Origin of the sequence: Psychroserpens jangbogonensis (genome assembly GCF_000797465.1) — a bacterium.
GTDB classification, from domain to species: domain Bacteria; phylum Bacteroidota; class Bacteroidia; order Flavobacteriales; family Flavobacteriaceae; genus Psychroserpens; species Psychroserpens jangbogonensis.
On sequence record NZ_JSWG01000006.1, the window covers coordinates 1 to 57,671 of the forward strand.

The following is a 57,671-nucleotide window of genomic DNA, read 5'->3' on the forward strand; positions in this document are numbered from 1 at the left end:
TCAGGACGGGTCAAAATGTTGTACAACGTGTTCGTGTATGATTTCGTTGCGTGTTTCAGCAACTAAATTAATAAAATTGCACGGAACTGGCTGAAAATCCGCAGGATTTTCCAAGTACAAAACTAACCAAGCAATGAATTATACACGTTGTTGTGTACAGTTTTTTTAAATATCCAATCGGTCAATTTTCCAATAAATGTATTCTCCGATTACTTTTTTGTCATTCGTCCAATTCCCAGTATCTAATTCAAATTCTCCAAAATCAACAACCACTGGATTTATGTCCAAAATTTTTCCATAAGCCTCATACTCCCAATCTCCTTTTCGTTCAAGTTTTATTTCTTTTTCACGATTTTCAGAGAAGATAATTTTCCATTCCAATTCAGCACTTAATGAATCTAATTCAAGTTTTATTTTTTCTCCAATATTAAATTCAGTTCCATATGAAAATGCTTGAATTATTCCACCATATTTTCCTTTAAAGGAAACAGTTCCTTCATAATTTTCTTTATCAAGAAACCAATCTGTATTTGTTATTTCCGTAGTCATTTTCAAATTGTACACAACTGGTTATATCCGGATAAATATACACATTATCCAGAGCTATTTTCTGGATATCCGGAACTTTTGTTCCAAACTATCCCTTTTTTTATAACTCTCTATGGCAATGTCTAACGGACTTCGAATTTCTAATAAATCTTTCCTAGCAACATGTGTGTAAATCATTGTTGTTTCTGGTTTACTATGACCTAAAAGTTCTTGTATATGTCGTATGCCAACACCATTTTCTAATAAATGCGTCGCATAACTATGACGCAAAATGTGTGGTGTAACCAAAACTTTTATTTGACATTGTAAAGCCGACTTATGCAAAAATTTCCGAACACTACTCGAACTATATTGTAACCCATTTTTTCCTTCAATAAGGTAAGTCTTCGGTTCATAGGTAATCATATAATTTCTTAATAATGGTAATAAATGTTCAGCCAATGGTGCATATCTGTCTTTCCGGCCTTTACCGTTTTTAATGAAGATTTGCTTTCTATTCACATTTATATCATCAGTTTTTAAGTTTAAAAGTTCACCAATTCGCATTCCTGCCGAATACAAAAGTGCAATGATAGTTCTATGTTTTAGATTTTTAGTTTTCGATATTAAATCTATAATTTCATTTTGAGACAATACAGTAGGTAGTTTCTTAGAACGCTTTGGTCGTGTTAATTGTATATCCTCAATTTGTGTTGAAGTTTCAAAAACAATAAATAACTTTAACGCACTTATAAATTGTCGCTGTACACTTATGCTTAGTTTTCTCTTTATAAAAACGTCTTCAATAAACAATTCAATATCTCTATTGTTTAATTCCGTAATAGGCTTTGAATGATGATAATTAATGAAATCTGCGATTTGTAACGTGTAATTTTTTACAGTACTACTACTGTAACGCTTACCTCTTAAATATTTATAAAAGTTATTGAGTAGTGTTTTTTGTTGAGCGTTTAATTGTCGATCTGCTTTATATGTTTTAGTTGTTGTTTTCATAATATTGAAAACGGAAAAATATAGAAAATAATCTACATATCAAAATCCAATCGCTGTATCGTCTGCTCTATAATCGGCTCCACCTTCTAATCTACCGTCATCTAATACCAAAATAGCTTCAACTCTCGCTGTAATAGGAGCAGAGGCTTCATTAATATCATAACCTTTGGCTTCGAGCTGTTGTTTTAAGTCTTCAGAAAATAAATCGACTTCCATCCGAATTCGATCTGGTAACCATTGGTGATGTAAACGAGGTGCATCAACAGCGTCTTGCATACTCATATCAAATTCTACGACATTTAAAATGGTTTGTAATACCGACGTAATAATCGTAGAACCTCCAGGAGTTCCTAATACCATAAAAAGTTCGCCGTTTTTTTCTACAATAGTTGGTGTCATAGCACTTAACATGCGCTTTTCTGAAACTATGCTATTGGCTTTTCCGCCAATCAATCCGTAAATATTTGGTTCACCTGGTTTACTGCTAAAATCGTCCATTTCATTATTTAAAAAGAAACCGAGTTCATCAACATATAATTTAGAACCATAACCACTATTTAAAGTTGTCGTCACAGAAACCGCATTTCCAAAAGGGTCTACAATAGAATAGTGCGTTGTTTCTTCACTTTCATATCCTAAAATCTCACCATAACTAATCGAATCTGAAGAGGTTGGTTGGTCAAAAGAAAAGTCTGCCATGCGCTTACTTAAATACGCATCACTTAATAAGTCTTTCGTCGGAATATCTACAAAGTCAGGATCACCTAAAAAAAAACTTCGATCAGCATAAGCACGACGCTCAGCTTCCACCATAACTTGTATGCTTTTTACCGAATTATGACCATAAGATTTTAAATCGAAAGGTTCTATCATTTTCATAATTTGAGCCAAACATAAGCCACCACTAGATGGAGGAGACATTGAAATTACGTTCAAATTCTTATACTTAAATTCTACTGGATCTCGCCATTTTGCTTCATAACGTTCTAAATCTTCAAGCGTCATGATGCTTTCTTTTGTATTTAAAAATGCAATAAGTTGTTGGGCTGTTTCACCTTTGTAAAACTCGTTTTTACCATTTTGAACAATACGTTTGAGCGTTTCTGCAAGTTGCATATTCTTAATAGTATCATGAGCTTTTATGTGTTTCGTAAACAGAATATCTTTTCCGTTTACAACTCTCATAATGCTATCGTAATGTTCGAGTTTCAGATATTGTTTTTCAGTAACAGCAAAACCGTTTTGAGCGAGATCAATAACAGGTTGCATAAGTTCTTTTATTGGAAGCGTTCCAAATTTTTCATGAGCAGCAAAAATGCCAGCAATAGTTCCAGGAACTCCAACCGAATGCACACCAACAGAACTTATGCCTTTTATCACATTTCCGTCGTCATCTAAATACATGTCTTTATGTGAAGCTAAAGGCGCTTTTTCTCTGTAATCTAAGGCTCCAGTTTCGCCATCTGCTAGTCTATAAACCATAAATCCGCCTCCTCCTAAATTCCCTGCGTAAGGATATACAACGGCTAATGCCATTTCTGTAGCAAACATAGCATCAAAAGCATTTCCGCCTTTTTCCATGATTGCACTTCCTATTTGAGACGCTTCTTTTCTTGCTGTAACAACCATGGCATGTTCTGCAATGACACCTATTTTTTCTTTTACAGGGAGAATTTGTGTCTGTTGCTTTTTACAAGAAAAGACACATAGGATTAATAAGAGTAATGCAAAGTGTTTTCTCATAAATTATAAGCTTTCGTGAGCTCTATTCGTTTTGCATTAGAAGTGGCAATAAGTTCTTCAAAAAATTGTGTAAACTCATCTTCAAATTCAGAATAGAATTCCTTTAATTCATGGGTAGCCAAGTTCATTCTTGACTTGTATTCCGTGCGTTTATTCATGCCGTTTAATACACGCTGAATACCATCAACTTCAGCATAACTAAGCAACCAATTATCTGCAAGCATAAATGGCATGAGCTTCTGAAAACGTTCTGGTAAGATGTCAAAGTTTTCTTTTAAACATTCATAAAAATCATCGATATAGGTTTCTAATGGTACGTCTGAATACTTATGCCAGTTTTTAGCTAAAAAATGATCGTATAAAATATCTACAATTACACCACTATAATGGCTGTAATTCTTGTGTAAACGTTTGGTACTTTGTCGCACAATAGGATGAGCATCTGTAAACGTATCTATATGTCGATGTAGCTTTACACCAACTTGAAATTCTGGAGATAGTAATTTGTATTTGTTACCTCTAATGGCATCTGCTACAAAATTACCAATGGTAATCATTTCGTTATCTCCTGAAAGGTAAATATGGGCTAGAAAATTCATAGGTGTAATTTACGAATTGTGAGTTAAGATTTACGGTTTTGAAATAGTATATTTGCTGAAAATATTAACAACATATGACACTTATAAAATCAATTTCAGGAATTAGAGGAACTATTGGAGGCGAAGTTGGTGACAACTTAACACCAATTGATGCTGTGAAATTTGCATCTGCTTATGGCACATGGATCAAGCAACAACGTGATAAAGACAATTACAAAGTTGTGGTTGGTCGTGATGCTAGAATTTCTGGAGAAATGATTCAAAATCTAGTGATGAACACGTTAGTTGGTCTAGGAATTCATGTTATTGATTTAGGGTTATCTACAACACCAACAGTTGAAATTGCTGTGCCTATGGAACATGCAGATGGTGGAATTATATTAACTGCGAGCCATAATCCGAAACAATGGAATGCTTTGAAATTGTTAGATGCTAAAGGTGAATTTTTGAATGGAGAAGAAGGTGCGAAGATTCTAAAAATTGCTGAAGGAACAGATATGACCTTTGCAGATGTTGATAGTTTAGGAAAAATCACAGTCAATAGTGCGTATATCGATATGCATATTGATGAAGTATTAGATATGGATTTGGTAGATGTTGACGCCATAAAGAAAGCTAATTTTAAAGTTGTTGTTGATGGTGTAAATTCTACAGGCGGAATTGCTATTCCTTTATTATTAGAACGTTTAGGTGTACATCCAGTAAAACTGTTTTGTGAGCCTAACGGACATTTTCCTCATAATCCAGAACCATTAAAAGAACATTTAACAGACTTATCTGAAGCAGTTGTAAAAGAACATGCCGATTTCGGAATTGTAGTAGATCCAGATGTTGATCGTTTGGCATTTATGGACGAAACAGGAGAGATGTTTGGTGAAGAATATACCTTAGTTGCCTGTGCAGACTACGTATTGAGCAAAACGAAAGGAAATACGGTAAGTAATATGAGCTCTACAAGAGCTTTAAGAGATGTTACAGAAAAACATGGCGGAACTTATGAAGCAAGTGCTGTTGGTGAAGTAAATGTGGTTGCTCTTATGAAAAAGAATAATGCTGTGATTGGTGGCGAAGGAAATGGAGGAATAATCTATCCTGAATCCCATTATGGTCGTGATGCCTTAGTTGGTGTAGCTTTGTTTTTAAGTCTATTGGCCGAAAAGAAAATGAATGTAAGCGATTTGAGAGCATCGTATCCAAGTTATTTTATGAGTAAGAAGAAAATTCAATTAACTCCAGGATTGGATGTTGATGGAATTTTAAAAACGATGGAAGCAAATTATGCTCATGAAAACTTGACAACTATTGATGGTGTGAAAATCGATTTTTCTAATTCTTGGGTGCACCTGAGAAAAAGTAATACAGAACCAATTATTCGTATTTATACAGAAGCACCTTCGCAAAATGAAGCCGATACGCTTGCTGACAGAATAATTTCTGAAATAAAAGCTATTGCAAATATTTAGTATCTTTAAAACAATTAACCTAATATGATGTCTACTGAAACTAAAGACCAAACAGCTTCAAAACTTGAACAGCATTTTCAGAGGTTCAGAAAGCATATTATTGGTGTAGATCAAGAATTTGAATCACCTTTCGGAAAGAAAAAAATCATTTATACAGATTGGACAGCTTCAGGTCGTTTATATCGACCAATCGAAGAAAAAATTAGTAATGAATTTGGTCCTTTTGTGGCCAACACACATACTGAAACTACAGTGTCTGGTACTGCAATGACAAAAGCGTATCATGAAGCGAAACATATCATCAAAACGCATGTCAATTGTAATGAAGATGATGTCTTAATTGTTTCAGGTAACGGAATGACAGGTGTGGTAAATAAGTTTCAACGTATTCTCGGACTTAAAATTCCTGAAAACTTAAGAAAGTATACAGAGATTCCAAATGAAATTCGTCCAGTAGTTTTTATTTCACATATGGAGCATCATTCTAATCAGACCTCATGGTTAGAAACAATTGCTAAAGTAGAAGTAATTCCACCAGATGACGATGGATTATTCAGTTTAAAAAATCTTGAAGTACTTCTTGAGCAATACAAAGATTGTACATTAAAAATAGCTTCAATTGTAGGAGGATCAAATGTTACAGGTATTCAAACACCACATCATGATGTTGCCGAATTGATGCATAAACATGGAGGCGTTTGTTTTGTGGATTTTGCATGCTCTGCACCTTATGTAGATATTAATATGCATCCTGAAAATGAAGATCAGGCTTTGGATGCCATTTTTTTTTCACCTCATAAATTTTTGGGAGGACCAGGAACTTCAGGTGTTTTAGTTTTTAATAAGAAGTTATATCACAATATGATTCCAGATTGTCCTGGAGGAGGAACCGTAAGTTGGACCAATCCTTGGGGAGAACATAAGTATATTGATAATATCGAAGATCGTGAAGATGGTGGAACACCAGGTTTTCTTCAAACGATTAAAACAGCACTTGCAGTAAAACTTAAAGAAGATATGGGTGTTGATAATATTCTTAAGCGCGAGCATGAGCTTACAGGTATTATTTTCAAACATCTTTCTAATAAAGAGAACATCAAAATTTTAGCTGGTCAGCATCAGGATCGTTTAGGTGTGATTTCATTTTATATAGATGATTTACATTTCAACTTAGGAGTGAAGTTATTAAATGATCGCTTCGGAATTCAAACACGTGGTGGTTGCAGTTGTGCTGGAACTTATGGGCATTTCCTCTTACATGTAGATCAAAAAACAAGTCATGAACTTACCAAGGAAATTTCTATTGGTGATTTGGTCAGAAAACCAGGTTGGATTCGAATGTCGATTCACCCAACAACTACAAATGAAGAAATGAATTTTGTTTGTGAAGGTATTAAGTCGTTAGCCAAGCATCATAAAGAATGGGCTAAAGATTATGAATATATAGGATCGAACAATGAATTTGTACATCATGCTGTAAAAAATGATGTATCTCAAGATGCTACAGTAAAATCTTGGTTTAACTTATAAGAGTTATTGAAATTCTGGCGGAACGTCGTTTCTGTATTTCCAACGTTTATGAGTCCATAAATAGTATTCGGGAGCATCATAAATTTGCTTTTCAACTAACTTCATAAAGATATCTGTAATCTCGTAATCTTTATATTCGTTAGGTGTCATTGTAATGGTTTCAAATGTGGTTTCGTAGTAACCTCTTCCCACTTTTTTAACACTAAAAAAGATAACAGGCATATCTAATCTTTTAGCTAGCATTTCGGCACCAGTATGAATTGGTACCTTGATATTCATAAATTCGTTCCAATGATAAGCTTTACTGCGTCTTGGTGATTGATCTGAAATGAATCCGTTGATAGTCAACTCTCCATTTTCTTTTGCCTCAGTAAGCGTTGCTATAGCTTCTTTATTAGTTATAAGGTAACTGTTGTATTTCGCTCTAATTCTTTTAACTAGTCTGTCGAAATATTTGTTTTCAATACGTTTGTAAATCCCATAACCCATAGATTTAACGTGCTGTTGTAAAATAAAAATCCATTCCCAACTACCATAATGTGCACACATCATAACCATGCTTTTATTTGCATCTTCTATTTTGTGAACTTCTTCAATATTGGTAAATACGAAACGTTTTTTCATTTCTTCTTCCGTAATACTTATCGATTTAATCGATTCAAGAACCATATCACTAAGATGACGGTAAAATGTTTTGGTAATGGTTTTGATTTCCTTTTCAGATTTTTCAGGAAAAACGAGATTTAGGTTTTCTTTGACAACTTTTCTTCTGTAACCAAATACGTAATACAATAAAAAAAAGAGTCCATCAGAAACTGCATATAAAAGTCTAAATGGTAGAATAGAAACTATCCATAAAAAGGGATAAATTAAAATGTAAACTAGAAATTGCATTTATTAATCTTAGATTTGCAGAAGCAAATATATGTATAATTTAATGTTTAAAGTCTATGGGTAACTTAAGTTTGGTAACCATTGTAATAATTGCAGCAACTGCGTTGATATCTTTCAAAGGATTTAATGATTATGGATTTTTTGAACGCTATAAATTTAATATTGGTAGCGTAAGACGAGGTGAGCAATTTAGAATGTTTAGTTCTGGGTTTTTACATGCAGATCAGCAGCATTTATTCATGAATATGTTGACCTTATACTTCTTTGCTGATGGTGTGATTTTTTCTGTAGGTGAGTTTAACTTCGTAGTGATTTATGTGGTTAGTTTAGTTTTAGGTAGTTTACTATCATTATATTTTCATCAAAATGAATACCAATATAGTGCCATAGGAGCAAGTGGAGCAGTTACTGGAATTTTATATGCTGCCATATTATTAGATCCAAGTATGAGTCTTTATATGTTTTTTATCCCAATCCCAATTCCAGCTTACGTATTTGGAATAGGGTATTTGCTATATTCAATTTATGGTATGAAAAATAGAGTCGGTAATATTGGACACGATGCTCATTTTGGTGGAGCTATTGGAGGTTTAGTAGTGACATTAATAATGGTACCTTCACTTTTTCGAACAGACTTGCTAATGATAGGCTTACTTATTATTCCAATCATCATTTTGTTTGTCATGCACAAAATGGGCAAGATTTAAATCAGATTGATTTTATTCTAATAGCTCTTTTAGTTTTGCATCTAGAGAATTTCCGGTAAGATTCTTAGCGACAATAACACCTTCACTATTTAATATAAATGATGCTGGTAATGATCTAACGCTGTATGTTTTAGAAATGGTATCGTTAAAGTAGTTCAGGTTAGAAATTTGATCCCAAATAAGTTGGTCTTCTTTAATTGCTTTTTTCCAATCAGATTTTGGGTTTTTTTGAGTTGCATTGCCATCTAAAGAAATACCTATCATCTCTAAACCTTTATCATGATACTTCTCATACAATTTAACTAATCTCACGTTATCTCTTCTGGATGCTTTGTACCAAGACGACCAGAAATGAATAAGTGTAGCCTTTCCTTTAACATCATTTAATTCAATGGTTTTACCATTTGGACTAGGAGCAGAGAAATTTGGTGCTATTTTACCAATATGAGTAGCAGCAATGATGTCGTATTGATTTCTAATTTCTGGAATGCTTTTAGATACACGTTGACCTAAGTATGAATTTTTCAGACTCTCATCTATACGATCAAAAGATGCAACGATCATTCCCTTGTCAGATGAATTTCTCCTAATCATTGTGTTTAATAACACTAGACCATAGGGACTATCTGTATTGTTTTTAATAAACTCATGTGGAAAACGTAAAATGACATCCTTCAAATCGCGTACTTGATTAGACATGCCAGCAACACTCTCTTTTTTGATTATCCTTTCTCTGTAACGTTCACTTGTATTATTCAGAGAATCATTTAATTTTTTTAGTTGGGTATTGAAGTTAGAGATAGAATTATTGATGGCGTTGCCTTCAATTTTAGATTTCTGAATATCTTCTTTATTGACTTCAATGACTAAAGCACTATTATCAATTACAAATGGGAAAGAACCATCTAAACTATTAACCTCTAAGAACCAAGCTTCTGCTAGTTCAACTTTACCGTCAAAAACAAAGAATTCATTCATAATAATGGCTGTATCACGAACTTTTAAAAACCCCTTTTCGTTAGTAGATTTTAAATACGCTCGTAAGCCATTAACTAATCCTGGAGCTGTTCCAGAAATAATATACGCATCAGGTTCTAATGGAACAGGTGCTGTCTTAGTCTCTTCTTTACAAGAAAAAACAAGTAAGCATGCAAGAACGAAGAAAAGAGGTGGCTTCATAACTATTATTAGTTAAGGTATTCTGCTACCTTTCTATCAAGAGCTTCGCCTCTAAGATTTTTAGCAATTATTTTACCATCTTGGTCTAATAAGAATGTAGCTGGAATAGAACGAATATTGTAAGCTTTGGCTACAGGATCATTAAAATAATCTAAGTTAGAAACATGACTCCAAGTTAGGTTGTCATCTTTAATAGCTTTGATCCATGCCGCTTTTGGATCCTTCTGACTTCTACTTCCGTCAAGTGAAACACTAATAATTTCAAGACCTTTATTGTGATATTTTTGATACACTTTTACAACATTTGGATTTTCCCTTCTACAAGGCTTACACCAAGATGCCCAAAAATCAATAAGGGTAAGTTTACCTTTTATATCATTTAAAGCTAATGCCTTTCCATCAGGAGTTGGAGCAGTAAAAGAAGGTGCAACTTGTCCTATTTCAGTAGCGCTAACAGCAGCTTTTTCAACCTTTTTAATTTGAATTTGAGTTTTAAGCATAGTTGCAGTAATTGATTTTTGCTGCATGTCACTTAAACTACTCAAAGTAGATTCTATTCTTGGGTAATTGGCAGTTTTAGTTTCTGCTAATTTTTGAAGAAGAATTAAAGAAAAAGAATTGCCTTTATTTTCGGCAATAAATTCAAAAGGAAAGTCTTCCATTTTTTTAGTAATGTCAGCCATTTCAGCATGAAGGCCATCTATATTTGTAGTCATATCCTTTTGCTGAGTAGAACGTATTTGTCTACCTATTTCAAAGCGTTTTGCTTTTAATTCGCCAGTCTTTTCATTATACAAGTTTAATGCAGAATTGGCTGATGTACCTTGAAATTTAGAACTTGTCAGATTTTCAATATCAACAGACACTGTCATTTCTTCGTTCTCGATAATAAGAGGTGCAGAACCTTTAACACTATTGATTTTTAAATACAGCATTTCTGGATAATCTATCTTGCCTTCAAATACGAATTTTTCATTCATTACAATAGCTGTATCCATGGCCGTTTTTCTACCGCTTTTATCTGTTGTTTCTAAATATGCTCTTACCCCATTATAAACACCAGGAGCAGTCCCAGTAATGTAATATCCATCTCTTTTTACAGTTTGCTTTTCTTCAGTTTTACAAGACGATACAAGTAAACACAATACAAGAATAGAAATAATATGCTTCATGATTTTATTTTTTTAGCTAATACAAATATAACAAGTCAATTGATAATAAAAACTTAAAGAACTTTTATAAAATGCTTTATAAAGTTAAAATTGCAATACTTTTGTGAAAAATGCATTAATAATGATTCATCAAGATACAATTGTTGCCTTAGCGACTGCAGCTGGAAGTGGTGCTATTGCTGTGATAAGACTCTCTGGAACTGAGGCTATTTCTATTGTTGACGCTCATTTTAAATCGGTTGTAAATTCGAAGTCTCTAATCAATCAACCTACGCATACAATACATTTAGGTCATATCGTTGATAAGACTAGAGTTATAGATGAAGTTTTGGTTTCTGTATTTAAAAATCCAAACTCTTATACAGGAGAAAATGTCATTGAGATATCTTGTCATGGCTCAAATTATATTCAGCAGGAAATTATACAACTTTTTCTTCGCAATGGTTGTCGCATGGCTAATGCAGGAGAATTTACATTGCGAGCTTTTTTAAATGGTAAATTAGATTTATCACAAGCAGAAGCTGTTGCAGATTTAATTGCTAGTGATAATGAGGCATCACATCAAATTGCTATGCAACAAATGCGTGGTGGTTTTTCTTCGGAAATAGCAAAACTTAGAGAAGAGCTACTCAATTTTGCTTCATTAATTGAATTGGAATTGGATTTTGCTGAAGAAGATGTAGAGTTTGCAGATCGTTCACAGTTCAAAGAACTTGTAGTAAGAATCACTTTTGTTTTGAAACGTTTAATTGATTCATTTGCTGTTGGAAATGTGATTAAAAACGGAATTCCTGTGGCAATTGTTGGTGAACCTAATGTTGGTAAATCTACATTGTTAAATGCTTTGTTAAATGAAGAGCGTGCTATTGTTTCTGAAATAGCAGGAACAACACGAGATGCCATAGAAGATGAAATTTCAATAGGAGGAATAGGCTTCCGTTTTATTGATACTGCAGGAATCAGAGAAACCGAAGACGTTGTAGAAACGATTGGGATCAAAAAAACCTTTGAAAAAATTGATCAGGCGCAAGTAGTCATTTACTTGTTTGATGCAGATGATTTTAAAGACCAGCGTTCGGTTTTGAAAGTTGAGTTAGAAAAAATAAAGAATAAATATCCACAAAAGCCACTCCTGGTTATTGCGAATAAGATTGATAAGGTAGATGATATATTAATCTCTAAAATACAAACTGAAATACCCGAAATAAAGTTGTTGTCAGCTAAGACAGGTTTTGGTGTAGAGCAGTTAACCAATTCCCTTCTAGAATTAATTAATACTGGTTCACTCAGAAATAACGAAACCATTGTGACCAACTCACGTCATTATGATGCGTTGCTAAAAGCTTTTGAAGAAGTTCAAAACGTTAAAAACGGACTTGAAACTGGGCTTTCAGGAGATTTATTGGCGATTGATATTCGTCAGGCATTATACCATTTTGGAGAAATTACGGGAGAAATTACTAATGATGATTTGTTAGGTAATATTTTTGCTAATTTCTGTATAGGCAAATAGCAACTAACACAAACTACATCAAACTATATCAATATAACTATCTGTAAATCAATAATATAAATTAATTATTGAAACTATACTTTTTGTTTGCTTGTCTTTTTTTTAACTATTTTTGTTTCGTATTTGTACCTTTTTTTATTCGCGGTACAAAATTTTGTCACATGAATGTAACAATTAGAAAACGCAAAAAACCAAACCTTTTTACGCAATAGAGAAAATCAATTTGAGTGATTACATACGAATTAGTAAAAGCTGAACGTTCGGTGTAAACGGCGTTTTTCTATGCAGTTTACATATTGTTATATTTAAAAAGGGATAAGTAAGCTTCTGAAGAAATTATTTCAATGAGTAAAGCAGCAAACTTATTCATTCAAAAGTTAGGAACATATAGAAAAGAGCTCATTGCTATATGAGAATAATTATTCCTCCAATAAATCCTTTATTTCAACAAATTCCACATCAATAGCAGTCTTAGTCTCCATCGCGATTATTCCATTAAAATCAGGATCAAAATCAAAGGACTCGAAATAATAGTGTTTACCCTTATACGTTCCATAATGCTCAAATATCTCTATTTGTTTCAAGTCTTTCAAAGTACAGCCAGCTGCTTTTAATAGCGCTTCTTTACGCACCCATAGCCAATAAAATCGCTCCAAAGAATTTTCAGCGTTGGTAATATACTTCCATTCAGAATCTGTGAATAAATAGTTGAATAGTTTTAAATCTATCTCTTTCTTCTTCTCGATATCAATTCCAACAGAGAATGCGGTACTAAATATTAATGAAACGTACCAATTACTATGAGAAATCGAAAAATTATGATCTATAAAACTAGGTTTCCCATGTTCAGAATAGCGTATTTCTTCTAATAAAGAAGTTGAAACTCTGTGTTGAATCAATGCTTTTTTTAGTAATAAACGACCTATAATGTAACTCATTGAATCCTCTTTGTTTAAATATCTATTAGCCCTTTTTCTATAAGATTCAGGGAGCTTTTTGAGTAACATTTCTTTTGTGAAGTTATCAGTGTGTTCAGAGACTTTAACGATCCATATTTTTTGCATCTCAGGTTTTTTATTAAACATTTATGATAAAATATCTAGTATTCTCATTAATAATTCTTTTTTTTGCGGTACCAAATATTATAAATTGGTACCAATTGAACAAATGTAGGAGAATTATATGATTACTAAGGAATATATCATAGAGATTACAACACAACTTTACTTGAAAAATGGTGTAAAAACTGTGACTATCGCAGATATTAGTAAAGAATTAAGCACCTCGAAGCGTACTATTTACAATCATTTTTTAGATAAAACTGATTTAATGCAAGCTTGTATAGAACAATATCTGGCAGGCATTAGAAGTAATAATGATGAAATTATTAACACCTGCAACTCTGCTATTGAAGCGATGGGAATGATTCATCAGCAAATTTTAAAAAGAGCAGATTACAGCAATACTAATTTTTATAAAGACATACTAAAATATTATCCTAGTATATTGAAAGACTCTCATTCAAAGAATTCAGAATTTGCCTTTCGAGAATTACTTTATTTATCAAAATGGGGTGTTAAAGAAGGTGTGTTTAGAAAAGATTTAGACCCAGAAGTTACCATGGCTGCCGTTCAAACACTTTTAAAATTATGTAATAATTCAAAAATATTTCCAACAGAACAATTTTCTAAAGCCAGATTGACTGAAGGTGTTATGGTTACGTATTTAAGAGGATTGTGTACCGAAAAAGGTCTTTTAGAAGTTGAAAAACAGAAACATTTATACTTAATATAGACTAAATATATTATGGACAACATTAACAGTTCGCTTAAAAAAACACCAGTAGCAATTATTGGTTTATCTGCTATGTTTGCCGATGCAAGCAATGTAGACCAATTTTGGAATAATATTATCGACCAAAAAGATAGTATTGTAGATGTTCCAGAATCGCGTTGGAAAATAGAAGATTATTATGATGCTGATCCTAGGGTAGCAGATAAAACCTACTGTAAAAAAGGTGGGTTTATTCCTGATGTGGATTTTAATCCAATGGAATTTGGGCTACCACCAAATATTTTGGAAGTTACAGACGCCTCTCAGCTTTTATCCTTAATAGGAGCTAGAGACGCTTTTGAAGATGCCGGTTATGGTAGAGAATCAGAAAAGTTTACAGCGCTTTTAAAAGAAAGAACAGGTGTGATTTTAGGTGTTGGAGGTGGGCAAAAATTAATTACTCCGCTTACCTCTAGACTGCAAGCTCCTATCTGGGAAGCAGCTTTAAAAAGTAGTGGAATTAGTGAAGCTGATATTCCACATATTATTGAAAAAATGAAGAAAGCATATATAGGATGGAATGAAAATTCTTTTCCCGGTATGTTGGGTAATGTTATCTCTGGTAGAATTACCAATCGTTTTGATTTAGGAGGCATTAACTCTGTAGTAGATGCAGCTTGTGCTGCGTCACTTTCTGCTATTAAAATGGCAGTTTCTGAATTGATTGAAGGTAGATGTGACATGATGTTAACTGGAGGTGTCGATACAGATAACTCTCCATTTATGTATATGTCCTTCTCTAAAACTCCCGCATTTTCACAAAAAGGAAGTATTCGTCCTTTTGATACGGACTCCGACGGAATGTTGATAGGTGAAGGAGTTGGTATGTTAGTATTAAAAAGATTGGAAGACGCAGAAAGAGATGGAGATAGAATTTACGGTTTATTGACAGGAGTTGGTTCTTCTAGTGATGGTCGTTATAAATCTGTATATGCACCGCGCCCTCATGGACAAGCTTTGGCAATGCAGCGCGCTTATGACGAGGCAGGCTACGATGCATCTACGGTAAAATTAATTGAAGGTCACGGGACTGCTACTGGAGCAGGTGATGCTGCTGAGTTTGAGTCGATGTCTATGGTTTTTGGCAAAAGTGATGCTACAAAAAATCATATTGCTATCGGTTCTGTGAAATCACAAATTGGTCATACAAAAGCAGCTGCAGGTGCTGCTGGAATGATAAAAGCGGCTTTAGCATTATACCATAAAGTATTACCAGGTACAATAAATGTAACGAAACCCCACGAAAAATTCGGGATTGAAGAATCTCCTTTTTACGTAAATGCTGAAACTAGACCTTGGTTTAAAAATGGAGTACCGCGAAGAGCTGGTTTATCTGCTTTTGGATTTGGAGGTGTCAACGTGCATTTTGCAATGGAAGAGTATGAAAACAAGACTTCCTTTAAAGATAGAATGCATCAAACATTCCACAGTATTTATATAAAAGAAACGAATGCGACTGTCTTATTTGCGAATATTAAAAACACTATAGCTGGTTTAAATTCAAAGGATGCAGCAACCGTATTTTACAATTTAAAAGAAAAGTCAAAGGAAGGTACTGCAAAACAAAGCGAAGCTCGTTTAGGTTTTGTAGCAGAATCTTTAGTTGATTGTATTTCGAAATTAGAAATCGCAATAAAACAATTAGAAAATAAGAAGGAGGCTTGGTCGCATCCGAAGGGTGTTTTCTACAGACCAAATGGAATTTCGAGTAGCACGAAAGTTGCTTCATTATTCTCTGGTCAAGGTTCTCAATATGCTAACATGGCAAAGGAGGCAACCAGTAGTTTTGAAACTATCCAACAAACTATTGCCGCTTTTGATGCTAAAAAAGAATATGACTTAGCAAATAAAATATATCCAAAACCCGTATTTACAGAAGCGGATAAAGCACTACAAGAACAAAGCATTACAAATACCGAGTTTGCACAACCTGCAATTGGTGCTATAAGTTTAGGATATTATAACGTGTTTAAAAATGCTGGTTTTGTAAGTGATATGGCTGCTGGACATAGTTTTGGTGAGCTTACCGCACTTTGCGCATCAGGCGTGCTTAGTGAAAGCGATTATATGACACTTGCTATTGCTCGTGGTAAAGCTATGGCAGGTAAAAATGCAAGTGGTGATGCTGGCACTATGTTAGCTGTAAAAGCAGCGGCTTCAGAAATTGAACCATTAATTGCTAGTATTAAAGGTGTTTCAGTTGCAAATATCAACTCTTCAAGCCAAATAGTTTTAGGCGGAACAACAGAAGGTATAACGAAAGTAAAAGCGCTTTTAGACACTAAAAAATTCCGCTCTATTTTATTACCCGTTTCTGCTGCTTTCCATACAGACTGTGTAGGACACGCGCAAAAGCCTTTTGAGAAAAGTATAAAAACTATTAGATTTTCAAGCCCAGTAATCCCTGTTTATTCAAATTCTACAGGAAATACTTACCCGACGGAGTCTACTAAAATTAAAAAAATTCTTGAACAACATATTTTAAACTCTGTTGATTTTAAAAGTGAAATCGAAAATATGTATGCTGCTGGAGCTAGAGTTTTTGTTGAGTTTGGACCAAAGTCTATTCTAACAAACTTGGTAAAAGATATATTAAAAGACAAAGAACATTTTGTAATAGCTACAAATGCAAAGGCCACTAAAAACAGTGATTTACAAATTAGAGAAGCAGCTATACAATTGCAAGTTTTAGGGTGTAAACTAGGGGCAATTGATTGCAATGCTCGACAAGAAAAAATCCCTTTAGCGCAGCCTAAAATGGCGGTTAAAATAGCAGGAAACAATTACGTAAGCCCAGCAACACAAAAAGCGTATAAAGACGTGTTGAATAATGGATTTAAAGTAAGCGGAGCAACAGAGGTTATTAAAATCGAAGAAGAAATTAATGAAATAGAAGTTATCTCGGAAGTGATAAACGCAGTTCCTACATATACAAGTGAAGATACTATAGATAAAGAAACAGAAGAAGATATGATGGTAGATGTTATTAAAAGTGCCATTGACGGCATTAAAGAAAACCAATCTAAAACATTAGATATGTTCCAAACAATTTTGATGGAACAAAACAAACAAACAGCGCAGTTATTAGGCCTTTTATCAGGAAATTTTGCTGCAGAGCAAAATATTCTAGAAGCGCCAACAGCTCCTTTAACTATTGAAACTCCTGCACCTGAAGCGTCTGTTTCTGAAACCATAGTAACACCTATTGCTACACCTGTAGCACAGACTGTAGTTTCTACTGCTCCTGTTGTTGAAACAATTGCTCCAGCCGTTGGGAATTCAGAAATGCTAGATTTGATGTTAAGCGTAGTCGCTGACAAAACGGGTTATCCTGCTGAAATGTTAGAATTAAGTATGGATATGGAAGCCGATTTAGGAATCGATTCTATTAAGAGAGTGGAGATTTTTGGGGCTATCACTGAGCAATCAAATAAATTAACAGACATTAATCCTACCGACTTAACCGAACTTAGAACATTACAAGAAATTGTAGATTACATTTCTAGCAAAGCTGGAATAAGCGCAATTGCTCCAGTAGCAGCAACAGTTGTTGAGACAGTTACTTCTTCTGAAGGGAATTCAGAAATGCTAGAATTTATGTTAAGTGTAGTCGCTGACAAAACGGGTTATCCTGCTGAAATGTTAGAATTAAGTATGGATATGGAAGCCGATTTAGGAATCGATTCTATTAAGCGTGTTGAGATTTTTGGAGCTATCACTGAGCAATCGGATAAATTAACAGATATTAATCCTACCGATTTAACTGAATTAAGAACATTACAAGAGATTGTAGATTACATTTCTAGTAAGGCAGGAATTAGTGCAACTACTTCTGTTGCTATACCAGTTGCAGCAGTTACTGAAGTTGTGAGCAATGATTTGTTTTCTGCACCAGTTGTTGAGACAGTTACTTCTTCTGAAGGAAATTCAGAGATGTTAGATTTAATGTTGAGTGTAGTTGCAGACAAGACAGGTTATCCTGCTGAAATGTTAGAATTGAGTATGGATATGGAAGCCGATTTAGGAATTGATTCTATCAAACGTGTTGAGATTTTTGGAGCTATCACTGAACAATCGGATAAATTAACAGACATCAACCCTACAGACCTAACTGAACTTAGAACCTTACAAGAAATTGTAGATTACATTTCAAGCAAAGCAGGAATTTCAAGTAAAAAAAAAAGTTTGAACCTAGCATAAATAAGGATCAAAATAATACAGTAGATAAGGAGAATACTCTAAAACAGGAATTCTCCTTACCTACTAATTTTCACGGTGTACCAAGAAAGTCAATTGGATTAAAGTTCATTCCTGCAGTTGATGTATTAATACAGAATATTTCGGCTTTAAAACCTGTTATTATTACAGATGAAGGAAGTGATTTAACCTTAGCTGTAAAAGCTAAGCTAGAAAGTGAAGGTCATAAAGTTATCGTTCTTCAATTCGATACTTTTAAAAAGAATAACTCTATTAAAGATGGAGTTGCTATTTCAGAAATAAACGACCAAAACATTAAGACAGCTATAGATACTATCTTAACTAAAAATGAAATAGGTGCTTTTATTTATTTACACCCACATTTCATCTTTTCGGGTCATAATTTTACGGAACATTTTGCAGTAGAACGTTCTTTATTAAAGGCAACTTTCTTACTAGCAAAATACCTACAAGCACCATTAAACACTACGAGTAAAACACAACGAACTGCTTTTATGACGGTTTCCCGTTTAGATGGGAAATTCGGGATGGACAAACGACCTGATATTTCTATCATTGCGGGTGGATTATCGGGTTTAACTAAATGTATGAATCTAGAATGGTCTCCTGTATTTTGTAGAGCTGTGGATGTAAAGCCAGAATTATCTACTAATGAAATAGCGAACAACTTATTTCTAGAATTACACGACGCTGATGTTCGTTACGTAGATGTTGCCATCAATGATAATGGACGTATGACGTATGATGTTGTTTCTAACGAAGTAGGTGCTTCAGATAATTACAAACAAACGGTTACAGACAAAGATGTGTTTTTAGTTGCTGGAGGTGGTAGAGGAGTTACAGCCACTTGTATTAAAGAAATGAATGTTTCTTTTAAATCTAAATTCATCTTATTAGGTAGATCTTCTTTAGATTTTGAATTACCAGCCTATGCTTTAACTGAAGACGATCCTGCGGCACTTAAAAAAGCTATTATGCAGGAGATAAAAGATAGAGGCGAGAAAGTTTCAATCAAAGGCTTAAATAGCACATTCAACAAGTATGTTGCTAAAAAGGAAATTGAAGAAACTATTGCTAACATTAAAGAAAACGGAGGAGATGCTGTTTATGTTGCCGGAGATGTAACAAACTTGACCATCAAACCTGAGTTGCTTAAAATTGAAAAGCAATGGGGAGAAATAACTGGAATTATTCACGGTGCAGGTCGCTTGGCTGATAAACTTATTCAAGATAAAACAGAAGAGATTTTTGATAATGTTACTTCGGTAAAATTAGACGGTTTATTAGGCCTTTTAAAAATGGTTAACATCAATGAATTGAAACATTTAATTATGTTTTCATCTGTCGCCGGTTTCTACGGAAATGTGGGGCAATCAGACTATGCGATGGCAAATGAAATATTGAGTACAGCTGCACATTTGTTCAGTACAAATCATCCAAACACTAAAGTTACTGCCATTAACTGGGGAGCTTGGGAAGGCGGAATGGTGAGCCCTGAATTACAAAAAATGTTTGAAGAAGCAGGAGTTTCTTTAGTGAATCACCCTGGAGGAGCAGCCCGTTTTGTTCAAGAGTTAAACGGAGCCTACCACAACCAACCTCAAGTAATTATTGGAGGAACCTTACCGGCAGGAATTTCAGATATTTCGGGAGATCTTAAGGCGTATACTGTACAACGAAATTTGAGTTTAAAAGACAATGAGTTTTTAAATCATCACGTAATTCAAGGAAGTCCGGTTTTACCAATGGTGAATGCTACGGCGTGGATGGCAGATTCTTGTGTTAAAATGTTTCCAGATTACAAATTGGCACGTATTGAAAACGTAAAGCTATTTAAAGGAATCGTTTTCGATGGAACTGAAAAGGAGCAATATTTCACAGAAATTAAAGAACAAAGCAAAACCGATGAAAGTATCGTTTGCGCTGTTACTATTTATAGTAAAGGAGGAAAACTACCATTAAATCACTATCGATCTACGGTTACTTTAGAGAGAAAAAGAAGAGATAAGCCAAAATTTCAAACACCTAAAATTCAAGAGAACAAGATTGATGGAGCAACTTTTTATAAAGACGGTTCACTATTTCACGGTGCCTTTTACCAAGGAATAGAAGAGGTTGTAGCTATGGACGAGGAACAAGTATTATTGAAATGCAAAGCGCCAGCAGTTTCTTTTGAAGACCAAGGGCAGTTTCCTAGCACGAGTTTAAATGCCTTCTTCTTAGATAGTCAATATCAAGGAATGGTGGTATGGGTGCAAAAGTTTCATAATGGAGCTAATAGTTTGCCTTTACAGACTTTAAAAGGATTGGTTTATGGAGAGATTCCTGCGGATAAAAGTTTCTATGTACATATAAAAATACAAGAAAATTCAGCCACAAAAATGATTGCAAATTGTACAGTATTCGATGAGAATGGAGATGTCTTTTTATTTACAGAAGGAGCAGGATTAACTGTTTCTGAAGGTTTAAACTGGTAATAATATAGCGATTACTGTAAGCTTACATCAAAACAAAAAATGAAAGAAAAAATAGCAATCATCGGTATGTCATCCCTTTTTCCTGGGTCTAAAACCTTACAAGAGTTTTGGAATAATCTTATGGATAAAAAAGATTTGACTGGTATGGCAACAAAAGATGATTTTGGTGCAGATCCTGAACTCTTTTACCAAAAAGACAAGGGTGTAATAGACCGTTGTTACTCATTGCGTGGAGGATATATTAGAGATTATAATTTTAATAGCTCAGACTTTGGCTCTAAAGATTTAAGTGATTTAGATCAAATGTATAAGTGGGGTTTACAGGTGACTAAAGACGCTTTAATACACGGGGGATATTGGGATAAAGCCCAAGCTTTAGAAAATTGTGGCGTAATTTTCGGAAACTTATCATTTCCGACGAAATCTTCCCATAAAGTTCTTGCGCCTATTTATACTGAAACGCTTGAAAAAGGAATAAAAAGTCTATTGAAAGATGACAGTTTCAAAATACCATCAACAGAATTTGACATTCCGAATAACAACCCGATAGAAGGAGATGTGTCGGAATTGGTTAAAAAAACCATAGGCTTAAAAGGAACAAATTTTGATTTAGATGCAGCTTGCGCTTCATCATTGTATGCTATAAAAATGGCTTGTGATGAACTGTTAACGGGTAAAGCAGATATGATGTTGGCTGGAGCAGTTTGTTCTTCAGATCAATTATTTATCCATATGGGCTTTTCTATTTTCCACGCCTATGCTGCACACGATAAAAAATACTCGCCATTAGATAAAGACTCTGCTGGATTAGTGTCTTCTGAAGGTGCTGGAATGATTCTTCTAAAAAGGTTGTCAGACGCAGAAAAAGATGGTGACAATATTATTGGTGTTATTTCGGGAATTGGTTTGTCTAACGATGGAGCGGGCAAGTTTTTATTAAGCCCCAATCCAAAAGGACAAACATTGGCTTATGAAAGAGCGTATAACGGGAGCATTTCAAAAGAAAACACCTCTTATATAGAATGCCATGCAACGGGTACTCCACTTGGTGATGTTACAGAAATAAACTCACTCGAAACCTTTTTTGGGGACAATCCAAATAAGTTGCGTTTAGGTTCAGTAAAATCTAATATGGGGCATATGTTAACAGCAGCAGGAATGCCTAGTTTAATGAAAGTGTTACTTTCTATGGAACATAATGTTATTCCCCCAGGAATCAATATGTCTACGGCAATTCAGTCTGAAAAAGGATGGTTTAAGAGAGAACAAATTATAGAAGAGCCTTTAAAATGGGAAACAAAGTATAAGCAAGCAGCTGTAAATTCTTTTGGATTTGGAGGTACTAATGCCCATTTAGTTGTAGAGAATCATTATAAGGGAGAGAGTAAAAAACACAAAGATGTTTCGCTTAAGGAAATGGCCATCACAAGTATGGAAGTTCATTTTGGTGACTGCGTTAATCTAGAAACGTATTATCAATCTATTTTTGAAGGAAGGCAGCATTTTTCTGAAATGCCACAAGACAGATGGAAGGGTTTTGAGAAGAACAATGAGTTATTAATTGATTTTAGCTTGGATCCTAAAACCTCACTTAAAGGAAACTTTATTAAGGAGTTTGATATGGATTTAATGCGCTATAAAATTCAACCAAACGAAATTAGTACTATGGAACCTCAGCAGGCTCTAATTTTAAAAGTTGCTGATGAAGCTATCCAAAAATCAAACTTAAAAAGAGGAGGGAATGTAGCTATTTTAATTGCTATGAATCCAGAACTCGCAATACATCATTATTTAGCCCGTTGGGATAGCGAATGGCAATTAGAGAAGGCGCTAGATAGTGCAGGAGTTGATTTAGAGGAAACACAAAAAGCAACACTTTTAGCTGAGTGTCGAAATATATTATATCAAATAGGAAACGTACAAACCCCAAGCCAGCACACCAGTTTTGTTGGTAATATTATGTCGAGTCGTATTTCTGCATTATGGGATTTTAACGGCCCATCATTTACCATTACCAATGGAGATAACGGTACAACAAGAGCGTTAGAAGTGGCGCAAAACATGCTGTCTTTAGGTGAAGTTGATGCTGTTGTTGTGGGAGCTGTAGAATTTTCGGCGAGTATGGAAGCTGTTCTTTTACGTAATTTGGTTGATACAATTAATCAAAACCAAAAACCAAGTTTGTCTTTTAATGCAGATGATTACGGTTGGTTAATAGGAGAAGGAGCATCTGCTATTGTTTTAAAAGCTAGTGATACAGTTAATAAGAAAGATACAGTTTACGCTAAAATTGAAGCAATTGGAGACTTAGTAACAGATAAAAAAATTGCTTTGCAGGAATTAGTCGCTTCTGGATTTAAGCAGGAAGATCAATTAGAACAAGAGCAATTATTGGCTACTAAATTAGACACAAAAATTGCATTAGGATCTGCAAAAACACATATAGGGCATACGTTTGCTGCGTCTGGATTAGCTTCTATTGTTAAAACGGCACTATGTGTATATCACCAATTTATTCCAGGTATCCCGAATTGGAACTCTTTAAAAAACGAGACATTAAAAAACAGTAATTACTATTTCCCAAGCCAGTCGAGACCTTGGGTAAATGAAGGGGGATTTCCTAGACAGGCATTGGTAAACTTGAGTTTAAATTCACGAGTAAAACTTTCAGAATATTCTAATCCTAAAAACCAGAAAATTGACAACTTCTTAAAAAAGCATTTGTTTGTTTTAAAAGGAAATACCCAAAAGGAACTTATAGAAAACTTAAACTTAATTAGAAAAGATATTCTTGTTGACGATTTAGACTTTATAGCACAGGCTTATTTTGACAAAGCATCAAAAATCAAAGCAGCATTCAGCATTGTTTTAATTGCTTCTAGTAACAAATCAATACAGCAGGACATCAGTTTTATTGAAAGAAAACTAGAAGAAGCATTTGTAAATAATACAGATATAAAATTACCAAGCGGTTCTTTCTTTAGCCCAAATCCAAGTGGAGATAAAGGAGATTTAGCTTTTGTGTATCCTGGTTCTGCAACGAGTTATGAAGGATTAGGACAGGATTTATTTCAGTTTTTCCCAAATCTTTTAAGTGATTTTGAAAATCAAATTCCAAACCTTAAAGATTTTTTTGGCTTAGACTATTTATTCCCTAAAAAGCAAGACAGTTCAGCACCTTCTCTAAACATTCAAAGTGATGCTATTTCTATGATGTCGGCAGGAGTGCTTTATGCAACCTTGTACACTCATATATTGAGAGAATATTTCGGCGTAAAGCCAAAAGCAGCTATGGGATATTCTATGGGTGAATGTAGCTCTATGTGGTATGCACTCGGTCTTTGGAACCCGAGTGAGGGAACAAAAGTATTCCGCAATTCTCCTATTTTCAAAAATAGGTTTTCTGGTAATTTAGAATTATTAGCCGAAGAATGGAATATTAGTTCAGAAGAAGCGAAAGCTAGATGGCAAAGCTGGATTTTATTAGAAAGTAAAGGAAAAGTAGAAGCCCATATATCTAAGTTTGATAAAGTGTCAATCACTTTTATAAACTCTAATAAAGAGTTGATAATTTCTGGAGATAAAAGCCAATGTGAGGCGTTAATTGCTGAACTTAATTGTGCTTCTGTATTGGTGCCTTTTCAAAATATCATCCATAATGAGTTCTGTAATAAAGAATATGATGGATTGATTGAAATGCATAATTTTCAATTAGAAAACCAACCAGAGATTGATTTTTACTCTAGTTTAACGGGTGAAAAAATCCCAATGGATTCCTTGACAATAGCCGAAAACTCCACAGAAGTTTGCTGTAAAACAGTTGATTTCCCTGCTTTTGCTAAAAAAATGTCAACAAACGGATTTAGCACTTTCGTAGAGCTAGGTCCAAATTGTACTTGTACAAATTGGATAAAAGATACCTTGGACCAAAAGAAACATGCTGCTTGTGCTATTGATAAAAAAGGAACGAGTTCTATACAGTCCCTATATGAGTGTTTAGCGCAATTAATTTCTAACGGAATCGAAATTGATTTAAGCTTATTATATCCTAATAAAAATCAGAAACAAATCAAAAAACGCTTTACTAAAAAAGTAAAAACCGGAGGAAGACCTGTGTATGATGTGTTATTGTCTGAGGATATGAAAAATCAGTTTGCCACTATCAGAAAAAAAGAAAAAGCAGTAAATACAATAGAAAATACAGGCTCTAGCCAGCCCACCACAACAAAACATACATTAGAAAAAAAATCTAATATGATAGATACTTCAATACCAAAAACAGCTACTAAAGCCACTGTCAAGTTTGCAGAAAATGGTTTAAAATTACAAGATTTTAATGACCCAAATCATTTAAAAGATAAAAACATCATTTTCACCAAAGAGAATTTAATCGAATTTTCTGAAGGAAAAATTGGTAATGTTTTTGGTGCGGAATACAATGTCATTGATCAATATAAACGCAGGGTAATGTTACCAATGGATCCTTATTTATTGGTGAGTAGAGTCACCGGTTTAAATGCTAAATTAGGGGAATACAAACCTTCTACCATGCAAACCGAATACGATATTCCGTACAATTCTGGTTATTCAACCGATACTCAAATTCCTTGGGCAGTGTCTGTAGAATCTGGACAATGCGATTTAATGTTGATCTCTTATTTGGGAATCGATTTAGAAAACAAAGGAGATTATGTATACCGTTTATTGGATTGCACCCTAAATTTTATGGATGATTTACCTTTTGAAGGACAAACGTTGCGTTACGATATTTCTATCAATTCATTTGTTAGAAATGGACGTAATTTATTGTTTTTCTTTAGCTACGAATGTTTTGTAGAAGACCGTATGGTTTTAAAAATGACCAATGGAGTGGCTGGTTTCTTTACCGATGAAGAATTGAGTAAAGGAAACGGAGTGGTTTATACGGACAGTGAAAAGAAAATTTTGGCAGGGGTAGAAAAGAAAAAATTTATCCCTTTTTTAACTACAAAAAAGACAGCTTTTGATATTGAAGATTTAAGGCATTTAATCAATGGAGATGCTCATAAATGTTTTGATGATATTTCTTATTTCCCCAATGAAAGAAATAAATCGATCCGACTAGCTCCAGAAAAAATGCTAATGTTAGACCGTATTACCAAGGCAGATGTCCATGGTGGTGCTTATGGTTTGGGAGAAATTATCGCCGAAAAAGACCTGAGTCCAGACGATTGGTATTTTCCTTGTCACTTTAGGGATGACCAAGTGTTGGCTGGTTCTTTACAAGCAGAAGGTGGCGGAAACTTACTACGTTTCTTTATGATGATGCTCGGATTGCAACGCCTTAAAAAGGATGCGCGTTTCCAACCAATTTACGGGCTCCCGCAAAAAGTAAGATGTAGAAAAGAAGTTACACCTAATGATAAAACATTAGTGTATCGCTTAGTGATTAAAGATATCGGATTATTACCTGACCCTTATGTAATTGGTGATTTAGAAATTATTGTAAATGGTGTCATTACTGTACATTTTGCCAATTTAGGATTGCAAATAAGAGAAAAAGACAATCCGAGATACTTAGAGCAGCCAAAGAAAATAACCGAGAATGTGTTATTAAATGAAATGGATATCGAAACATTTGCCTTAGGTCGATTAGCAGATTGTTTTGGACCAGAATATGCGATTTATGACAATAGAGCTTTGTCGCGTCAACCTAATACCGATTTACAAGTAGTAAGTCGTGTGATTAAAATTGACGGAGAACGTTTTGATTTCTCAAAACCAACAAACATTTGGACAGAATACGACGTGCCTCAAGATGTTTGGTATTACAAACAAAATACTTCAATGACAATGCCTTATGCGGTATTGATGGAAATTGCCCTACAACCTTGTGGACTTTTAGGTGCTTATTTAGGGAGTACGCTTCAGTTTCCCGATAAAGATTTATACTTTAGAAATCTAGATGGTGACGGTGAACTTTTGGACTTACCCACAGGTACAGATTTTAGAGGGAAGGTGATTAAAAACAAATCAACCTTAACTTCTTCTACTTCGTTGGGAGGTTTTGTAATTCAGAAATACTTGTTTGAAGTATCTGTAGATGGGCATATATTCTATAAAGGGTTTTCATCTTTTGGATTTTTCCCGAAGGAAGCCTTAGCACAACAAGTAGGTTTGGATAAAGGTGAAGATGTCGCAGCTTGGTATGTGCAAAACAACTTGACAACCAAAGATTATTTCCAAATAAAGCTAAATTCTTTATACGCAAAAATGAAATTGTATAAAGAAAATGACAAAGCGAATACGTATCGTTTGGCAGAAGACCAACTAAATTTATTAGACAGCGGTTTAGTGGTAAAAGACGGAGGCGAATTCGGCAAAGGATACATCCATTGTTCCAAAGCAATTCATACTTACGATTGGTTCTTCACTTGTCATTTCTATTCTGACCCCGTAATGCCTGGTTCTTTGGGAGTAGAAGCTATTTCGCAGGCGATGCAGCTGTTTGCGTTGCAACAAGATCTAGGGAAAGACTTTAATAATCCACGATTTGTTCAAGTAGCGAATAATAAAACGGAGTGGAAATACCGTGGACAGATAAAAATAAATGTCGATAACATGCATTTGGAGGTGCATTTTAAAACCATTGAAAACCGAGGAGATACCTTGATCATCATTGCGGATGCCTATCTCTGGAACGAAGGTACAAGAATTTACCAAGTTACAGATTTAGCTTTGGGAATTCAAGAAGCTTAATTAAGAAATAGGAAACAAGGCAGGTTCTTCATTAAAAGAGCGGCGTTATATTTCCAGTGTCAAATTATTAAAACAAACATTCTGTAATTCGAAAATATCAATTAGAGATAGCAGAAATTAAAACATAAGAAAATGATTAACTTAAAATGGATAGGTTCTCCCAGAGAAATTTCATTTGATATTCAAGGAATGTCCGACAAATTAAAAAACACTGCCATACCTTGTTATGTAGTAAAAGATTTATCAGGGCGCACTGGAATTACAAATACAGGAACCATTCAGTCGGACGGAAAGGGATTGTTTTTAAAAGCAATCGTACCAGCATTTACTGCAGAAGATTTGGGGGATGCTTCGTTTAAAGAAGACTATAAATTGAAATATGCCTATAAAGCTGGTGCCATGGCCAATGGAATTGCATCTACAGATTTAGTGATTGCTCTAGGAAAAAACAAAATGATGGGTTCTTTCGGTGCTGCAGGGATGATTCCGTTAAGGGTTAAAGAGGCCATCGTTGAAATTCAGAAAGCCTTACCTACACAAGCATATGCTTGTAACCTGATACATAGTCCAATTGAAAAGGCTCTCGAGGAAGGTGCTGTAAATTTATACATAGAACACGGCGTAAAAGTGGTAGAAGCTTCAGCTTATATGAACTTATCAGAGCAAATTGTAAAATACAGAGCCGTGGGATTGAGTTTAGATGCTCAAGGTGAAATTGTTATTGCGAATAAAGTGATAGGTAAGATCTCTAGAAAGGAAGTAGCCGAACGATTTATGTCGCCTGCACCAATCCAATTTTTAGATAAGTTATTGGCTGCAGGAAAGATTACTCAGCAACACTATGAATTGGCTCAAAAAGTACCAATGGCAGATGATATCACTGTGGAAGCTGATTCTGGAGGACATACAGACAATCGTCCGTTGGTTGTTGTATTGCCTATTATTTTACAGTTGAGAGATGAAATTCAGAAAAAATACCAGTATAAGAAACAAATTAGAGTAGGCGCTGCCGGAGGAATAGGAACTCCCGCCTCTGCCTTAGCTGCGTTTGCTATGGGTGCGGCCTATTTGGTGACCGGTTCCATCAATCAAGCTTGTGTAGAATCTGGAACTTCAGACGCGGTGAAAGACTTACTCGCCAAAATAGCCTCTACCGATATTACGATGGCTCCTGCTTCCGATATGTTTGAATTGGGTGTAGAATTGCAAGTCTTAAAGCGTGGTACTTTATTTGGTGCCAGAGCCAAGAAATTATATGAAATTTACAACCGCTACGAAGGTATTGATGCTATTCCTGCTGAAGAAAGATTAAAGTTAGAAAAACTAACCTTCAAAATGCCTTTAGAACAGGTATGGGAAGGTTGTGTAAGCTTCTTTGAGGAAAGGGACCCAGAGCAAATAGAAAAAGCTAAGGGAAACCCAAAGCGTAAAATGGCTTTGATATTTCGCTGGTATTTAGGTCTTTCGTCCAATTGGGCCAATGCAGGTACTCCAGATAGAGTGATGGATTATCAAATTTGGTGTGGACCAGCAATGGGAGCCTTTAACGAATGGACCAAAAACTCCTATTTAAGCCAAACAAAAAACAGAAAAGTAGCGGATGTTGCAAGTCATTTGTTAGAGGGTGCTGCCTATTTACACAGAATAAATACCATCAAAGACCAAGGCGTAGATTTGCCATTTGAATTGTTGCACCTAGGTATTGAAGATAAACATTTTCTTATGGATTAGTTGGTGATCTGTTTCTATTAAAAATAGAAAATAATTTTACTTTTTTATTGGTTCTTCTTGCTGAAATATATTGTTTTTATCGTTTGGTATAAGATAAGTTATGTTGTTTAGGCAACTATTTTAGCAAAAGAGAGCGAACCTCAGGGAAATCCTAAGGGTTTTTCAAGTACATAGGACAGTCAGCTACTAACTATACACGCTGTTTTATAACGTTTGTTGGTTTAAAATACTATTTGTCAACCAAAAAACAAAGCTCTTGTATTTACAGTAAATACAAAGGCTAATTGCGGAGTCAAAGGGAATTGAGCCATTAAATTTTTTATTCTTTTTTTGTCGTAACAATAATTAGGAGTGGGCTTTGATTTGTTTTGATATATTTAGATAATTTTTGCCCCACAGTTGTACTGCCTAGAGGTGAAAAGTTATAAACACTAATAAATCACTTTTGTATTGGTAAATAGCAACTATTTGTTAATGAATAACTTATGTTTAATTGTTAAAGTATAACTTCAAATAAATATTGCCTAGTCATTATAATTAATCAAAGACTATTAAAGTGTCGTAGTTTCATCTACATCTTTTATAACAACCTAAAACCAATCTTTAAGTCGTTTTTAATAAATTACTGAAAAATCTTACTTTATTTTAGTCTTAGCCTTGTTGGTTTTAAGAATTTTATTTATTTTTAACTCGCTATTAATTAATTGATTAAACTTTTGAATCTTATAGTGTAAAGATCCCTACAAATAGGCTAACGATCAGTTAAGTTTTATTTGTCTTTAACACTAAACAGTAGATTCGGCTTTTAGGTTCTAAAAAAAGTCTATAAAGTGCCCTTCTTTGGGAGCGAAGCACAATGACAACTTCGTTTTTTCATGTCCTTTCTAGCTATTTTATCAGTATTCAAGCTAACAATTCTACGCTCCACACGTACTTGTTTTATTATTTTTTAATATAATACCAACCAATATGCGTAAAATTCACCTTTTACTTACAACTCTTTTAGTTTCTTTTTTCTGTTCAATAAATAGTTTTGCCCAAAATTGGAGTGAAATTATTAATACCTATGCTTCTGATGGTGTAGTTGGTGATGATTTCGGTTTTTCAGTTGCTATAGATGGAGATCGTGCCATTGTAGGAAAGTGTTTTCCTAATGGATCATATATTTTTAAACGCGTGGGTTTAACTTGGGTGGAAGAAGTTAAGCTTCCTCATCCAATTTTTAGTGATTGTAGTGCCGTTGCTATTGATGGTAATACTGCAGTAGTTGGAACTCTTGATCGCGCCTATATTTATGCTTTTGATGGCACTAATTGGGCAGTGGAACAGCAGGTTTCGGCTCCAGGGAATCTTTATTTTGGTAACAGTGTAGCCATTTCTGGTAATACCATTGTAGTAGGTGCACGCTATGATGATCAAGCCGCTGTAAATGCTGGTGCTGCCTATATTTTTGAAAGAATATCAAATGTCTGGGTAGAAGTATTTAGTTTAGAAAATCAGACTGGTACCATTAATGCAGAAACTGGTAATTCAGTAGCTATAGATGGAGATATTGCAGTTATTGGCTCCCATAAAGATATTGCGCCAAACGGAGCGAGTTCAGGAACTGCTTATGTGCTTAAACGAACTGGAGGAGTTTGGGCAATAGATACTACACTATCACGCCCAAACGGAACTAATCAGAATCAATTTGGAAGTTCTGTAGCCATTTCAGGGAGTACTATTATTATTGGAGCTCCAGCTAATTTTCAAGTAGATGGTGCTACATATATTTATAAGAATAATGGTACGACTTGGCTTCAGGAAGCAGAGCTTGTTGCTATCAATCCTTCGCAATTTGGCTGCTATGTGGACATTTCTGGTGACATAGCCGTTGTTGGAACCGGTCTTAGTAATAAATCAAGATATGTTTATCAGAGAGATGGAACAACTTGGTCACAGTCAATTGTGCTTTCCAGTTCTCTGGTTGATTTTAGTTTTGGAATAGGAGATGTTGGTATCTCAAATACAAGTATTATCCTATCTAACATTGGTGATTTTAATACTGGGTCGATTGCTTTTTTTGAGATGGACATAACTCCAGATCTAGCCACTTTACCAGATATTAATCAGGATTGCGAAGTAGACACAAGCCCTAACGCGCCAACGGCTAATAACGGTTCGATTATAGGGATTGCGGATGTATCGTTTCCTTTCAATGTGCAAGGAACTACGGTCATGACTTGGGCCTATGGTAGTGGTTATCATACTCAAACACAGAACCTGATTATTGATGATATTTCAGCACCAATTCCAGACCTTGCAACTTTACCAGATGTTACTGGAGTTTGTGAAGTAACAAATTTAACACCACCAACAGCTACAGATAATTGTGGAGGTAGTGTAATTGTGACTAGCGATGCCGTTTTACCAATTACAATCGAAGGCACAACAATTGTAAATTGGACTTATGATGATGGTAATGGTAATACCACAACACAAACCCAAAATATAATATTAGATAGACTGTCATCATTAAGTTGTACAAACATAACAACACCCAATGATCCAGGTTTATGTGAAGCAGATCTTTTTATAGCGCCACCAACAATCAGTGAGAGTTGTAGTACAGTATCTACTGGTTTATCTTTTGCTGGTGGTTTTCTTAGTAGAGTAAGTGTGCCAAATTTCCCATTTCAATTAAATTTCACACTAGAAGCCTGGGTGAATCCTATAATATCTGCAGCAGATGGTTATAAATCGGTCATTAGTCGTGGTGCTGTATTTGAGAATAATACCAATTATGCTTTTGGTTTTAGAAACAGAACTGTATCCAATGAAATAAGACTATTTTTTACGATTAGAAATGGATCTACCATTCAAAATTTCGAGGCGATTCTTCCTAGTAATCCAACAGGCACATGGAATCACATGGCAGCTTCTTTTGATAGTGTGACCAAAGAAGTAATGATTTATTGGAATGGAGCACTACTCGATAGTACTGTTTTTACATTAAATCCAACCAATGGTGGTCAAGATTTAATTCTAGGTCAACCATCATCATTTACAAGTACAGATGGCGCTTATGTAGGCCAGATGGATGAAGTCCGTATTTGGGACAGAGCACTGCCAGCAACAGAAATAGCAAGTTCATATAATAGAGCCTTAGTAGGCACAGAACCTGGATTATTGGCTTATTATAAAATGGAAGATGGTAGCCCAAGCACTATAACCACAGACAGTTCTGCTAATGGCTATACAGGTGCATTAGGGTTAGTGACTTTTGGTGGTCCAACTTGGATAAGCTCTCAAGCACCAGTATCGTCCATAGCCTTAACAAATACTATTACAAATACCTCTGATGCTTCTGGATTGTATCCAGTTGGTGACACAACAGTAACATGGACAGCCACAGATGCACAAGGGAATACAGCTACTTGTGATGTAACGGTTACGGTTGAAGACAATGAAATGCCGATACCTGATTTAGCAAATTTGCCAGATATCACTGCGCAATGTGAAGTGAATAGTCTAACAGCTCCTACAGCAAATAATGGCGCTATCACTGCTACAGCAGATGTTACTTTACCAATTACATCACAAGGTACTACTGTGGTAACTTGGAGCTATGATTCTCCAAATTGTGATGCAGTAACACAAACACAAGCTATAATTATAGAGGATACTGTAACTCCAACGATTATATGTCCAACAGATATTACTGTTAATAATACACTAGAAGAATGTGGTGCTGTGGTCATTTATGACTTACCCGTTGCTACAGATAATTGCTCCACAACAGCAAACACTTTTGTAAGCCAATTTATTTTCACTGGTGCTGCTGAAACATTTATAGTGCCAGCAGGAGTTACCGAAGTTATTATAGACGCTTTTGGAGCAGAGGGAGGCAGCCCCGTGGTTGCGCCTAATTGGGGAGGACTTGGAGGTCGTGCTACTGGAATTTTAACCGTTACACCAGGAGAGACTTTGTATGTTTATGTTGGAGAATTTATTGCAAATAGTAATAACAATGGTCAAGGTTTTCCTAGGGCATTTAATGGTGGAGGAATTGCTGGACAGTATCCTGATAATAATGATTATGAGCGTAATTCTGGTGCAGGTGGCGGTGCATCAGATGTACGTCAAGGCGGTACAAGCCTTTACGATAGAGTAATTGTAGCTGGCGGCGGCGGCGGCGGCGGAATTTATAGTTATGGCGGTGATGGAGGCGGGACGCATGGCCAGGATGGCTATCCTAACTCTGGCGGAATTTATAGTGATGTATTGTTTGCTGGTAAAGGTGGTTTAGATTGGGCTGGGGGTATGGGTGGTAAAGATAATACGAATGACTTGCTTTACAATCCACATGGAACTTTTGGAGTGGGTGGAGATGGTATAGCTTTATATTCAGCTTCTGCACATGGTGGAGGTAGTGGTGGTGGTGGTTATTATGGTGGTGGTGGTGGTAATGCTCGAGCTTCTGATGCTGATCTTTATCAACAAAGTTTTGGTGGTGGTGGCGGTTCGTCATATATCGATGGTCTTACCAATGCATCAACTAGTTCTGGGGTTCATGCAGGTTATGGTTTTGTCACTATAAGCTGGACAACACCTGCTATTTTTACCTTAGAGCTTAGCCAAACAACAGGTCTGGCTTCAGGCGAAATTTTCCCTGTAGGTACAACAACAAATACCTTTGTAGCTATTGATGGTGCTGGCAATACAACAACTTGCAGTTTTGATGTGACCGTAAATGTCACGATTGCCACTCAACAACTCTCATGGAATGGTTCAGTATCTACAGATTGGGAAGATTCAGACAACTGGACACCAAATGCAATACCATCAGAGTGTGCAGAAATTACCATACCAATAACTGCAAATCCACCATTAATTACAGGTATAAAAACTGTAAAAGATATAAATATTAGTAGTGGTTCGAGTATGACAGTGCCTGTTGGTGCGACACTAAATGTAAGTGGTGATGTAAACATGTATTCCGTGTCAAATTCGTATTCAGGATTGGTTGTAGATGGGACGATAGCCATAGGAGGAGAGGCAAAATATCATCGCTATACCAATGCACAATCTAATGGTAACGATTTAATCGCGCCACCATTATCAGGTCAAAGCTGGTCTTCTTTTTTAACCAATGATGCCAACTATAATGAAGGTCTTATTTTTAATAATGGCGTACAACCGCTAACGACGTATTTATTTGGTCCTTATGAAAAAGAGAATACCGATGATTATGTGTTATATAATGATAACAGCGATGCACAATTAGTTTCAGGAAAAGGCTATAGAACAGCAACAAACACAGCAAATGGAGAAGCACTAATTTTTACAGGAACCATTGAAACAGGTCCTGTGAATGCTGTAATCACCAATGAATTTACAGGACACGAACCAGAATGGAATTTAATAGGAAATCCATATCCTGCATATTTAGATGTCAGTACATTTTTAAACCATGTTGGTTCTGTTTCGGGAGTATCTAATTTGAGTTTACTGAATGTACCAACCGCTGCCATTTACGGCTATAACGCTAGTACAGCAGGTACTGGAAATATTTGGACGATTGCAAATTTAGCAACTGGTACAACGCTGTTACCTCCAGGTCAAGGCTTTTTTGTGTCTTCTAACTTAGCAACCGCAACGCTTGAGTTTTCACCAGACATGCAAGTTGTTGGTAATGCAGATGATTTTATACTAGGACGACAAGCACAACCTAATGATTTTATAAAATTACGAATGGATACAGCTTCTAATAACGTTTCAACATCTATTTACTTTCATGATAATGCAAGTTCAGGATTAGATTTAGGATATGATGCAGCTGTTTTTGGTGGTCAGGTTCCAGAATTTGGATTGTATTCACATTTGGTTCAAGATAACGTAGGAATTCCTATGGCTATTCAAACATTATATACGAGTGCTATTACTGATGTGACTATTCCGTTAGGAGTACATGTGAATCAAGGCGAGCAAGTCACCATTAGTTTAGAGGATTATATTTTAGATCCTTCCGTAGACGTGTATCTAGAAGATAACGCAACGAATACGTTTACCTTATTAAACTCGTCTAATTATACCTTTACATCAAATGAAGCTATTAGTGGAACAGGACGTTTCTTTTTAAACTTTACAACAGGCACCTTGACACTAGGAGAGATCAATCTTAATACCGTAAACATGTACACCAATCAAACCGATCGAACGATTGTTATTGAAGGTGTTTTATTGGGAGAAACTAAAGCTTCAGTATATGATTTACTGGGTAGAACCGTATTACAACAAGAATTAGATCCAGCGGTCACTAAACAGATCATGAATGCAGATAAATTAAGTTCGGGTGTATATCTTGTTCAGTTGCAAAATGGGAGCCAACAATTAACCCAAAAAGTAATCTTGAAATAGAGGATTTGATTTATAAATTAGGTGTGTTTTAATTCCTATTTTAAAATTATTAAAAGATCCAATACGACTAACATAATCTAGTTGTATTGGATTCTTTTTTTGTGCCGTATTTGTGCCGACACCTATAAAATCATTGTTAATGGGGAATAATTACTTTCTGTATCGGAAAATTGAAACAGCTTATTAATAATTAGTATAGAATTCTTACTATAACAAATAAGTTATAAGAATTATATTTGGAGGCATTTGACCTAATATAATTTGAACAAATACCTATTTATTTTTGCATTGATCTTGTGTCCTTATAGTGCTATATCTCAGGTAGGTATAGGTACAACAACACCAGATCAATCTGCAATATTAGATGTTTCTTCCACAACTGGAGGACTTCTTTTGCCACGAATGAATGAGGTAGAACGCGATGGTATTTCAAACCCAGCAATAGGATTACTTATTTATTTTATAGAAGGGAATCAACAGTGCTTGCAAGTATATAATGGAAGTAGTTGGGAAAATATTTATTGTCCAACTACTAATACAGTTCCAAGTGCAACAAATGTTTCCGTTAGTGGAACTTTAAATGTTAGTGAGATAATCACAGCGACTTATGCCTATCAGGACGCAGAATCAGATATTGAAGATGTTTCATTATATCAATGGTATCGTTCTGATGATGCTTCAGGAACAAATGAAATTGCTATTACAGGAGCCACGAGTTTAAATTATACAGTATCTGTTTCTGATGACGGTAAGTATTTAAGTTTCGGAGTAACACCAATTGCCGTGACTGGAGCTTTAACAGGTTTGGAAGTAAAAAGTAATTATGTTGGCGCTGTAGGTGTTGTAAGTAATGCGACTGCAAGAATTAACGAATTTCATTATGATAATGCAGGTACAGATGTAAACGAGTTTGTAGAAATTAGAATATCTGGAAATTTAGGAAGTCAGCCAGCTGATTTATCTCAGTATATGGTTTCTCTTTACAATGGTTCTGATCAATCTTTTTATTTAACTGTAACTCTAGATAGCCTTACCCAAACTTGTGATGCATCCAATTGCTATTATGTATTGGATTCTATTGCGATACAAAATGGAGCTCCAGATGGTATAGCGCTTAGTAGTCCTTCTGGACTTGTAGAGTTTGTAAGTTATGAAGGAACTTTTACTGCTAGCAATGGAATTGCTTCTGGAGTATTAAGTGTTAATGTAGGCGTTTTTGAAAATGGCAACGGTGACGCAAATGGAGCTATAGAAAGATCTGTAGCTGGAGTCTGGAGCGTTAGTACAAATTCTAATAGCAAAGGTTCAGAAAACAGTTTATGAAAAACGTTAGTTATTTATTACTAATATTTTTAATATCTAACTCGGTTTTTAGCCAAGTAGGAGTTGGTACAGAAACACCAGATGAGTCTGCTGCTCTAGATATAGAAAGTTCAACTTTAGGGTTTCTTCCGCCAAGGATGACTTCAGAACAACGTGATGCCATTGTAGTAACAAGTGCTTCAAAAGGTCTTATCATTTTTAATACAGATTCTAATGTGCTCAATATTTTTGATGGTGTTAACTGGCATGCTATTGTTGACACACAAGAAGAACTGATTTGCAATAATGCCACGACATTGACCGAGTTTTTAACATGTTTGCAAACTAATTATACACCTAGTCAAACCTTAGGTTATAGCACAGCTAGAGACGTCTTATATAGTGCAGTTGATATTGACATGTCAACTCAAGAACTAAAAGGGATTTATTCCAATTTCACGATTTTAATGGATTATTCAACAGATCCAGATCCCTCAAGTCATGCTTTTAATTTAGGTATTAATGCTGAGCATATTTATCCTCAAAGTATGGGAGCAGGCGATGAGCCATCTAGAAGTGATATGTTCAATCTGTTTCCTTCGAGAGTAGAAGTAAACTCGGCAAGAGGAAATTGTCCGTTTAATGAGATAGTAGATAGCGATTCCGAATCGTGGTTTTATTTGAATCAGCAATTAAATATTATTCCTACTTCTAATATAGATCTTTATACAGAAAAGGATCAGGATGAATCCTACCCACTGCTTTCTGGAACACAACAATGTTCAATAGAACCTCAAGAAAGTAAGAAAGGTGATATTGCTAGAGTTGTGTTTTATTTTTATTCTATTTATAATTCAACAAATATTAATTCTTATGTGTCTTATGCAAACGAAGATTTTTTTAATTACATGAAAACTGTATTGCTTTCATGGCATATAAATGATCCCGTTGATCAATTAGAGATTGATAGAAATACCAATATTGAAACTTACCAAGGAAATAGTAATCCTTTTGTATTAGACAACACCTTAGCTCCAAGAATGTTCAATTAGTTAGTTTGTAGTGATAATATACAATATTGTATAGGTATTGTATGGTTTATAGTTTGGTACAAGGTCAGTAAGTATAGTTAATAGACTTATATTTGTGTTAACAATGACTATTAAAAAGTTAATCCAACATATCGTTATTTTTCTGTGTTCTTGCATGCTATATGCTCAAGAATTACCACCTATACAAAGTTTTACTCCAGAAATGTATAACGCAGAAAATCAAAACTGGTCTATTTCTCAAGGCACTGATAAGTATATATACGTTGCCAATAATCTTGGACTTTTAGAATATAATGGAGCAAAATGGCAGTTTTATGAATCTCCAAATAAAACAGTTCTTAGATCTTTAGAGGTTGTTAATGATCGAATATACTCTGGTGGTTACATGGAATTCGGGTATTGGGAGCGAAATAATCTTGGTTTACTTGTATACACTTCATTATCTCAAAAACTTGAAATCAACTTAATTGAAGATGAACAAATCTGGAATATTTATTCTTTAGATGGTTGGGTTCTTTTTCAATCTTTGAATCGAATATACATAGTCAATTCGTCAGATTTATCAGTTAAATTTATAGATTCTGAAACTGAATTATCTAATATGATTATATCAGATGATATTTTTTACTTTCAGAAAAAAGGTATTGGATTATTTAAAATTATTAACGGTAAATCTGAAATGGTTTCTGATGATATTATTTTGAAATCAAATAAAATTATTAATGCATTTCGTCACAATGATAAGTTTTTAATTCAGACGCAAGATAGAGGGTTCTTTGTGTTAGATTCTAATGGTGTAAAACAATGGGATATTCCAGCAAATGAAGTTTTATTTAAGGCTAACGTATTTAGTAGCCTGGAATTAATGGATGGTTCTTTTGCGCTTGGTACAATTTCAAATGGTGTAATTTTCATGACCTCTGATGGTGAAATTAGTTACACAATAAATCAAAACAACGGATTAATTAACAATACGGTTCTATCTGTCTTTCAAGATTTAGATCTGAATATATGGTTAGGTCTCGATAATGGAATCAGCCTTATAGATGTTACATCTCCCTACCGTATTTATAAAGATGATAGCGGAAAATTAGGTACTGTCTATGCTTCTTTAGCTATGGATGACACCCTCTATTTAGGAACTAACCAAGGTTTGTTCTATAAAAAAAGAAGTTCGCTTGAAGAATTTCAGTTTATGGAAGGAACTAACGGTCAAGTATGGACATTAGCCAATATAGATGGAAAAATATTTTGTGGTCATAATAAAGGGACAATGATTATTGAAGCTAATGCTGTCATAAATACCATTGAGAATGCCATAGGAACTTGGGGATTTAAGACCATTCCGGATGAAGGTAATTTAATTTTGCAAGGTAATTTTAACGGACTTAATGTATTAGAAAAAGTTGATAAGGAATGGACGTATAGAAATAAAATTGAAGGCATTGATATTTCTAGTCGTTTTTTCGAGTTTGCAAATAACAGGCTTTATGTTAATCATGAATTGAAAGGGCTTTATGAATTAAAAATTGGTGATGATTACAAAAAAGTAGAACAAATAAATAGAATAGAGAACATTTATGAAGGTGTTGGCTCTAATGCATTTAATTATAATGGAGAATTGATTTATGTGTCTTCTGAAGGTGCATTTAAACAAAACCAAAACCAAGAATTTAATATAGATAGCTCTTTTACGTCATTATTTCAGCCTTTTAAACAGGTGACCACGATGATGCAAATTAGTGGAGAGAAAGATATGCTCTGGAGATATGCAGATGATAATATAGCATTTGTTTCATATGGAGGAATGAGTGAAATACCAAATTTGAGATTATTTCCTTTAGCAAGTTCAATTAAAAATGTAGTTGCAGGTTTTGAAAATGTCACAAAAATAAGTAGCAATGAGTATTTAGTAGGAAGGTATAATGGATACCTGTTGATAAATGATAATATAGCGCCTCCTAAAAAAGAATTTAGGATTGTTATAAATAATTTAGAAGTCAACGAGATTGATCAGCCAAAAGAGGTGCTGGATCCTTTGATTGAGCCTACTTTTAGTAACAAGAAGAACAACATAAAATTTGATTATAATTTCGCGAATTATGGTGAGATTATTGAAAACAAATATCAGTATCAGTTATTAGGATTGTCAAATAATTGGTCTGAATGGACAGAGAGCTCATCACATAAATTTGAAAACCTTCCATTTGGAACTTATGCTTTTAATGTTCGAGGAAAGGCAGGTAATACGATTACCAAAAATATTGCGACCTATGTGTTTACAATAAAAAGACCATTGTTTCTATCTAATTTGGCAATTGCTTTATATGTAATATCTACAATATTGCTTCTTTTGATAATACATTATTACTACCGTAAATATTATAGAAATCAACAGCAAAAAGTTATAGAGAAGTCAAAACAGGAACTTGCAGTAAAAGAATTGGAGAACACTCAAGAGCTCATGGCCGTAAGAAACCAACAGCTAAGACAAGATATAGAGAATAAGAATCGTGAGTTGGCCATCTCTACAATGAGCCTTATTAAGAAGAATGAGTTTTTAAATAATATTAAAGAAGAACTCAAAAGTGTAAATAAAACAGAAGGTTTAAACCCAGTCATCAAAATTATTGACAGAAACCTAAACAATACAGATGATTGGAAATTCTTTGAAGAAGCCTTTAATAATGCTGATAAGGATTTCCTTAAAAAAGTTAAAGCGAAACATCCTTCTTTAACACCAAACGATTTAAAACTCTGCGCTTACCTAAGGCTTAATTTGTCTTCTAAAGAAATTGCTCCTTTGCTTAATATTTCACCTAAAAGTGTTGAAGTCAAACGTTACCGTTTAAGAAAAAAGATGGATTTACCACACGAGTCAAGCTTAACAAATCATATTCTTGAAATATAGTAACTATACGGTTATCTAAAAGACCGCTACATTAACACTACAAATAGAATTGTCTGCTTAATCAGTATTACCTTTTCGTATATTTATATTCCAGTAAATGCTTGAAAAAATGGTGATTTATTAAGATTTTCTTAAAATTTCATGCTTTTTATTGTCATGTATGTTTTTTGTATTGGCATTTTTTATTGATTTCACAAATACAAGTGATAAGTTTACTACATAACAAACAAATCAATATGACAACAAAAATTTTTTCCTTAGTCTTTTTATTATTTACTTCTTTGGCGATTAGTCAAGAAGTAGACATAAAAGGAGCAGTAACTTCGGACGCTGATGGATTACCATTACCTGGAGTAAACATTCTTGTAAAAGGAACCTCTAATGGAGTATCAACAGATTTTGATGGTAATTTTGAAATTAAAAACGTACCAATCAATTCAGTATTAGTTTTTACCTATGTTGGCTTCAAAGATCTAGAGATCACTGTAGAAAATGGTGATCCACTAACAATAGCTTTAATTGAGGATACTGAGTCGCTTGACGAGGTTGTAGTTATTGGATATGGTACTCAAAAGAAAAGAGATGTCACTGGTGCAGTCTCTATAGTAGGAGCGAAGACATTAGAAGAAATCAAACCTATTAAAGTAGAACAAGCATTACAAGGTACAGTATCTGGTGTTAATGTGACTTCACAGTCTGGTGCGCCAGGTGCAGGTTTAGATATTCGAATTCGTGGTATATCTACTAATGGTGCAAACGGACCATTAGTAATTATTGATGGTTATCAAGGTGATATAGGTGTTCTAAACCCAAGTGATATTGAATCCATTACAGTTTTAAAAGATGCACAAGCTGCAATTTATGGAACCATTGGAGCAAATGGAGTGATTTTAGTAACTACTAAAAGTGGTAAGAAAAATTCTAAAACCAAAGTTGGTTATAATACATATACTGGATTTCAACAGACGTCAAGGAAACTTAATTTATTAAATGCTACTGAATATGCTACTCTACTTAATGAAAGCTATGCAGCAGGTGGACAAGCCTTACCTTATCCGAATGTGTCAGGATTAGGAGCTGGAACAGATTGGCAAGATGAAGTATTTAATAATAACGTACCTATTGTGAGTCATGACTTCAATGTCTCAGGAGGATCAGAAAAAATAACATATGCCTTTAGTGCTTCTCATTTATACCAACAAGGTATTATAGCTCCTAAGAAATCAGATTTCAAAAGAAACACTGCGCGTTTGGCAGTAGGAGCTGATATTTCAGAAAAAATTAGAATTAAAGCCAATGCAATTTACACGTATATAGATAGAGATGCTATTAACGATTTTGGTTTAGGATCAGTTTTATTTAATGCTCTTAATACGCCTTCAACAATTGCACCTTATGATGCCAATGGCAAATTTACGTTAGTTCCTAATAATCCTGGTTTAGGAATTGAAATTATTAATCCACTAGCTCAAATATCAGATACAAATAATGATTATGATTTGAGGAAACTTAATGGTACGGTAAGTGTAGAAGTTGACATTCTTGATAATATTATGTTTACAGGTCGTGTAGGATTTAACACCTCAAATAGTGAAGGTAAAACATTTTCGAAAGAAGTAAACTATGGAGGAAAAGTGTTTGATGTTCCAAGAAGTAGAGTTGATCAAAACGCTATTAATGACAATGATTACACATTTGATGCTTTTGCTACATATAGTAATGTGTTTAGTGAAGACCATAATGTAAAACTAACAGTAGGTTCAACAGTCTATAAGCAATTCGGAAATGGATTGTTTGCTACTGGGTATGATGTTCCTAATAATGCTTGGGAGTTTGCTGATATTGCTTTAGCAACAGGAACAAGTGAAGGAAGAGATGTAGGTTCATATGCTTATGACGAAAGACGATTATCGTTTTTTGCAAGAGTACAATATGACTACAAAGGAAAGTACTTATTGTCTGCCATGTTAAGACGAGATTTATCTACCAGATTCGGACCAGAAAATAGAGTCGCTTACTTTCCGTCAATGACTGCAGGTTGGATAATATCTGATGAAAACTTTTTTAGTAATGTAAATGCCGTGAACTTTTTAAAGCTTAGAGCTAGTTATGGTATTTTAGGAAACGATCAAATTGGAAACAATGGTTATGTAAGTTTATTAGACGGAGAAGCAACTTATGTTTTTGATAATGCTTTAGTAAACGGTCAAGCAATAGGTGTTTTACCAAATCCAGATTTGAAATGGGAAGAGGCTAAGAAATTTGATCTTGGGATAGATATTAAATTGTTAAATAATAAAATTGATATTACAGCAGATTACTTTATAAACACGAGAGACAATCTTTTAATTGGTAATATTCCTGTTTCTGGAATTACTGGAATATCAGCTCCAGGAAGTGGTTCTCCAACTGTTAATGCTGGTAAAGTAGAAAACAAAGGTTTTGAATTTGCAATAGGATACAAAGAGTACATTTCAGATAATTTTAAATTCGGAATTAATTATAACATCACAACTCTTAAAAATGAAGTGCTAGAGGTAAATAATAGTACAGGTTTTCTTGAAGGAGGTAATTTTGGTGTTGGACAATTAGCGCCATCTAGAATGGAAGCTGGTCAGCCAATAGGATATTTCTACGGATTACAAACTAATGGCATATTTCAAAATCAAGCTGAAGTTGATGCACATGCTAACCAAAGTGATTTAGGAGCTGTTGCTGCTCCAGGCGATATTCGTTATGTAGATTCTAATGGTGATGGGACCGTTAATGCAGATGATAGGACTAATATTGGTGATGCAATTCCAGATGTAACAATGGGATTAAATTTGAATTTCTCTTATAAAGGGTTCGATTTCTCAGTGTATACATTTGCATCTATAGGAAATGATATGGTTCGTAATTATGAACGAACATTGACAGATGTTAACAGATCAAACTTCGCACTTAACCGCTGGACAGGAGAAGGAACAAGTAACACTGTGCCAAGAGTTACAACGGAAGCAACATCTAATAATGTGTTTTCTGATTATTTTGTAGAAGATGCTTCTTATATCAGGATTCAAAATGTACAATTAGGTTATACAGTACCAGCAGATTTAACAGAAAAATTTAATATTTCCAAAGTAAGAGTATATGTAGGTGTAAACAACTTGTATACGTTTACAGAGTATAGAGGATATGATCCTGGAGCATCAAGTGGAGCTCCAATTGGAGGTGGAATCGATGACGGTTTCTACCCAGTACCGCGTACATTTTTAGTTGGTTTAAATCTTAATTTTTAATAATAATAAAGATGAAAAATAAATTTATAAAAACAGTTTCAATTTGTATTATAGCTATTGCTTACTCAGGTTGTACAGATGATTTTGTAGAGCGTTCTGCTCCTTATTCTATTGATTCTGAAAACTTCTTTAATTCAGAAGATGATTATTACAATGCACTAATTGGAGCATATGATATGCTACAGTCAACATATGCCAATGCAATTCTAGGAGAAATTGCTTCCAACAATACCTTATGTGGTGGAGAGAGCGCTACAGATGTTATAGGGTGGCAACAAATTGATGATATGGTTCACACTCCTGTAAATAGTAATTTAAAGGATATATGGAATTGGATGTTTGCTGGTGTTAACAGAGCTAACTATATCTTAGAATTTAAAGATAAAACGAATTTTGAAGGAAAAGAAATTATAATAGCAGAAGCAAGATTCTTGAGAGCATATTACTATTTCGAATTGGTAAAATGGTTTGGTCCAGTGCCACTAAAAGAATCTAGATTTCAATTAGGAGATGAAACAACAATACCAAGAAGTTCTGTAAGTGATGTTTATGCATTTATTGAAGCAGATTTAATTTTTGCTGCAAATACACTCGATTATAATGCACCTCAAATAGGTAGAGCTACAAAAAGTTCTGCTGAAGCATTACTTGGTAAAGCTTATTTATACCAAGATAAATTTACTGAAGCAGCTATAGCTTTAGAAAATTTAATCCTGAATAGTCCTCACGATTTAGAAACAGATTATGATCTGATTTTTGAAAACCAAGGAGAGAATGGAATAGGATCAGTATTTGAAGTTCAATATACAGATGGTGAAGGGGCTAGTTTTGATTGTCTGCAATGTAGTGAAGGAAATGTGGCTGTAGGATTTAGTGGTATAAGAAATTACAATGGCCCACAATTTACATCTGGATTTAGCTTTAATATTCCAACACAAGAAGTGTACGATGCTTTTGAAGTTAATGATATTCGCAGAGACGTTGCAATACTTGATATAGAAGCTTGGGCAGCATTTACAGGTGCATCTTTTGGAACTGGTTTTGATCACACAGGTTATTTTAACCGCAAGTATTTACCAAGAATAAGAAGCAATGATGCAGCAGGTGATTTAAATCTAACAAATCCTAATAACTACAGAGCAATTCGTTTTGCAGATGTATTATTAATGGCTGCTGAAGCTTTTAATAGAGGATCAATTGATGATTCTAAAGCAAGATTATATTTAAACAGAGTTCGTACTAGAGCAACTTTACCAGATGTTATGTCTTCAGGAAATGCGTTAACTAGTGCAATTTATCAAGAAAGACGTGTTGAACTCGTCGGAGAAGGACATCATTTCTTTGATTTAGTGAGAACTGGTCGTGGAAACCAAATTGATGGTTTTTCACCAAATAGAAATGAAGTATTCCCAATTCCTTTTGAAGAAATTCAATTCTCAAATGGTAACTGGCAACAAAACACAGGATATTAAAAAATAAAAATTGAGAAAATGAAAATAATAAAATATGTATTTAGTATTTGTCTTGTAGCTCTTGCAATTTATAGTTGTTCACAAGACGATGACAACACCGATTTTGTTGATAACGTTGCAGCTCCAACAAATGTGTCTGCTAATGTTGTAGTGACACAAGATAACACAGGTTTAGTTACAATTACACCTTTAGGTGAAGGGGTAACTAACTTCAATCTGGGATTTGGTGATGCATCAGAACCAGCAAATGAAATTCAACCAGGAACTAGCGTAAGTCACACTTATGAAGAAGGAACTTATGAAGCCACAATTACCGCTAATGGATTAAACGGATTAACGACTACCATTGTTCAAACAATAGTAGTGTCATTCCAAGCTCCTGAAAATCTAATGGTAATTATTGAAAATGATACGGCAACTTCAAGACAAGTAAATGTTACCGCAACTGCAGATTTTGCGATTTCTTACGAAGTAAATTTTGGAGATCCTGCAAGTACAGTAATAATGACTAATATAGACGATCCTACTTCATTTATGTATGACGCGGCAGGAACGTATACAATAACTGTAACTGCATTTAGTGCTGCTGTTGAAACAGTATCTTATACTGAAGATTTTGAAGTTACCGAAATACTACAGCCTTTAGTTTCTGCGCCTGCACCGCCTTTTAGACAAGAATCTGACGTTCTTTCCATGTTTTGTAATACATATGAACTTGATGTAAATGTGAGTTCTTGGAGATCCGATTGGAGTACAAGTACATTAACAGATCTACAAATTGATGGAGATGACACAAAGTTTTATGCAGATGCTGATTTTGTTGGAGTAGAATTCTATGGTGGAGATGCAGTTGATGCGAGTCAAATGGATGCATTTCATTTGGACTTTTGGAGTGTGAATTCTACGACATTCCGAATCAAATTAGTTGATTTAGGAGGAGCCTCAGGTACGGAAGCAGAAATTGTGTTTGAAGATCTTCCTCAAAACGAATGGGTTTCAATAGATATTCCAATGAGTGATTTTACAGATGCAGGTATGACGTCTATTAATTCTATTCAACAATTAATTTTCTCTGGTATCCCAGTTGGTACTTTCGATTTCTTTATCGATAACGTCTATTTCTATAGAGCTGCTACAACATCTGCAGAAGGTTTAGAAGGAACATGGAGAATGGCATCTCAATCAGGATCACTAGGTGTTGGTCCATCAATTGGTGATATTAGCTGGTTCCCATGTGACGATCCATGTGTTGCAGAAAGAGCTTGTTATTTTGACGATACTTATACATTTGGTTCTGATGGTTCGTTTGCAAATGATTTAGGAGCTGAAAGTTGGATTGAAGGTTGGCAAGGTGGAGGAGATTCTTGTGGAGTTCCAGTAGCACCTCATGATGGATCTAATTCTGCTACTTATACTTATAATGAAGCTGGTGGTACTGTGACTTTAAATGGAGTTGGTGCTTATTTAGGTCTTGCTAAAGCTAACAATGAAGGTCAACTTCCAGATGTTGCAGTCCCGAATACTATTACATATAATGTAACATTTACAGGGCCTAATGCAATTGATGTCAATATCGAATCTGGAACAGGTTCTGGTGTTTTCTGGCAATACAAATTGGTAAGAGATGCCGTAGATACTAATCCTTTAACAGGAACTTGGGTTATGGCATCAGAATCAGGATCATTAGGAGTTGGTCCATCTTTAGGTGATATTAGCTGGTTCCCATGTGATGATCCATGTGTAGCTGAAAGAGCATGTTATTTTGACGACACGTATACATTTGGTTCTGATGGATCATTTTCGAATGATCTCGGAGCAGAATCATGGATCGAAGGTTGGCAAGGTGGAGGAGATTCTTGTGGAGCTCCAGTAGCACCGCATGATGGATCTAATCCAGCTGCTTATACTTATAATGAAGCAGGTGGCACAATAACTTTAAATGGAGTTGGTGCTTATTTAGGACTTGCTAAAGCTAACAATGAAGGCCAACTTCCAGATGTAGCAGTTCCAAATACAATTACATATAATGTGACATTTACAGGACCTAACGCAATTGACGTCAATATCGAATCTGGAACAGGTTCTGGTGTTTTCTGGCAATACAAACTTGTTAAACAATAATAGAAAAATTGATATGAAAAATATAATTAAAATAGCAACTTTAATCCTCACACTAGCGTTTTTTGTGAATTGTCAAGAGGATGAGGCAGAAGTAGGTGATATAATTGCACCTACAAATTTAACGATAACAGCAGAAATTATAGGACAAGATACCCTAAACCCATATGGTGATGGGAGTGGTTTTGTAAATTTGACAGCAACTGCAAATAATGCAATAAGCTATAACTTTCAATTTGGTGATGGCCAAGGAGCTGTTGTTCCTTCTGGAGAGAATACGCATCGTTATAGTATGAACGGTGTAAATATTTACACAGTTGTTGTTAGCGCAATCGGTACTGGAGGTGTTTCCACTACTGCTATTATTGAAATTGAAGTATTTAGTTCTTTTGATGATTTAGAAGCTAAAGATTTTTTAAGTGGCGGACAAGGATCTACTAAAACTTGGTACCCTAAATTAGACCAAAATGGTCATTTAGGTGTTGGGCCAACATTAGCACAGGATATTGCAGATGATGCCAATTTAAATGGACATTGGTACCCACAATACGATTCTACAAACGCATTTGGAAAATGTGGAAGTGGAGATTCAGATTGCTTCTGTAATTTCTCATTAACTTTTGCATTAAGTGCAGAAAACAATCTAACCTTTACTCAAAACAATAATGGTCAAACATTCTTTAATTGGGCACATGGAGCTGTAGTTGGTCAAACATTTGCAGAGTTTTCTGATACATGTTTTGAATTTGATACTACTGGAGAAAGTGATGTTACACTTATACCATCTGAAACGGATTGGACTCAAGTTGCAGACACAGAATTTCCAGAACCAAGAGGAACAGTAATGAATTTTACTGATGATGCTTTTATGGGTTACTACACTGGAGTCTCTTCTTACGAAATTTTAGAAATTGAAAGTGACTTTCTATATGTAAGATTTTATGATGCAGTTAACCCTGCTTTAGCTTGGTACCAGATGTTTACTACATCTCTTCCTGATCAAGAGTTTAATACAATATTTGAAAACCTAGATTGGTCTGACGAGTTTGATACTAATGGAGCTCCAGATACTGAAAACTGGACATACGACCTTGGTGATGGTGGATGGGGAAATGAAGAATTACAAAACTATACTAACAATGCAGAAAATGTAATTGTTGAAGATGGATTTCTTAAAATCACAGCAAAAGCAGATGGAGGTGCCTATACGTCTGCTCGTTTAAAATCAGAAGATTTATATGAATTCACTTATGGTAGAGTTGAAGTAAGAGCTAAATTGCCAGCCTCGATTGGTACTTGGCCAGCAATATGGATGTTAGGTGAAGATTATGCAACAAATACTTGGCCTGGATGTGGTGAAATTGATATCATGGAACAAAAAGGTCAAGATAAAAACACTGTTTTAGCAACAGTTCATCATCCAGCTGTATCACCTGGTGCTGGAGATTCGGATAGTACTGTTTTGACCACATCCACTACTGAGTTTCATAATTACACTGTTGAGTGGAGACCAGATACAATTATGTTTTTAGTTGATGATAATTTATTCCATACAATTCCAAATACGCCAGACTTACCTTTTGAAAGTGACTTCTTTTTAATATTGAACGTCGCTATGGGAGGAACTCTTGGTGGTGATGTAGATCCAGCATTTACTGAAGATACATTGGAAATTGATTATGTAAGAGTTTATCAATAATTAAGTATTGCTTTTATAAATAATTTGATTTAGCAAAAATCAATGATTAGTCTAATTAAGTAATTATTTGAACGAGGTTGAGTTAACTGCTCGACCTTTTTCAAATTAAACAATTAAAACCTTGACGGTAGAGTTTAAAATGACCGAAAACCCAATATACATAGGAAATAAAAAAGCTTCTTTTCATGAGAGCGATGTCAAAGGAGAGTTATTGAATTTTGATAATGAAGTTTATTATAAGATATCCAATAGTGATAAAATGAGACCGTTTTTCATGAGTCTTGTTAGTAATTCAAATCACTGGATGTTTATATCTAGTAATGGCGCTTTAACTGCAGGAAGAAAGGATGCTAATAATGCATTGTTTCCTTATTATACGGATGATAAAATTACAGAATCTGCAGAAATCACTGGAAGCAAAACTATTATTCAAGTCCATTTAGAAAACAAAACATTTTTATGGGAGCCTTTTTCTAATAGGTTTCAAGGTGTATATTCTGTAAAGAGAAATTTGTACAAAAACAACTATGGAAACAAAGTTCTTTTTGAAGAAATAAATGAAGATTTAGGCATCTCTTTTAGATACCAATGGAATTCTAGTAATCAATTTGGTTTCGTAAGAAAAGCTAGAATTATAAACAATTCAGATAAAAAAATTAGCGTTACTGTCCTTGATGGAATTCAAAATGTTTTGCCTTATGGCCTAGCATCAGATTTTCAAAATTCTGCAAGTAATCTTGTAGATGCCTATAAAAAATGTGAACTAGAATCAGATACAGGTATAGGTGTTTTCGCTTTAAGTGCAATTATAGTTGATAAAGCAGAACCAAGTGAAGCTTTAAAATCTAATATTGTCTGGTCTTTAGGATTAAATAATCCCATCCATTTAATATCATCACTTCAGTTAAATAACTTTAGAAGAGGTGAAGAAATACATCAAGAAAAAGATATAAAAGCAGAAAAGGGAGCCTATTTTGTTTCTAAAGATTTATGCCTAGAACCTAATAGCGGAAACAGTTGGATGTTTATTGCAAATGTGAACCAAACAATTAGTGCAATTAATGATATTTCAGAAAAAATAAAGAATAATAACAACCTTGAAGATCTTGTCCAAAAAGATATAGAAGAAGGCACAAAACATCTTGTAGAACTTGTTGGAGCTTCAGATGGAATTCAACTTGGTGATAACAAATTAAGAAATACGCGACATTTTGCGAATACGCTTTTCAATATTATGAGAGGTGGTATTTTTGATGACAATTATAAAATTGAAAAAGAAGATTTTGCAAAATACATTGCAAAAGCAAATAAAAAAGTAGCAAAAAAGAAAGAAGAAATTTTATTGCATTTGCCTGAAGTATTTAATGTAGACTTTATTAAAAAACTGGCAAACCTAGATGAAGATATAAACTTTAAACGACTTTGCTTTGAGTATTTGCCATTAAAATTTAGTAGAAGGCATGGAGATCCAAGTAGACCTTGGAACAAGTTTTCTATCAATACACGCAGTGAAGTTGATGGTTCTAAAATTTTGGATTACGAAGGTAACTGGCGAGATATTTTTCAAAACTGGGAAGCTTTGGCACATTCATATCCTGTTTTTATAGAAGGAATGATACATAAGTTTTTAAATGCAACAACATTTGAAGGATATAATCCATATAGAGTAACAAAAGATGGATTTGATTGGGAAGCTATTGAAGCTGATGATCCATGGTCTTATATTGGATATTGGGGTGATCACCAAATCATTTATTTACTTAAGTTTTTAGAGTTTATCGAAAACCATTATCCAGATAAATTATCGAGTTGCTTTACGCAAGATTTATTTGTGTATGCTAATGTTCCTTATAAAATTAAGAGTTATCAAGAGACATTAGAAAACCCTAAGGATACAATAGATTTCGATTATGATTTAGACGAAAAGATAAATCAAGAAAAAGATAGATTGGGAGCAGATGGCGCTTTATTAAGAGATGAAAATTCATTTATTATTAAGGTAAATCTCATTGAAAAATTATTGGCAACGGTTCTTGCCAAAGTGTCTAATTTCATTCCTGAAGGTGGTATTTGGTTAAATACGCAAAGACCAGAATGGAATGACGCAAACAACGCTTTGGTTGGGAATGGAGTGTCAATGGTAACCTTGTATTATTTAAGACGATTTATAAACTTCTTTGAGAAAATTGTACAAAGTTCTTCTGAAGAAAACTATAACGTTTCAATTGAGTTAACAACCTTTTTCAACTCTGTTGTTACCATCTTAAATGAAAATGTAAGTGTTCTTTCTGGTAAAGTTTCAGATTCTGAAAGAAAAACCATCTTAGATGGTCTCGGAACTGCAGGTAGTACTTATAGAATCAAGATATATAATTCTGGATTTAAAAGTGATAAAAGCCCTGTAACTAAGGACAACTTATTAGAGTTCTTTACGCTAATAAAGCAATACTTAGATCATTCAATTGTAGCAAATAAAAGAGAAGATAGATTATATCATGCGTACAATTTAATGACGGTTAAAAGTGATACTGAAGTTTCAATATCGCATTTGTCTGAAATGTTAGAAGGACAAGTTGCTGTATTGAGCTCCGGGTATTTACAACCAAAAGAAGCTTTAGATGTATTAGATGGTTTAAAAGAAAGTGCCCTGTTTAGAAATGATCAGTATAGTTATATTTTATATCCCAATAAGGATTTATCTCGTTTTGTAGATAAAAACAACATTCCATCTTCATCTGTTGAAAAGTCAAAACTTTTACAACAACTTATAGCAGATGGTAATACACAAATTATAGAAAAAGATAGTATTGGTCATTATCACTTCAATGGTAATTTTAATAATGCTGAAAGTTTAAAAGAAGCACTAAATGAATTGCCTCAACAGAAATACCAGTCTTTAATAAAGGAAGATAGAAAGCTATTACTAGATGTTTTCGAAGAGATGTTTGATCATAAGTCCTTTACAGGTAGATCTGGAACATTTTTCGGTTACGAAGGTTTAGGTTCTATTTATTGGCATATGGTTTCTAAACTGCTATTAGCGGTTCAAGAAAACTGTTTATTAGCTTTAGAACAAAATGAAAATGAGGTAATTATTGGCAGGTTATTAGAACACTATTACGAAATTAATGAAGGAATTGGAGTTCATAAGTCTCCAGAATTGTATGGTGCATTTCCAACTGATCCATATTCACATACACCAGCTGGAAAAGGCGCTCAACAACCTGGAATGACAGGACAAGTAAAAGAAGATGTGCTCTGCAGATTTGGTGAGTTAGGCGTTTTTGTAAAAGATGGAGTTCTATTATTCAATCCTAGATTATTACGAAGAAAAGAGTTTTTGGCTGAACCTAATTCATTTACATATACAGATATCAACAAAAACATAAAGACATTACAATTAGAGAAAGATTCTTTTTGTTTTACCTATTGTCAAGTTCCAATTATTTACAAAATTTCAGATAAGAATCGGATCAATGTTGTTTTAAATAATGATTCTTCAGTAGAATTCAATTCATTAAAAACAGATATTAATACAAGTAAAAAGCTGTTTGATAGAACAGGTGAAATTAATCATGTAATTGTTGAATTAAAAAAATAGATAAGAATTTAATCCATGAAAAAAAGTATAGAAATAGCGATATGCCTTTTTACAATAATACTTGTGTTTTCATGTAATAATGCCATTAAAAATAAAAATAACTCAATAATAGTAAAAGACCAATCAAATTTGAACGCAAAAGATATTTTAGGAAATCCAGAGTATTTAGCAATCTCTTATGGAGGCTATAGAACGAAAACTAGAGATATACAACCTACTATTGAAGAGATTAAGGGAGATATGAAAATCCTTAATGCAATGGGTGTCAAAATACTTAGAACCTATAATGTTCATTATGATCAGGCTGCAAATACACTAGAAGCAATTCATCAGTTAAAGGCTGAAGATCCTAGTTTCGAAATGTATGTGATGCTTGGGATGTGGATTGATTGTAAAAACGCATTCTATAGAGAAGATGGTCATCCAGATCATAATCAAGAAAGTAAAAGAAACCCTATAGAAGTTGAAACAGCTGTAGAATTAGCAAAAAAATATCCACACATAGTTAAAATTTTGGCGGTAGGAAATGAAGCTATGGTGAAATGGGCTGAAGAATATTATGTACAACCAGGAGTGATTTTGAAATGGGTGAATCATTTACAAGACTTAAAAAAATCTGAGGTGTTATCAAAAGATTTATGGATTACCAGCTCTGATAATTTTGCATCTTGGGGTGGAGGTGGAGCAGAGTATCATGTTGAAGACTTAGAAAAACTAATAAACGCAGTAGACTATATTTCTATGCATACGTATCCAATGCACGATACCCATTATAATCCTGTTTTTTGGGGCTCGTTAGAATCTGAAATAGATTTATCTAAGAAAGAAAAAATTGACGCTGCAATGTTGCGGGCTCAAGGATACGCTAAGTCGCAATATGACAGTGTTTACAATTACATAAAAAGTTTAGGAATAAACAAACCTATTCATATTGGTGAAACAGGCTGGGCAAGCTTTTCGAGCGGTCTATATGGTGATTCTGGATCTAAAGCAACAGATGAATATAAAGAAGGAGTTTATTATCAGCTTATGAAAGACTGGACAAATTCAATTGGAATGTCTTGCTTTTATTTTGAAGCATTTGATGAACACTGGAAGGACGCACAAAATGAAAAAGGCTCGGAAAATCATTTTGGTTTATTTACAGTTAATGGCCTTGCAAATTATGCACTTTGGGATTTAGTAGATCAAGGTGTTTTTGAAGGCTTAACGAGAAATGGAAATCCGATTACTAAAACTTACAATGGAAGTATAGATGAACTAATGAAAGACGTTATGGTTCCAACAATTAAATCAACTTTGAAATGAGACATTATATAACCCTTCTTTTAATAACATGTGTATTAATGTCTTGTGAAAATACATCTCAAAACAGTAAAGTCTCTGTAAAAGAAAGTCATATTTACGTCAATGATTCTTTATATACAATTAAAGGAATTTGTTATCACCCAGTACCAAAAGGAAGCCCAAATAAAAGAGATTTTGCTACTCTAACACAAGATTTAGCATTAATGAAAGAAGCTGGAATTAATACGATTAGAGTTTATTCTCCAATTAATAATGTAAAAGTTCTAGATGAAATTAATCAAGCAGGAATCAAAGTAATTATTGGTTTTGGGTACAATCAAGGTGGAGTAAATGATATCGATTCTGGATCCTTTATAGACTATGTAAATAAATACAAGAATCACAATGCAATCTTGATGTGGGAATTAGGTAATGAATATAATTACCATCCTGAATGGTTTGGTGACGATATTAAAAACTGGTACAATGAAATGAATGAAGCTGCAGGTTTGATTCATGAAAATGATACATCTCACCCAACAACAACTGCTCATGGAGATTTACCAAATGAACTTGCACTTTCGTTAAGCCCAAATATTGATGTTTGGGGAATGAATGTCTACAGATGGGATAAACCTGGACCCATATTTAAACAATGGAAATCAGTAAGCTCTAAGCCTATGTATTTATCTGAAGCTGGCAGCGATAGCTATATGGAAACAGCTAAGGATGACTATGAACAAGGTGAAAACCAAAGAGCACAAGCAGATGCAACAAAACAAATTTTAAAAGATGTTTTTGAAAACAAAGATATCTGTTCAGGTGTTACACTATTTTCTTTTACAGATGGATGGTGGAAAGCTGGAAATAATGATGTTCAGGATGTTGGAGGATCAGCACCAAATAGTACAGGAGTTCCTTATGACGCATCTCCGAATGAAGAATATTGGGGAATTGTAGATATAGACAGAAAAAAGAAACAGGCATTTTCTGTAATTAAGAATAGCTATTTAAACTCAAATAAAAGCAAAAATTAATAAGAAAGCATATGAAAATATTCAGATATAGCTTATGCATTCTTTTAGTATTGACAATGATGAATTGTAAGCAATCCCTAACTGTTAATGTTTTCGAAACATCAGCCAATGGTAATAAACTGACTAAAATCACGCAATTTTCTTCAGGAGTTAACGTAGATACCATACAAATATTACCAGAAGAAACATATCAGAAAATCACTGGTATAGGAGGCTCATTTACAGAGTCTTCAGCGTCTTTACTACAACGTTTGAGTAAAGAAAACCGAAATAAAATTATAGAAGCTTACTTTGGAGAATCTGGTGCACGTTACTCACTAACAAGAACTCATATTAGTTCATGTGATTTTTCATTAAAAAATTACACATATGCTCCACTAGAAGGAGATGTTGGGTTGAATAGTTTTTCAATTGATGAAGATCGAGATGATTTAATTCCGATGATAAAAGAAGCTTTAGCAATTTCAAAGGATGGATTTAAAATTGTTGCTTCTCCTTGGACTGCACCACCATGGATGAAAGATAATAATGCATATGTAGGCGGAAAACTATTACCAAAGTACTACGATTCGTTTGCATTGTTTTTCTCTAAATATTTAGATGCTTACAAGGCTGAAGGAATTGATATTTGGGGATTAACTCCTGTTAATGAACCACATGGAAATGGTAATAATTGGGAAAGTATGCACTTTTCACCAGAAGAAGAAACAGATTTTGTACAGAACCACTTGGGACCAAGGCTTGAAGCCGATGGGAAAGGTCATTTAAAAATTCTTGGTTACGATCAAAATAGAGCAGGTATAAAAGACTGGGTTGATGTGATGTTTAAAGATGAAGAGACTTCAAAGTACTTTGCTGGCACAGCTATCCATTGGTATGAGAGTACTTATGATTACTTCTCAAAAGATCTACAATATGCACACGATAAGGCTCCAGATAAGTATTTGATCGAAACTGAAGGTTGTGTAGATTCTGAAATCCCAAAATGGAGAGATGATAAATGGTACTGGACTAAAGAAGCTACAGATTGGGGCTGGGATTGGGCATCAGAAAAAGACAAACATTTGCATCCTAAATATGCTCCAGTAAATAGATACGCAAGAGATATTATTGGCTGTCTTAATAATTGGGTAGATGGTTGGATTGATTGGAATATGGTTTTAGATAAACAAGGTGGACCAAACTGGTTTGAAAACTGGTGTGTAGCGCCAATTATCGTTGATCCAGATAATGACGAAGTGTATTTTACACCAATTTATTATACAATGTCACATTTCAGTAAGTATATACGTCCAGGAGCAATGAAGATTGGAACTCAAAATACAAATCAAAATATAATGGTAACTGCTGTTAAAAACATAGATGACTCTATTGTTGTAGTGATTTTTAATGAAGAAGCAATTGCAAAAAATTTCAACTTAATATTAAATAATACTAGTGTGAATCTTAAAATTGACGGACAAGCAATACAGACTATAGTTATTCCTAGTTCATGAAATTAACAGATTAAAAATAATAACGATTTTAAAAAACCTTAATATGTCTATAACATCTAATAAAGTAGCACTAAGCCAAAAAATCGCTTTTGGTATAGGTATGTTTGCTAATCAAATGTTTCCAGCAGCCATGGGAATTTTTATGGTAGTATTAGTTCAAGACTTGGGCTTTCCAGGATGGATGTGGGGCGTAATATTCTTTTTACCAAGAATTTTTGATTCTATTACAGATCCAATTATGGGATTCATTTCAGATAATACGAAATCAAAATGGGGAAGACGTAGACAATATGTTTTACTGGGTGCTCTAATAATGGGGATTTCATTCTCGATTCTGTGGCAATTGCACAGAGAAAATAGTGTAGATTACAATTTCATATATTTTATAATATGGTCTTTTGTGTTTTATTTAGGGCTAACAATTTTTAGCGTTCCTTATGTTGCAATGGGATATGAAATGAGTGACGATTTCCATGAGCGAACCAATATTATGGCTGTTGCTCAATGGATAGGTCAATGGGCATGGGTTATAGCTCCTTGGTTTTGGGTAATTATGTATGATCAAGGATGGTTTGAATCTGCTGATGTCGCTACAAGAACTATTGCCGTATGGGTTGGTCTTATTTGTATGATTTGTGCTATCGTTCCAGCAATTTTTATCAAAAGTAAATCTACAA

The 57,671-nt window shown here is 34.4% G+C and carries 30 protein-coding genes (1 of these 30 running past the window's edge); 22 read left to right on the plus strand and 8 right to left on the minus strand.

Features of this window, described 5'->3' with window-relative positions:
- Positions 1-165: 165 nt before the first annotated feature.
- Genes RH81_RS03555 through RH81_RS03570 form a run of 4 tightly spaced genes read right to left on the minus strand, consistent with a single transcriptional unit; the run spans position 166 to position 3,884 of the window.
- Positions 166-549: a hypothetical protein gene (locus tag RH81_RS03555; protein ID WP_033957874.1), complete on the minus strand. Its 384-nt coding sequence runs from the start codon at positions 547-549 to the stop codon at positions 166-168.
- Between the two features lie 54 nt (positions 550-603).
- Positions 604-1,542: a tyrosine-type recombinase/integrase gene (locus RH81_RS03560; protein ID WP_052172399.1), complete on the minus strand. Its 939-nt coding sequence runs from the start codon at positions 1,540-1,542 to the stop codon at positions 604-606.
- 39 nt (positions 1,543-1,581) lie between these two features.
- A complete protein-coding gene (gene ggt, locus RH81_RS03565; protein WP_033957876.1) occupies positions 1,582-3,285 on the minus strand; it encodes a gamma-glutamyltransferase in 1,704 nt (567 codons plus the stop codon).
- Positions 3,282-3,884: an acyl carrier protein phosphodiesterase gene (locus tag RH81_RS03570; RefSeq protein ID WP_033957881.1), complete on the minus strand. Its 603-nt coding sequence runs from the start codon at positions 3,882-3,884 to the stop codon at positions 3,282-3,284. The genes ggt and RH81_RS03570 overlap by 4 nt, the downstream gene beginning before the upstream one ends.
- Positions 3,885-3,958: 74 nt before the next feature.
- Here RH81_RS03570 and glmM point away from each other — a divergent pair, with 74 nt between their 5' ends.
- A complete protein-coding gene (glmM, locus tag RH81_RS03575) occupies positions 3,959-5,347 on the plus strand; it encodes a phosphoglucosamine mutase (protein WP_033957883.1) in 1,389 nt (462 codons plus the stop codon).
- A 24-nt stretch (positions 5,348-5,371) separates the two neighbouring features.
- Positions 5,372-6,877 carry an aminotransferase class V-fold PLP-dependent enzyme gene (locus RH81_RS03580; RefSeq protein WP_033957887.1) on the plus strand — a complete coding sequence of 502 codons (1,506 nt, stop codon included), beginning with the start codon at positions 5,372-5,374 and terminating at the stop codon, positions 6,875-6,877.
- A 3-nt stretch (positions 6,878-6,880) separates the two neighbouring features.
- Here RH81_RS03580 and RH81_RS03585 read toward each other — a convergent pair whose 3' ends face one another.
- A complete protein-coding gene (locus RH81_RS03585; RefSeq protein ID WP_033957889.1) occupies positions 6,881-7,771 on the minus strand; it encodes a lysophospholipid acyltransferase family protein in 891 nt (296 codons plus the stop codon).
- A 56-nt stretch (positions 7,772-7,827) separates the two neighbouring features.
- On the opposite strand from RH81_RS03585, the gene RH81_RS03590 reads away from it, so the two are divergent.
- Entirely contained in the window at positions 7,828-8,478 is a 651-nt protein-coding gene (locus tag RH81_RS03590; RefSeq protein WP_033957892.1) for a rhomboid family intramembrane serine protease, read from the plus strand.
- A 12-nt stretch (positions 8,479-8,490) separates the two neighbouring features.
- Here RH81_RS03590 and RH81_RS03595 read toward each other — a convergent pair whose 3' ends face one another.
- A complete protein-coding gene (locus RH81_RS03595; RefSeq protein ID WP_033957893.1) occupies positions 8,491-9,657 on the minus strand; it encodes a TlpA disulfide reductase family protein in 1,167 nt (388 codons plus the stop codon).
- 8 nt (positions 9,658-9,665) lie between these two features.
- The gene (locus RH81_RS03600; RefSeq protein WP_033957894.1) at positions 9,666-10,829 is read right to left on the minus strand and encodes a TlpA disulfide reductase family protein; all 1,164 of its coding nucleotides are present in this window, start codon (positions 10,827-10,829) and stop codon (positions 9,666-9,668) included.
- A gap of 121 nt (positions 10,830-10,950) precedes the next feature.
- Between RH81_RS03600 and mnmE the strand changes: the two genes are divergently transcribed.
- A complete protein-coding gene (gene mnmE / locus RH81_RS03605; RefSeq protein ID WP_033957895.1) occupies positions 10,951-12,342 on the plus strand; it encodes a tRNA uridine-5-carboxymethylaminomethyl(34) synthesis GTPase MnmE in 1,392 nt (463 codons plus the stop codon).
- Positions 12,343-12,761: 419 nt separating this feature from the next.
- On the opposite strand, the gene RH81_RS03610 is transcribed toward mnmE, so the two are convergent.
- Positions 12,762-13,406: a 4'-phosphopantetheinyl transferase family protein gene (locus tag RH81_RS03610; RefSeq protein ID WP_033958685.1), complete on the minus strand. Its 645-nt coding sequence runs from the start codon at positions 13,404-13,406 to the stop codon at positions 12,762-12,764.
- Positions 13,407-13,524: 118 nt separating this feature from the next.
- Here RH81_RS03610 and RH81_RS03615 point away from each other — a divergent pair, with 118 nt between their 5' ends.
- From RH81_RS03615 to RH81_RS03700, 18 genes are all read left to right on the plus strand, one after another.
- Positions 13,525-14,136 (plus strand): TetR/AcrR family transcriptional regulator, encoded by a 612-nt coding sequence (locus RH81_RS03615; RefSeq protein ID WP_033957897.1) that lies wholly within the window; start codon positions 13,525-13,527, stop codon positions 14,134-14,136.
- Between the two features lie 12 nt (positions 14,137-14,148).
- Complete coding sequence (locus tag RH81_RS03620) at positions 14,149-18,375, plus strand: type I polyketide synthase (protein ID WP_033957905.1); 4,227 nt, start codon at positions 14,149-14,151, stop codon at positions 18,373-18,375.
- A 512-nt stretch (positions 18,376-18,887) separates the two neighbouring features.
- Complete coding sequence (locus tag RH81_RS03625) at positions 18,888-20,870, plus strand: SDR family NAD(P)-dependent oxidoreductase (RefSeq protein WP_241478952.1); 1,983 nt, start codon at positions 18,888-18,890, stop codon at positions 20,868-20,870.
- A 39-nt stretch (positions 20,871-20,909) separates the two neighbouring features.
- Positions 20,910-27,608 (plus strand): type I polyketide synthase, encoded by a 6,699-nt coding sequence (locus RH81_RS03630; protein WP_033957907.1) that lies wholly within the window; start codon positions 20,910-20,912, stop codon positions 27,606-27,608.
- Between the two features lie 132 nt (positions 27,609-27,740).
- Positions 27,741-29,339, plus strand: coding sequence for a PfaD family polyunsaturated fatty acid/polyketide biosynthesis protein (locus RH81_RS03635; RefSeq protein ID WP_033957910.1), 1,599 nt, complete (start codon positions 27,741-27,743; stop codon positions 29,337-29,339).
- A 969-nt stretch (positions 29,340-30,308) separates the two neighbouring features.
- Positions 30,309-35,738 carry a glycine-rich protein gene (locus RH81_RS16330; protein ID WP_052172400.1) on the plus strand — a complete coding sequence of 1,810 codons (5,430 nt, stop codon included), beginning with the start codon at positions 30,309-30,311 and terminating at the stop codon, positions 35,736-35,738.
- Positions 35,739-35,999: 261 nt separating this feature from the next.
- Positions 36,000-37,061 (plus strand): hypothetical protein, encoded by a 1,062-nt coding sequence (locus RH81_RS03645; protein WP_152604778.1) that lies wholly within the window; start codon positions 36,000-36,002, stop codon positions 37,059-37,061.
- A complete protein-coding gene (locus RH81_RS03650) occupies positions 37,058-38,092 on the plus strand; it encodes an endonuclease (RefSeq protein WP_033957916.1) in 1,035 nt (344 codons plus the stop codon). The genes RH81_RS03645 and RH81_RS03650 overlap by 4 nt, the downstream gene beginning before the upstream one ends.
- Positions 38,093-38,195: 103 nt before the next feature.
- A complete protein-coding gene (locus tag RH81_RS03655; RefSeq protein ID WP_033957919.1) occupies positions 38,196-41,003 on the plus strand; it encodes a helix-turn-helix and ligand-binding sensor domain-containing protein in 2,808 nt (935 codons plus the stop codon).
- 236 nt (positions 41,004-41,239) lie between these two features.
- Complete coding sequence (locus RH81_RS03660) at positions 41,240-44,284, plus strand: SusC/RagA family TonB-linked outer membrane protein (protein ID WP_033957922.1); 3,045 nt, start codon at positions 41,240-41,242, stop codon at positions 44,282-44,284.
- An 11-nt stretch (positions 44,285-44,295) separates the two neighbouring features.
- Positions 44,296-45,756, plus strand: coding sequence for a RagB/SusD family nutrient uptake outer membrane protein (locus tag RH81_RS03665; protein WP_033957931.1), 1,461 nt, complete (start codon positions 44,296-44,298; stop codon positions 45,754-45,756).
- Between the two features lie 18 nt (positions 45,757-45,774).
- A complete protein-coding gene (locus tag RH81_RS16335; RefSeq protein ID WP_052172402.1) occupies positions 45,775-47,877 on the plus strand; it encodes a hypothetical protein in 2,103 nt (700 codons plus the stop codon).
- 13 nt (positions 47,878-47,890) lie between these two features.
- Entirely contained in the window at positions 47,891-49,573 is a 1,683-nt protein-coding gene (locus RH81_RS03675) for a glycoside hydrolase family 16 protein (RefSeq protein WP_033958691.1), read from the plus strand.
- A gap of 139 nt (positions 49,574-49,712) precedes the next feature.
- Complete coding sequence (locus RH81_RS03680; RefSeq protein ID WP_033957934.1) at positions 49,713-53,174, plus strand: hypothetical protein; 3,462 nt, start codon at positions 49,713-49,715, stop codon at positions 53,172-53,174.
- Between the two features lie 15 nt (positions 53,175-53,189).
- Positions 53,190-54,482, plus strand: a complete 1,293-nt coding sequence (locus tag RH81_RS03685) for a glycosyl hydrolase family 17 protein (protein WP_033957937.1) — start codon at positions 53,190-53,192, stop codon at positions 54,480-54,482.
- Positions 54,479-55,498, plus strand: coding sequence for a glycoside hydrolase family 2 TIM barrel-domain containing protein (locus tag RH81_RS03690; protein ID WP_033957938.1), 1,020 nt, complete (start codon positions 54,479-54,481; stop codon positions 55,496-55,498). Before RH81_RS03685 ends, RH81_RS03690 begins: the two co-directional genes overlap by 4 nt.
- 11 nt (positions 55,499-55,509) lie before the next feature.
- Positions 55,510-56,994: a glycoside hydrolase family 30 protein gene (locus RH81_RS03695; RefSeq protein WP_033957939.1), complete on the plus strand. Its 1,485-nt coding sequence runs from the start codon at positions 55,510-55,512 to the stop codon at positions 56,992-56,994.
- 43 nt (positions 56,995-57,037) lie between these two features.
- On the plus strand, positions 57,038-57,671 hold the beginning of the coding sequence (locus tag RH81_RS03700; protein ID WP_081988195.1) for an MFS transporter. Its footprint extends 854 nt past the window's final position; 634 of the gene's 1,488 nt are visible here — the first part of the coding sequence; it begins with the start codon at positions 57,038-57,040; its stop codon lies off the right edge, out of view.

Excerpts from the sequence above, each read along its gene's own strand:
- mnmE (WP_033957895.1), top strand. The coding sequence starts at position 10,951 with ATGATTCATCAAGATACAATTGTTGCCTTAGCGACTGCAGCTGGAAGT.
- RH81_RS03600 (WP_033957894.1), bottom strand. The coding sequence starts at position 10,829 with ATGAAGCATATTATTTCTATTCTTGTATTGTGTTTACTTGTATCGTCT.
- RH81_RS03560 (WP_052172399.1), bottom strand. The coding sequence starts at position 1,542 with ATGAAAACAACAACTAAAACATATAAAGCAGATCGACAATTAAACGCT.
- RH81_RS03570 (WP_033957881.1), bottom strand. The coding sequence starts at position 3,884 with ATGAATTTTCTAGCCCATATTTACCTTTCAGGAGATAACGAAATGATT.
- RH81_RS03610 (WP_033958685.1), bottom strand. The coding sequence starts at position 13,406 with ATGCAAAAAATATGGATCGTTAAAGTCTCTGAACACACTGATAACTTC.
- RH81_RS03635 (WP_033957910.1), top strand. The coding sequence starts at position 27,741 with ATGATTAACTTAAAATGGATAGGTTCTCCCAGAGAAATTTCATTTGAT.
- RH81_RS03685 (WP_033957937.1), top strand. The coding sequence starts at position 53,190 with ATGAAAAAAAGTATAGAAATAGCGATATGCCTTTTTACAATAATACTT.
- RH81_RS03650 (WP_033957916.1), top strand. The coding sequence starts at position 37,058 with ATGAAAAACGTTAGTTATTTATTACTAATATTTTTAATATCTAACTCG.
- glmM (WP_033957883.1), top strand. The coding sequence starts at position 3,959 with ATGACACTTATAAAATCAATTTCAGGAATTAGAGGAACTATTGGAGGC.
- RH81_RS03690 (WP_033957938.1), top strand. The coding sequence starts at position 54,479 with ATGAGACATTATATAACCCTTCTTTTAATAACATGTGTATTAATGTCT.
- RH81_RS03680 (WP_033957934.1), top strand. The coding sequence starts at position 49,713 with ATGACCGAAAACCCAATATACATAGGAAATAAAAAAGCTTCTTTTCAT.
- RH81_RS03580 (WP_033957887.1), top strand. The coding sequence starts at position 5,372 with ATGATGTCTACTGAAACTAAAGACCAAACAGCTTCAAAACTTGAACAG.
- RH81_RS03615 (WP_033957897.1), top strand. The coding sequence starts at position 13,525 with ATGATTACTAAGGAATATATCATAGAGATTACAACACAACTTTACTTG.
- RH81_RS03625 (WP_241478952.1), top strand. The coding sequence starts at position 18,888 with ATGACGGTTTCCCGTTTAGATGGGAAATTCGGGATGGACAAACGACCT.
- RH81_RS03665 (WP_033957931.1), top strand. The coding sequence starts at position 44,296 with ATGAAAAATAAATTTATAAAAACAGTTTCAATTTGTATTATAGCTATT.
- RH81_RS16335 (WP_052172402.1), top strand. The coding sequence starts at position 45,775 with ATGAAAATAATAAAATATGTATTTAGTATTTGTCTTGTAGCTCTTGCA.
- RH81_RS03590 (WP_033957892.1), top strand. The coding sequence starts at position 7,828 with ATGGGTAACTTAAGTTTGGTAACCATTGTAATAATTGCAGCAACTGCG.
- RH81_RS16330 (WP_052172400.1), top strand. The coding sequence starts at position 30,309 with ATGCGTAAAATTCACCTTTTACTTACAACTCTTTTAGTTTCTTTTTTC.
- RH81_RS03555 (WP_033957874.1), bottom strand. The coding sequence starts at position 549 with ATGACTACGGAAATAACAAATACAGATTGGTTTCTTGATAAAGAAAAT.
- RH81_RS03695 (WP_033957939.1), top strand. The coding sequence starts at position 55,510 with ATGAAAATATTCAGATATAGCTTATGCATTCTTTTAGTATTGACAATG.
- RH81_RS03585 (WP_033957889.1), bottom strand. The coding sequence starts at position 7,771 with ATGCAATTTCTAGTTTACATTTTAATTTATCCCTTTTTATGGATAGTT.
- RH81_RS03630 (WP_033957907.1), top strand. The coding sequence starts at position 20,910 with ATGAAAGAAAAAATAGCAATCATCGGTATGTCATCCCTTTTTCCTGGG.
- RH81_RS03660 (WP_033957922.1), top strand. The coding sequence starts at position 41,240 with ATGACAACAAAAATTTTTTCCTTAGTCTTTTTATTATTTACTTCTTTG.
- RH81_RS03655 (WP_033957919.1), top strand. The coding sequence starts at position 38,196 with ATGACTATTAAAAAGTTAATCCAACATATCGTTATTTTTCTGTGTTCT.
- RH81_RS03675 (WP_033958691.1), top strand. The coding sequence starts at position 47,891 with ATGAAAAATATAATTAAAATAGCAACTTTAATCCTCACACTAGCGTTT.
- ggt (WP_033957876.1), bottom strand. The coding sequence starts at position 3,285 with ATGAGAAAACACTTTGCATTACTCTTATTAATCCTATGTGTCTTTTCT.
- RH81_RS03620 (WP_033957905.1), top strand. The coding sequence starts at position 14,149 with ATGGACAACATTAACAGTTCGCTTAAAAAAACACCAGTAGCAATTATT.
- RH81_RS03595 (WP_033957893.1), bottom strand. The coding sequence starts at position 9,657 with ATGAAGCCACCTCTTTTCTTCGTTCTTGCATGCTTACTTGTTTTTTCT.